Annotated in this window: 51 protein-coding genes and 1 tRNA gene (1 of these 52 only partly in view); 26 read left to right on the forward strand and 26 right to left on the reverse strand. The window is 59.7% G+C overall.

The window, feature by feature from the left end; translation table 11 throughout:
* Positions 1 to 1,136, forward strand: the 3' portion of a protein-coding gene (locus B9Z39_RS04865; RefSeq protein WP_108300888.1) for a patatin-like phospholipase family protein. It extends 607 nt beyond the left edge of the window; 1,136 of the gene's 1,743 nt are visible here — the last part of the coding sequence; the start codon falls outside the window, past its left edge; the stop codon is at positions 1,134 to 1,136.
* An 18-nt stretch (positions 1,137 to 1,154) separates the two neighbouring features.
* Here B9Z39_RS04865 and B9Z39_RS04870 read toward each other — a convergent pair whose 3' ends face one another.
* Entirely contained in the window at positions 1,155 to 2,318 is a 1,164-nt protein-coding gene (locus B9Z39_RS04870; protein ID WP_108300889.1) for an ion transporter, read from the reverse strand.
* A 137-nt stretch (positions 2,319 to 2,455) separates the two neighbouring features.
* On the opposite strand from B9Z39_RS04870, the gene B9Z39_RS04875 reads away from it, so the two are divergent.
* From B9Z39_RS04875 to B9Z39_RS04940, 14 genes are read left to right on the forward strand one after another with little or no spacing between them, the layout of a single operon-like run.
* The gene (locus B9Z39_RS04875; protein WP_199221165.1) at positions 2,456 to 3,253 is read left to right on the forward strand and encodes a GntR family transcriptional regulator; all 798 of its coding nucleotides are present in this window, start codon (positions 2,456 to 2,458) and stop codon (positions 3,251 to 3,253) included.
* Positions 3,254 to 3,272: 19 nt separating this feature from the next.
* Positions 3,273 to 4,475 carry an ABC transporter substrate-binding protein gene (locus B9Z39_RS04880; protein WP_100145533.1) on the forward strand — a complete coding sequence of 401 codons (1,203 nt, stop codon included), beginning with the start codon at positions 3,273 to 3,275 and terminating at the stop codon, positions 4,473 to 4,475.
* Positions 4,476 to 4,499: 24 nt separating this feature from the next.
* Positions 4,500 to 5,372: a branched-chain amino acid ABC transporter permease gene (locus B9Z39_RS04885; protein ID WP_100145535.1), complete on the forward strand. Its 873-nt coding sequence runs from the start codon at positions 4,500 to 4,502 to the stop codon at positions 5,370 to 5,372.
* On the forward strand, positions 5,369 to 6,343 hold the full coding sequence (locus B9Z39_RS04890; RefSeq protein WP_108300890.1) for a branched-chain amino acid ABC transporter permease: 975 nt from the start codon (positions 5,369 to 5,371) through the stop codon (positions 6,341 to 6,343). The genes B9Z39_RS04885 and B9Z39_RS04890 overlap by 4 nt, the downstream gene beginning before the upstream one ends.
* Positions 6,340 to 7,092, forward strand: coding sequence for an ABC transporter ATP-binding protein (locus tag B9Z39_RS04895; RefSeq protein WP_108300891.1), 753 nt, complete (start codon positions 6,340 to 6,342; stop codon positions 7,090 to 7,092). The genes B9Z39_RS04890 and B9Z39_RS04895 overlap by 4 nt, the downstream gene beginning before the upstream one ends.
* Positions 7,089 to 7,799: an ABC transporter ATP-binding protein gene (locus B9Z39_RS04900; RefSeq protein ID WP_108300892.1), complete on the forward strand. Its 711-nt coding sequence runs from the start codon at positions 7,089 to 7,091 to the stop codon at positions 7,797 to 7,799. The genes B9Z39_RS04895 and B9Z39_RS04900 overlap by 4 nt, the downstream gene beginning before the upstream one ends.
* A gap of 8 nt (positions 7,800 to 7,807) precedes the next feature.
* Entirely contained in the window at positions 7,808 to 8,776 is a 969-nt protein-coding gene (locus B9Z39_RS04905) for a tripartite tricarboxylate transporter substrate binding protein (protein WP_108300954.1), read from the forward strand.
* Entirely contained in the window at positions 8,773 to 10,065 is a 1,293-nt protein-coding gene (locus B9Z39_RS04910) for a 3-isopropylmalate dehydratase large subunit (RefSeq protein ID WP_108300893.1), read from the forward strand. The genes B9Z39_RS04905 and B9Z39_RS04910 overlap by 4 nt, the downstream gene beginning before the upstream one ends.
* Entirely contained in the window at positions 10,062 to 10,553 is a 492-nt protein-coding gene (locus B9Z39_RS04915; protein WP_108300894.1) for a 3-isopropylmalate dehydratase, read from the forward strand. Before B9Z39_RS04910 ends, B9Z39_RS04915 begins: the two co-directional genes overlap by 4 nt.
* The gene (locus B9Z39_RS04920; protein WP_108300895.1) at positions 10,546 to 12,249 is read left to right on the forward strand and encodes a hydantoinase B/oxoprolinase family protein; all 1,704 of its coding nucleotides are present in this window, start codon (positions 10,546 to 10,548) and stop codon (positions 12,247 to 12,249) included. The genes B9Z39_RS04915 and B9Z39_RS04920 overlap by 8 nt, the downstream gene beginning before the upstream one ends.
* Complete coding sequence (locus B9Z39_RS04925) at positions 12,246 to 14,348, forward strand: hydantoinase/oxoprolinase family protein (protein WP_108300896.1); 2,103 nt, start codon at positions 12,246 to 12,248, stop codon at positions 14,346 to 14,348. The genes B9Z39_RS04920 and B9Z39_RS04925 overlap by 4 nt, the downstream gene beginning before the upstream one ends.
* Entirely contained in the window at positions 14,345 to 14,959 is a 615-nt protein-coding gene (locus B9Z39_RS04930) for a cysteine hydrolase family protein (protein ID WP_108300897.1), read from the forward strand. The genes B9Z39_RS04925 and B9Z39_RS04930 overlap by 4 nt, the downstream gene beginning before the upstream one ends.
* Entirely contained in the window at positions 14,956 to 16,356 is a 1,401-nt protein-coding gene (locus tag B9Z39_RS04935; protein ID WP_108300898.1) for an FAD-dependent oxidoreductase, read from the forward strand. The genes B9Z39_RS04930 and B9Z39_RS04935 overlap by 4 nt, the downstream gene beginning before the upstream one ends.
* 12 nt (positions 16,357 to 16,368) lie before the next feature.
* Positions 16,369 to 17,223 carry an oxaloacetate decarboxylase gene (locus B9Z39_RS04940; RefSeq protein WP_108300899.1) on the forward strand — a complete coding sequence of 285 codons (855 nt, stop codon included), beginning with the start codon at positions 16,369 to 16,371 and terminating at the stop codon, positions 17,221 to 17,223.
* Positions 17,224 to 17,256: 33 nt separating this feature from the next.
* On the opposite strand, the gene B9Z39_RS04945 is transcribed toward B9Z39_RS04940, so the two are convergent.
* The 6 genes from B9Z39_RS04945 to B9Z39_RS04970 all read right to left on the reverse strand — a co-directional run bounded on the left by B9Z39_RS04945 (position 17,257) and on the right by B9Z39_RS04970 (position 19,903).
* The gene (locus tag B9Z39_RS04945; protein ID WP_199221166.1) at positions 17,257 to 17,562 is read right to left on the reverse strand and encodes an addiction module antidote protein; all 306 of its coding nucleotides are present in this window, start codon (positions 17,560 to 17,562) and stop codon (positions 17,257 to 17,259) included.
* 2 nt (positions 17,563 to 17,564) lie between these two features.
* Positions 17,565 to 17,864, reverse strand: coding sequence for a type II toxin-antitoxin system RelE/ParE family toxin (locus B9Z39_RS04950; RefSeq protein WP_108300901.1), 300 nt, complete (start codon positions 17,862 to 17,864; stop codon positions 17,565 to 17,567).
* 37 nt (positions 17,865 to 17,901) lie between these two features.
* Positions 17,902 to 18,363, reverse strand: coding sequence for a DNA-binding transcriptional regulator (locus B9Z39_RS04955; RefSeq protein ID WP_100145559.1), 462 nt, complete (start codon positions 18,361 to 18,363; stop codon positions 17,902 to 17,904).
* 1 nt (position 18,364) lies between these two features.
* Positions 18,365 to 18,673 carry a DUF4258 domain-containing protein gene (locus tag B9Z39_RS04960; RefSeq protein ID WP_146183279.1) on the reverse strand — a complete coding sequence of 103 codons (309 nt, stop codon included), beginning with the start codon at positions 18,671 to 18,673 and terminating at the stop codon, positions 18,365 to 18,367.
* Between the two features lie 62 nt (positions 18,674 to 18,735).
* A complete protein-coding gene (locus B9Z39_RS04965; RefSeq protein ID WP_108300903.1) occupies positions 18,736 to 19,053 on the reverse strand; it encodes a hypothetical protein in 318 nt (105 codons plus the stop codon).
* Positions 19,054 to 19,111: 58 nt separating this feature from the next.
* The gene (locus B9Z39_RS04970) at positions 19,112 to 19,903 is read right to left on the reverse strand and encodes a 2-keto-4-pentenoate hydratase (RefSeq protein WP_108300904.1); all 792 of its coding nucleotides are present in this window, start codon (positions 19,901 to 19,903) and stop codon (positions 19,112 to 19,114) included.
* An 820-nt stretch (positions 19,904 to 20,723) separates the two neighbouring features.
* Here B9Z39_RS04970 and B9Z39_RS16965 point away from each other — a divergent pair.
* From B9Z39_RS16965 to B9Z39_RS04995, 5 genes are all read left to right on the forward strand, one after another.
* The gene (locus tag B9Z39_RS16965; protein WP_158269456.1) at positions 20,724 to 21,053 is read left to right on the forward strand and encodes a hypothetical protein; all 330 of its coding nucleotides are present in this window, start codon (positions 20,724 to 20,726) and stop codon (positions 21,051 to 21,053) included.
* A gap of 11 nt (positions 21,054 to 21,064) precedes the next feature.
* Positions 21,065 to 22,531 carry a Wadjet anti-phage system protein JetA family protein gene (locus tag B9Z39_RS04980; protein WP_146183280.1) on the forward strand — a complete coding sequence of 489 codons (1,467 nt, stop codon included), beginning with the start codon at positions 21,065 to 21,067 and terminating at the stop codon, positions 22,529 to 22,531.
* Positions 22,528 to 23,220: a DUF4194 domain-containing protein gene (locus tag B9Z39_RS04985; RefSeq protein WP_108300907.1), complete on the forward strand. Its 693-nt coding sequence runs from the start codon at positions 22,528 to 22,530 to the stop codon at positions 23,218 to 23,220. The genes B9Z39_RS04980 and B9Z39_RS04985 overlap by 4 nt, the downstream gene beginning before the upstream one ends.
* The gene (locus B9Z39_RS04990) at positions 23,207 to 26,656 is read left to right on the forward strand and encodes an SbcC/MukB-like Walker B domain-containing protein (protein WP_108300908.1); all 3,450 of its coding nucleotides are present in this window, start codon (positions 23,207 to 23,209) and stop codon (positions 26,654 to 26,656) included. Before B9Z39_RS04985 ends, B9Z39_RS04990 begins: the two co-directional genes overlap by 14 nt.
* A 98-nt stretch (positions 26,657 to 26,754) precedes the next feature.
* Complete coding sequence (locus B9Z39_RS04995; RefSeq protein ID WP_199221167.1) at positions 26,755 to 27,834, forward strand: Wadjet anti-phage system protein JetD domain-containing protein; 1,080 nt, start codon at positions 26,755 to 26,757, stop codon at positions 27,832 to 27,834.
* Between the two features lie 181 nt (positions 27,835 to 28,015).
* On the opposite strand, the gene B9Z39_RS05000 is transcribed toward B9Z39_RS04995, so the two are convergent.
* The 9 genes from B9Z39_RS05000 to B9Z39_RS05040 all read right to left on the reverse strand — a co-directional run bounded on the left by B9Z39_RS05000 (position 28,016) and on the right by B9Z39_RS05040 (position 35,834).
* A complete protein-coding gene (locus tag B9Z39_RS05000) occupies positions 28,016 to 29,632 on the reverse strand; it encodes a cryptochrome/photolyase family protein (protein WP_108300910.1) in 1,617 nt (538 codons plus the stop codon).
* Complete coding sequence (locus tag B9Z39_RS05005; protein WP_100145577.1) at positions 29,629 to 29,793, reverse strand: DUF2256 domain-containing protein; 165 nt, start codon at positions 29,791 to 29,793, stop codon at positions 29,629 to 29,631. Before B9Z39_RS05005 ends, B9Z39_RS05000 begins: the two co-directional genes overlap by 4 nt.
* Positions 29,794 to 30,540 carry a TerC family protein gene (locus tag B9Z39_RS05010; protein WP_108300911.1) on the reverse strand — a complete coding sequence of 249 codons (747 nt, stop codon included), beginning with the start codon at positions 30,538 to 30,540 and terminating at the stop codon, positions 29,794 to 29,796. It lies immediately after the preceding gene.
* 125 nt (positions 30,541 to 30,665) lie between these two features.
* On the reverse strand, positions 30,666 to 32,966 hold the full coding sequence (locus B9Z39_RS05015) for an NADP-dependent malic enzyme (protein ID WP_108300912.1): 2,301 nt from the start codon (positions 32,964 to 32,966) through the stop codon (positions 30,666 to 30,668).
* A 95-nt stretch (positions 32,967 to 33,061) separates the two neighbouring features.
* Positions 33,062 to 33,138 (reverse strand) — tRNA-Met (locus B9Z39_RS05020).
* A gap of 64 nt (positions 33,139 to 33,202) precedes the next feature.
* A complete protein-coding gene (locus B9Z39_RS05025) occupies positions 33,203 to 33,439 on the reverse strand; it encodes a hypothetical protein (protein WP_158269457.1) in 237 nt (78 codons plus the stop codon).
* Positions 33,440 to 33,608: 169 nt separating this feature from the next.
* Complete coding sequence (locus B9Z39_RS05030; protein ID WP_146183282.1) at positions 33,609 to 34,007, reverse strand: hypothetical protein; 399 nt, start codon at positions 34,005 to 34,007, stop codon at positions 33,609 to 33,611.
* A gap of 63 nt (positions 34,008 to 34,070) precedes the next feature.
* Entirely contained in the window at positions 34,071 to 35,036 is a 966-nt protein-coding gene (locus tag B9Z39_RS05035) for a tripartite tricarboxylate transporter substrate binding protein (RefSeq protein ID WP_108300915.1), read from the reverse strand.
* 18 nt (positions 35,037 to 35,054) lie between these two features.
* Positions 35,055 to 35,834, reverse strand: coding sequence for an enoyl-CoA hydratase (locus B9Z39_RS05040; protein ID WP_108300916.1), 780 nt, complete (start codon positions 35,832 to 35,834; stop codon positions 35,055 to 35,057).
* Positions 35,835 to 35,959: 125 nt separating this feature from the next.
* On the opposite strand from B9Z39_RS05040, the gene B9Z39_RS05045 reads away from it, so the two are divergent.
* From B9Z39_RS05045 to paaK, 3 genes are read left to right on the forward strand one after another with little or no spacing between them, the layout of a single operon-like run.
* On the forward strand, positions 35,960 to 36,766 hold the full coding sequence (locus tag B9Z39_RS05045) for an enoyl-CoA hydratase-related protein (RefSeq protein WP_108300917.1): 807 nt from the start codon (positions 35,960 to 35,962) through the stop codon (positions 36,764 to 36,766).
* Entirely contained in the window at positions 36,766 to 37,200 is a 435-nt protein-coding gene (gene paaI, locus B9Z39_RS05050) for a hydroxyphenylacetyl-CoA thioesterase PaaI (RefSeq protein ID WP_108300955.1), read from the forward strand. Before B9Z39_RS05045 ends, paaI begins: the two co-directional genes overlap by 1 nt.
* Entirely contained in the window at positions 37,197 to 38,516 is a 1,320-nt protein-coding gene (gene paaK, locus B9Z39_RS05055; protein ID WP_108300918.1) for a phenylacetate--CoA ligase PaaK, read from the forward strand. The genes paaI and paaK overlap by 4 nt, the downstream gene beginning before the upstream one ends.
* A gap of 18 nt (positions 38,517 to 38,534) precedes the next feature.
* Here paaK and B9Z39_RS05060 read toward each other — a convergent pair whose 3' ends face one another.
* From B9Z39_RS05060 to B9Z39_RS05075, 4 genes are read right to left on the reverse strand one after another with little or no spacing between them, the layout of a single operon-like run.
* A complete protein-coding gene (locus B9Z39_RS05060) occupies positions 38,535 to 40,412 on the reverse strand; it encodes a M61 family metallopeptidase (RefSeq protein ID WP_108300919.1) in 1,878 nt (625 codons plus the stop codon).
* A gap of 16 nt (positions 40,413 to 40,428) precedes the next feature.
* Positions 40,429 to 40,881, reverse strand: a complete 453-nt coding sequence (locus B9Z39_RS05065; RefSeq protein ID WP_108300920.1) for a DUF3429 domain-containing protein — start codon at positions 40,879 to 40,881, stop codon at positions 40,429 to 40,431.
* Positions 40,882 to 40,891: 10 nt separating this feature from the next.
* A complete protein-coding gene (locus B9Z39_RS05070; protein ID WP_100145808.1) occupies positions 40,892 to 41,617 on the reverse strand; it encodes a DsbC family protein in 726 nt (241 codons plus the stop codon).
* Positions 41,618 to 41,637: 20 nt separating this feature from the next.
* Positions 41,638 to 42,759 (reverse strand): FAD-dependent monooxygenase, encoded by a 1,122-nt coding sequence (locus B9Z39_RS05075; protein ID WP_108300921.1) that lies wholly within the window; start codon positions 42,757 to 42,759, stop codon positions 41,638 to 41,640.
* Between the two features lie 32 nt (positions 42,760 to 42,791).
* Between B9Z39_RS05075 and B9Z39_RS05080 the strand changes: the two genes are divergently transcribed.
* Positions 42,792 to 43,685, forward strand: coding sequence for an MOSC domain-containing protein (locus tag B9Z39_RS05080; RefSeq protein ID WP_108300922.1), 894 nt, complete (start codon positions 42,792 to 42,794; stop codon positions 43,683 to 43,685).
* 19 nt (positions 43,686 to 43,704) lie between these two features.
* On the opposite strand, the gene B9Z39_RS05085 is transcribed toward B9Z39_RS05080, so the two are convergent.
* The 3 genes from B9Z39_RS05085 to B9Z39_RS05095 are packed head-to-tail and all read right to left on the reverse strand — an operon-like array spanning position 43,705 to position 46,327.
* Positions 43,705 to 44,238, reverse strand: coding sequence for a hypothetical protein (locus B9Z39_RS05085; protein ID WP_233248916.1), 534 nt, complete (start codon positions 44,236 to 44,238; stop codon positions 43,705 to 43,707).
* 26 nt (positions 44,239 to 44,264) lie between these two features.
* Positions 44,265 to 45,467 (reverse strand): DUF5666 domain-containing protein, encoded by a 1,203-nt coding sequence (locus tag B9Z39_RS05090; RefSeq protein WP_108300923.1) that lies wholly within the window; start codon positions 45,465 to 45,467, stop codon positions 44,265 to 44,267.
* A 14-nt stretch (positions 45,468 to 45,481) separates the two neighbouring features.
* Positions 45,482 to 46,327: a DUF6502 family protein gene (locus B9Z39_RS05095; RefSeq protein ID WP_108300924.1), complete on the reverse strand. Its 846-nt coding sequence runs from the start codon at positions 46,325 to 46,327 to the stop codon at positions 45,482 to 45,484.
* Between the two features lie 335 nt (positions 46,328 to 46,662).
* Between B9Z39_RS05095 and ychF the strand changes: the two genes are divergently transcribed.
* Positions 46,663 to 47,754 carry a redox-regulated ATPase YchF gene (ychF, locus tag B9Z39_RS05100; RefSeq protein ID WP_108300925.1) on the forward strand — a complete coding sequence of 364 codons (1,092 nt, stop codon included), beginning with the start codon at positions 46,663 to 46,665 and terminating at the stop codon, positions 47,752 to 47,754.
* 51 nt (positions 47,755 to 47,805) lie between these two features.
* On the opposite strand, the gene B9Z39_RS17240 is transcribed toward ychF, so the two are convergent.
* Positions 47,806 to 48,153, reverse strand: a complete 348-nt coding sequence (locus B9Z39_RS17240; RefSeq protein ID WP_100145608.1) for a DUF3024 domain-containing protein — start codon at positions 48,151 to 48,153, stop codon at positions 47,806 to 47,808.
* Positions 48,154 to 48,243: 90 nt separating this feature from the next.
* On the opposite strand from B9Z39_RS17240, the gene B9Z39_RS05110 reads away from it, so the two are divergent.
* Positions 48,244 to 48,495 (forward strand): DNA-binding transcriptional regulator, encoded by a 252-nt coding sequence (locus B9Z39_RS05110; RefSeq protein ID WP_100145610.1) that lies wholly within the window; start codon positions 48,244 to 48,246, stop codon positions 48,493 to 48,495.
* Between the two features lie 21 nt (positions 48,496 to 48,516).
* Here B9Z39_RS05110 and B9Z39_RS05115 read toward each other — a convergent pair whose 3' ends face one another.
* Both B9Z39_RS05115 and B9Z39_RS17245 read right to left on the reverse strand, forming a co-directional pair.
* Positions 48,517 to 48,756, reverse strand: coding sequence for a DNA/RNA helicase domain-containing protein (locus B9Z39_RS05115; RefSeq protein ID WP_233248917.1), 240 nt, complete (start codon positions 48,754 to 48,756; stop codon positions 48,517 to 48,519).
* A gap of 42 nt (positions 48,757 to 48,798) precedes the next feature.
* A partial coding sequence (locus B9Z39_RS17245; RefSeq protein WP_143474155.1) for an integrase core domain-containing protein occupies positions 48,799 to 48,889 on the reverse strand: 91 nt, incomplete at its 5' end.

A 48,889-nucleotide genomic window follows, 5' to 3' on the forward strand; every position in this document is an offset into this window, starting at 1 on the left:
GCGCAGCCAGCGCACCTGCGATTCGCCTGACGCCCGATGCGCGCTACGAGTACCCGCTCCAGCCCACAGCCGCCTCTAAGTGGAGCGATGCCGCCTGGCAGCGCTTTGCCATGACCTCGTTGGCCTCTGGGGCCTTTCCCGTGGGCCTGCGTCCACGCCCCGTGGAGCGCAATGCCTCTGACTACACCGACATGCGCCTGCCTGTTCAAGACACACACGGCGCACCGCTGGCCATTCGCCCGTCTTGGTCGCTACAACCGAATGACAAATACCAGTTTCTCAGTGCGGATGGTGGCGGGGTTGACAACGAGCCTTTGCAACTGGCGCGTGTTGAGCTGTCGGGCAGTCCGTTGGTCAACAACGTGCGTGATGGTTTGACCGCTTCGAAGGCCTTGATCATGGTGGACCCCTTTGTGGGGCCTAACCCTGCGGGGCCGGTCAGCGTGGTGCAGAACCCTTTGCATCTGGCCTTGTTCAAGTTGTTGAATGCGTCCATTGAACAGTCGCGTTTCTCTGCCGAGGACATTGAACTTGCTTGCCGCGAAGATGTGTACAGCCGCTACATGGTGGCCCCCAAGCGCCCCACACCTGCGCTCTTGCAAACGCAGTACCCCCAGCCCGATGGCAAGTGGATTGCCAGCGGCGCACTCGGTGGCTTCAGCGGTTTTTTGCATCGCGAGTTTCGCAAACACGATTTCTTGCTCGGGCGTCGCAATTGCCAATTGTTTTTGGCGGAGCACTTCACGTTGCCTGTCGACAATCCGCTTTTTTCTGCGTGGCGAAACAATGCTGCGCTGCGCGCTTGCTACAGCGTGGCGGGCAAAGACGGCGAACCCGAGCAGTTACCCATCATTCCCTTGCTGGGCCGGTTGCATCCACGCCATGGCCAAGCAGAGCCTGTGCCCACGTGGCCTCAAGATCTGTGCGATGTCGATGCACTCAAAGCCCCGCTGGGCGCACGTGCCGATGCCTTGTTCAAAAAGTACACCCAGGACACGGGCATCGCTGGCGTGGCGCTGGGGCTGCTGTGGCGCTTTTGGGGACGCGGCAAAATTTTGGACAAAGCCAACCAGGTGCTGGTTCAGGCCTTGGTGGCGCAGGGCTTGAGCAGCGGCAAACCTCAAGGCCAGGCCTGATCCAATCTGCGTTGCGTGTTACTTCTCGCGCAGGGTTTGCCAGATGGCCCGCTCCGCAGCGGTGGACTTGGCCTCATTGCGCAACAGCGCGTCAATTTGGTCGGCACTCTTGCCATGCGCCATGCCGCGCAAGGCACTGATTTGTTGCCGGTAGCGCTCCATCATCACCTCGGGGTCTAGGCCCTCGGTCACGTCGTGGCCCACGCTGCGCATTTCTTGGTGCACGCGTTCGATGATGCGGTTCACGTCTTGTGGCGTCAGGTGCAGGCGCTCGGCTTCGGCGTCCATCACATGGCGCTCTGCGCTGGAGTAGCGGCCATCGGCAATGGCTTTGCGAAATTCGTTCTCAAAGGTTTCGCGGTCAATGCGCAATTGGTCGGTGAAAGCCGAAGCCATCAAACCCGCAGGAATGGCAAAGATGCCAATGCCAATCAGGCTGATCACCACCGTCATGGCGCGCCCGAGCGGCGTGATGGGCGAGATGTCGCCATAGCCCACGCTGGCCAGCGTGATCACCGCCCAGTACATCGAGGCGGGGATGCTTTCAAACTTGTCGGGTTGCGCGTCGTGTTCCAGCTCGAAGCCCAAGCTCGCGGTCAAGATCACCAGCAGCAACATCATGAAGGCCGAGGCCAGCAACACCCGGTGCTCGCGTTGCACCGCTTTGAACAAGGTGTTGAGGGTGCCGGTGTAGCGCGTGAGTTTGAGCAATCGCGACAAGCGAAACACACGCAAAAAGCGCAGGTCAAAGTTTTTGTCCAGCACCATGTCCAGAAAGAAGGGCGAGATGGCCAACAAGTCGATCATGGCGCTGATGGTCATCATGTAGCGCAAGCGCCCTTTGATGGGGTGTGCGAATTGTGGCAACTCGCAGCAGCTGTAAACCCTTGCCACGTACTCCACGGTGAAGATCGTCACCGTCACCACTTCGAGCAGCTTGAATTCGGTACTGAATACCGCACGCACTTCGGTGATGGTCTCGAAAATGATGCTCAGCACCGACACCAGCACCGACAAAATGATCAGGTGGTCGATGTAGCGGTGCAGTGGCCCCGAGGTGGGTGTGGGGTGCAACAGCGAGAAAACTTTTTGCCGGAAACTACGCCCCCGGTTCTTGGTGACAAAGAAGTGAAGCGCTTTGTAGAGCGCGCCGATCACGTTGAATTTTTGTAGCAACTGCATGCAGAAATCTTGCCATAGCCACACCGCATTTCCCTGACATACAAACTGAATGCTTTCGCATGCACGGTCACCTGGGTGATTGTCCTCAGCAAATGTCCTATTGACAGGTCAATAGAACTGATACACCATCGCCAGCCATGAGTTCTGTCATGCCCTTGCCCAAGTACCACCAGGTGTATCTGGTGCTGCGTGAGCAATTGCACGAAGGCAAGTTCGCCCAGGGCTTGCCCGGTGAGCTGGCGCTGATGCAGCAGTTCTCGGTGGCCCGCGTCACGGTGCGGCGCGCTTTGGCGCAGCTGGCCCAAGAGGGCTTGATCAGCCGCGAGCCCGGGCGTGGCACCCGTTCCCTGGTGCAGCGCAGTGGCCCGCAAGTGGATGCTGCCACCCACAAAACACAACAAGCACGCCTGACGGGTTTGCTGGAAAACCTGGTCAGCATGGGCTTGCGCACCACCGTCAAGGTGTTGTCGGTACAACGCTTGCCCGCACCCCATGAGGTGGCCATGGCCTTGCAACTGCCCGATGGCGAGCTGGTGCAAAAAGCCCAGCGTGTGCGCTACACCAAAGAAGGCCCGCTGTCGTACATCACCACCTGGGTACCAGAGCGCATTGCCAGTGGCTTTGGCCGCAAAGAGCTGGCGCAAAAACCCATCCTCATGCTGCTCGAAGAGTCGGGCGTCAAGGTGGGCCGTGCGCAACAAAGCATTTCTGCCAAGTTGGCCGACGCCAGCATGGCGCAACATTTGGACATCGCCGTAGGTTCGGCGCTGCTGGCGGTCAACCGCCTGATTTATGACACCGACGACAAGCCCATCCAGTGGTTGCACGGGCTGTATCGACCGGACCGTTACGAATACCAAATGCAGTTGTCTCGGGTGGGCAGCATCGATGCCAAGGTCTGGGTCAGCAAAGAGTTATCGGCCAACTTTCATTGATTTTTCAAAGGAGCACAGCATGACTTCACGTCGTCAGTTTATGGGTCAGTCGGCAGCCGCAGCTTCGGCTTTGGCATTTCCATTGGTGGGCGGCGCGCAGCCCAAGACCGTGAAAGTGGGTGTGTTGCACCCCGTCACCGGCGCGCTGGCGTACTCGGGTCAGCAATGCCGCGAAGGCGTGATGATGGCCATTGAAGACATCAACAAAGCCGGTGGCATCAAGTCGCTCGGTGGCGCCAAGATCGAAGCCCTGCTGGGCGACGCACAGTCCACCCCACAAGCGGGTGCGGCGGAAGTTGAAAAAATGAACGAAGCCGGCGTGAGCGCCATCGTCGGTGCGTTTGCCTCGGCCATTTGCTTGGCCACCACCCAAGCCGCCGCCAAGTACAACCTGCCCCACGTGGTGGACGTCGGTGTGGCCGATCAAATTGTTGAGCGTGGTTTGAAAAACACCTTCCGTTTTGGCCCTGGCTACAAAAAGTGCGCTGAAGTGGCCGTGGCCAACTTGCATGTGCTCAACACCGCTGCGGGCAAGCCTGCACGCACCGTGATGATCATCCACGAAGAGTCTTTGTTTGGCACCGGCACCGCCAACTTGTTGGCACGCGAGCTGCCCGGCTATGGCTACGAGGTCAAAGAAATCGTCAAGCACGCCAACCCCACGCGCGACTTCAACAACATTGTGTTGCGCATGAAGCAGGTCAACCCCGACATCGTGATCCCGGCCAACTACTACAACGAGTACGCCTTGTTGGTGCGCACCATGCAGCAGCAAAAAGTCACGCCCAAAGCGATTTACTCGGTCTTGGGTGGCGCGGCATCGAGCTACAAATTCGTCAAAGAATTCCCCGATGCGGCCAACGGCATCATCGACTGCAACCATTGGTTCAACCCACGCGACAAGCGTTCGTTGGAACTCAAAAAACGCGTCGAAGCCAAGGGTCTGTTCTTCAGCTACGAAGTGTTCATGGCCTACACGGCGATGCGCTTGTTGGCCGATGCGATTGAGCACGCCAAGTCCACCGACCGCGCCGCCATCATCGATGCCTTGAACAAGAGCACCTTCTCTGACCACATCATGCCCTACGGCACCACCCAGTTTGTCAACGGACAAAACATGGGTGCTCAGCCTTTGATGACCCAAGTGGTCAAGGGCGACATCAAGGTGATCATTCCTCGCGAGTACCGCGAAGTTGAACCCATCTTCCCCTTGAAAGCCTAAAACGCACTGCCAGAGCCACACGCCATGTTTGATCTGTCCATTTTGTTTGCCTCGGTGCTCAACGGCATCACCACAGGTGCTGTCTACGCGTTGATCGCGCTGGGGCTGACCCTGATCTATGGCGTGCTGCACATCATCAACTTCGCCCATGGGGCGTCGTTGATGGTGGCTTTGTACGGTGTGTATTTTTTAAAAGAACAACTCGGCATTGACCCTTACCTGGCTTTGCCCATCATGGTGCCCGCCATGTTTGCCTTGGGCTATGTGTTGCAGCGGGGTGTCATCAACCGCGCCAGCCATGGCAAAGACGAAAACATCTTGCTGGTCACCCTGGGCCTGTCCATCATTTTGGAAAACCTGGCTCTGTTGTTTTTCAAGTCCGACACCCGCAACATTGAAACCGCGTACACCCTGACCACGGTCACCATTGGCCCGGCCATGATTGCCTTGCCGAAGTTGGTGTCGTTTGTCGGTGCCTTGGTGGTGTCGGCGGTGTTGCTGGCGGTGATGCGCTACACCGACTTGGGTCGCGCCATCCGCGCCGTGGCCAAAGAAAAACACGGCGCCCGTTTGATGGGCATCGATGTGGACCATGTGTACGCCATGTGCTTTGGCATTGGCTTGGCCTGCTTGGGGGCGGCAGCTTGTTTCTTGTTGCCCGCCTATTACGTCAACCCCTTGGTGGGCAGCGGCTTTGTGCTGGTGGCGTTCACCATCGTGGTGTTGGGCGGCATGGGCAGTTTTGTCGGTGCCTTGGTGGGTGGCTTGCTGATTGGTGTGGTGGAGTCCATCGGTGGCTTGTACCTGGGCGAGTCGCTCGGGCAGGTCGGCATTTTTGCCATCTTCATTGCGGTGCTGTTGTTCCGTCCGCAAGGTTTGTTTGGAGCGCGCGCATGAAAGATGTCCGTGCCATTGCGGTGTTTGTGTTGCTGGTGGGCAGCATTCCTTTTTTCACCGATTCAGGGGTGGTGCTCAACTTTGTGATGATGGCCTTGTACGCCTGCTTGCTCGCGCAAGCCTGGAATGTGCTGGGTGGTTTTGGTGGCCAGTTCTCGTTTGGCCATGCGCTGTTTTTTGGCACCGGGGCGTATGTGCAAGTCATGGCCCAGGTGCATGCAGGCTGGAACCCTTGGCTCAGCTTGGTGCTGGCCATGGGCACCAGCGCTGCGGTGGGCTTGTTTGTGGGCGCTTTGTCGTTTCGCTATGGCCTCAAGGGCTCGTACTTTGCGCTGGTCACACTGGCCTTTGCCGAGGTGTTTCGCATCGTCGCGCTGTCGGTGCCCTTCACCGGCGCAGGCGTGGGCTTGATGTTGCCCCTGCGTGAGTCGGTGGGCAATATGCAGTTTGCCTCGCGCGCGGGCTATGTGTGGCTGATTCTGGGCTTGGTGACGGTGGCCTTGTGCGTGACGGCGTGGTTGCGGCACTCACGCTTTGGCGCTTACCTGCAAGCCGTGCGCGACAACGAAGACGCGGCACGTGCCATTGGCGTCAACCCCTTCTTGGTCAAGCTCTGGGCCACCGTGTTGTCGGGGGCGTTGATGGGCGCAGGCGGCGCGTTTTATGTGCAGGTGTTTCAGTACATCGACCCCGGCTTGGCCTTTGGCCCGCACACCTCGGTGGAGGCCCTGGTGGGTGCCATCGTGGGCGGCATGGGCACGCTGTGGGGCCCGGTGGTGGGCGCCTTGGCCTTGCATGTGTTGGCCGATGTGACGCGCAATTTGTTTGGTCAGTTGCCCGGCATCAACATGGTGGTCTACGGCTGTGTGTTGGTGTTGATCGTCATGTTCTTGCCACGCGGTGTGGGCGGCATTGGCCAGCGTTGGTTCAAGCGCCAAGACAGCGCGTCACAGACGAAGGAGGGCGCATGAGCTTGTTGGAAGTCAGCCACGTGTCGCGCGCCTTTGGTGGCTTGCGCGCTGTGCAAGATGTGAGTTTGCAAGTGCCTGCGGGCAGTTTGACCGCCTTGATTGGTCCCAACGGCGCGGGCAAGACCACGCTGTTCGCGTTGATGTCTGGCTTTTTGGTGCCCGACACGGGCCGCGTCACCTTTGACGGTGTGGACATCACCGGCCGTGCGCCGCACCTCAACGCGGCCTTGGGCTTGACGCGCACGTTTCAAATCGTGCAGCCCTTTGCCTCGCAAACCGTGCGTGAAAACATCGCCGTGGGCGCCCACCTGCAACACGCCAAGCGCAGCGATGCCTTGCATGCCGCCGAAGCCGTGGCCGAACGCGTGGGGCTATACGCCCAACTCGACAAACCTGCCGGTGACCTGACTGTGGCGGGGCGCAAACGCCTGGAGCTGGCCCGTGCCTTGGCCACGCAACCCAAGCTGCTGCTGCTCGACGAGGTGTTGGCCGGTTTGAACCCGCAAGAAATTCAAGACATGTTGCCCGTGGTGCGCGGCCTGGTGGCCGGTGGTGTGACGGTGCTCATGATTGAGCACGTCATGCAAGCCGTGATGAACCTCGCCGAGCATGTGTGGGTGTTGGCCCAGGGCCAACTCATTGCCCAAGGCGCACCCACCGAGGTGACGCAAAACCCGCAGGTGATCGAGGCCTATCTGGGCCACGGCACGGCGGCGCGTTTGCGCAAAACACAGCAGGAGGCCGTATGAGCGATTTGCTCACCATTGAAGGCCTGCGCGCAGGCTATGGCGCGGTGGAGGTGTTGCGTGGGGTGGACCTGCACATGGCCCCGGGCGAACTGGTGGCTTTGCTCGGCAGCAATGGCGCAGGCAAAACCACCCTCAACTCGGTGGTCTCGGGCCTGGTGCCCACCTGGGCCGGTCGGGTGGTGTTTGACGGCCAAGACCTCACCGGTGCGCATTACCGCCGTGTGGTGCAAGCCGGCTTGATTCAAGTGCCCGAAGGCCGCAAGGTGTTCCCCAACCTCAGCGTGTTGGAGAACCTGGAGCTGGGGGCCTTCACCCGCGCCCGTGCGCGGCGTGCCGAAAACTTGCTGCGTGTGTTTGACACCTTCCCACGCCTGCGCGAACGCCAGTCGCAACTCGCGGGCACCATGAGCGGTGGCGAGCAACAAATGCTGGCCATTGGGCGCGGTCTGATGGCCGAGCCCAAGCTGTTGATCTTGGACGAGCCGTCGCTCGGCCTGTCGCCGCTGTTGGTGGAAGAAATGTTCGCCCTCATCGCGCAGCTGCGCGCCAGCGGTTTGGCCGTGCTGTTGGTGGAACAAAACGTGGGCCAGTCGCTGGAGATCGCCGACCGCGCCTATGTGATGGAAAACGGCAGCATCCGTTTCTCCGGCACCTCGGCTGAGCTGTTGGCCAGCGACACCCTGCGTCAAGCCTATTTGGGCGTGTGAGTTTGCCCATGTCTTGCCTTCGTTATTTACGTGTGGGGTGTCTGCTGGCTGGCTTGGCCGCCACTGGCGCGTGGGCCCAAAGTGTCAGCCCCACGGCGCCTGTGCGCATCTTGGTGGGTGCGCCTGCCGGTGGCAGCACCGACACCATGGCCCGCGCGGTGGCGCAGGCCATGGGCCAGCAACTGGGCCGCACCGTGGTGGTAGAAAACCGTCCCGGTGCTGGTGGCAACTTGGCTGCTGAAGCCGTGGCCCGTGCCGCGCCCGATGGTCAAACCTTGCTGATGAGTTTCACCAGCCATGCCATCAACGCCTCGCTGTACCCGCGCTTGCCGTTCGACCCGGTGAAAGACTTCACACCGCTCACCATGGTGTCCACCTCGCCGTCGGTGTTGGTGGCGCACCCGTCTTTGCCTGCCAACAACGTGGCCGAGTTGGTGGCCTTGGCCAAAGCCAAGCCGGGCCAACTCAACTTCGCCATTGGTGCCTTGGGCTCGTCGCTGCATTTGGCGGGCGAGGCCTTCAAGCTCAAAGCCGGTGTCTACATCGTCAACATCCCTTACCGTGGCACCGCACCTGCGGTGCAAGACGTGTTGGCCGGTCAGGTGGAGTTGATGTTTGCCGCGGTGGGCAATGTGCAACAACACATCCGCGCCGGCAAGCTCAAAGCCTTGGGCGTGACCAGCCCGCATCGCTTGGCTGTGCTGCCCGATGTGCCCGCCATTGCCGACACCTTGCCGGGCTTTGAGTCCAGCGCCTGGTTTGGTTTGTTCGGGCCTGCCAAGTTACCCCCTGATGTGTTGCGCACCTGGAGCGACACCGCCCGTGCGGCGGTGCAAAGCCCGGACGTGCGCCGTCGCATCGAAGCCGAAGGTGCCACCGCCGTGGGCAACAGCCCGCAAGACTTTGCCCGCTTTGTGGTGGCCGACATCGCGCGCTGGCGCGAGGTGGTGAAGTTTTCTGGAGCCAAACCCGAATGACGCGCATTTCTTCTTCTGCCCAGGCGCCACAAACCTTGGCGCAAAAGCTCATCGCCCGTGCGGCGGGCCAAGCGCAGGTGGCCGTGGGCGAGGTGGTGACCTGCCAGGTCGACCTGGCCATGTTCCACGACTCCTCGGGCCCCCGTCGCTTGAAGCCCATGCTCGACGACTTGGGCGCCAAGATTTGGGACCCTGCCAAAGTGGTGCTGGTGATGGACCACTACGTGCCTGCGCAAGACGCCGATGCCCAACGCATTGTGCAAATCGCGCGCGACACCGCCCGCGAGTGGCGCTTGCCGAACGTGATTGACTCGGAGGGCATTTGCCACGTGGTGTTGCCCGAGCGCGGCCACTTGCGCCCCGGCATGTTGTGCGTGGGCGGCGACTCGCATTCGCCCACCGGCGGCGCCTTTGGCACCTACATGTTTGGCATTGGCGCGACCGAAATGCTGGGCGTGGTGGTGACGGGTGAAATTTGGGTGCAAGTGCCCCGCACCTTGCGCATGCTGTGGCGCGGCCAACTGGCGGCGGGCGTGTGCGCCAAAGACATGATGCTGCACATGATTGCCCGCTTTGGCATGAACGGCGGCCAATACCAAGCGGTGGAATTTGCTGGCGAAGCCGTGATGGCCTTGGGCATGCAAGAGCGCATGACCCTCTCCAACATGAGCGCCGAGATGGGCGCGCAAGCCGGCCTGATTGCAGCCGACGACACCACTTGCGATTACCTGCGCAGCGTGGGTGTGCCTGAAGACGCGTTGCAACACGCGCACCAGTGGCACACCGATGCCGGTGCCGACTGCGAAGACTTTGCCTTTGACGCCAACAGCTTGAGCCCCCAAGTAGCGGCCCCCCACAGCCCGGCCAACACGCGCGCCGTGCGCGACTACGCCGACGTGGCGCTGGACGTGGCCTACATCGGGGCTTGCACCGGGGCCAAGCTGGAAGACTTGCGTGCCGCCGCCCAGGTGCTGCGCGGCCACCACGTGGCGCAAGGCGTGCGGTTGCTGGTGGCGCCTGCCAGCGCCCGCGACCAAGCCCAAGCCGAGCGCGAAGGCGTGATGCAGGTGCTGCGCGATGCGGGCGCTCAGGTGCTGCCCAACAGCTGTGGTGCGTGTGCGGGCTATGGCGCGACCTTTGAAGAAGGCGCCACCGTCATCTCGAGCACGGCGCGCAATTTCAAAGGACGCATGGGCCCGGCCAGCGTGCAGGTGTACCTGGCGTCACCCTGGACGGTGGCCGCATCGGCCCTGCGTGGACGCATCAGCGATGTGCGGGAGCTGCTATGACGACAACATCACGGGTGTGGAAGCTCGGTGCCGATGTGGACACCGATGTGCTGGCCCCTGGCATCTACATGAAAAACGGCATCGACGTCATTGCCCAACACTGCCTGGAAGCCCTGCGTCCCGACTTTGCCGCGGGCGTGCGCCCTGGCGACGTGCTGGTGGCCGGCCCCAACTTTGGCATTGGCTCTTCGCGCGAGCAAGCCGCAGGTGCCCTGGTGCATCTGGGTGTGCGCGCGGTGGTGGCCCCATCGTTCAGTGGTTTGTTTTTTCGCAACGCGTTCAACCTCGGGCTGCTCTTGCTGACCTGTGCCGAGGCCGAGCAGTTGCAAGAGGGCGATGCGGTCACGCTGGTGAGCGCAGGCGTGCAACGTGCCGATGGCAGCGTGTTGCCCTGCCAGCCGATTCCTGATTTTTTAATGGACATGGTCCATGCCGGAGGTTTGATGAATGTCTTGAAACAACGCAGCCAAGGAACACACCATGCGTGAACACACCGCTGCAACCACCCTCGATCCCGTCACGCTCGCCGTGCTCAAGGGACGTTTGGAACAAATCGCCGATGAGATGGACGCCACGCTGTACCGCAGCGCGTTCAACCCCATCATTGCCGAGGCGCACGACGCCTGCCACGGCCTGTACGACGCCCACAGTGGTGACACCCTGGTGCAAGGCAAATCGGGCTTGCCCGTGTTTGTGGGCGCCATGGCGTTTGCTGTGCGTGCTGCGGCGCGTGTGGCGCAAGAGCGCGGCGGCATGGTCGACGGTGACACCTGGTTGTTCAACGACCCCTACGAAGGCGGCACCCATGCCAACGACTTCAAGCTGGTGCGCCCCTTCTTTCGCAACGGCCAGTTGTTTTGCTACCTGGCGTCTGCCGCGCACTGGCATGACGTGGGCGGTGCCGTGCCCGGCAACTACAACCCGGCGGCCACCGAGTGCTGGCAAGAGGCGGTGCAAATTCCGCCCGTGCGCATCGTGCGCCAAGGCCAGCTCGACGGCGATGTGCTGGCCATCTTGCGCGCCAACACGCGCTTGCCCGACAGCTTGTGGGGCGACTTGAACGGCCAACTCTCGGCGCTGGAGCTGGGTGTCAAACGCCTGGACGGACTGCTCGACGAATACGGCGACGCCGTGGTGCTGCAAGCCATGGGCGAGTTGCGCAAACGTGCCCTGGTGCTGATGCGCGCGCACATTCAAAACCTGCCCGATGGGCGCTACAGCTTTGAAGACGTGCTCGACAACGACGGCGTGAAAGACGAATTACTCACCATCGCCTTGGACATGACGGTCCAGGGCGACCGCATGACGCTGGATTTTTCGCGCACCTCGCCCCAGTGCGCAGGCCCGGTGAACATCTCGCGCGCTACTGCGGTGGCGGCTTGCTATGTGGCGCTCAAGCATGTGTTCCCCGACGTGCCGGCCAACGCCGGTGTGCTGGATGCGGTGGATTTTGTGTTGCCCGACGGCTTGGTGATCACCGCCGAGCGCCCACGTCCGGTGGGGGGCTACACCGAAACCATTTTGCGCATGATCGATGTGATCTTCAGCGCCACCGCCTTGGCCGACCCCAACCGCGCCGTGGCCCACGCCTACGGCACCATCAACGCCTTGTCCATCGCCGGGCACCGCACCGACGCCGCACGCAAAGGCCAGCGTTGGGTGATGTTCAGCTTCTTTGGCGGTGGCCATGGTGGCCACAGCACGGGCGACGGCTTGAGCCACAGCAACGCGCCCATCTCGACCGCTACGATTCCGCCGCTGGAAATTTTGGAGGCTGCGTATCCGGTGCGTTTCACCGAGTGGTCGTTGCGCGCCAACTCCGGCGGCGACGGCACACACCGCGGTGGCCTGGGCGCGGTGTACGAAATTGAATTGCTGGAAGAAAGCGCCGAGGCCTTCATCTTCGGTGAGCGTGGCAAAGCGCCACCCAAGGGCATAGCAGGCGGCGGCAACGCCTTGCCCAACGTGTTCTCGTACCAGCACAACGGCCAGTGGTGCCAACCCCCCATGGTCTCCAAGATGCTCGGCATCCAACTCAAAAAAGGCGAGCGCGTGCGTCTGGAAACCCCTGGCGGCGGCGGCTGGGGCCCGGCCGCAGGCCGCGACGCTGCGGCGCGTGCGCACGACGTGACCTTGGGTTACGTCAGCGATTCGAACACCACTTCTTCAAAGGTCAAACCATGAGTACGCAACAGTCTGTCACCCCACACCTGGTGGTGGGTGTCGATGTGGGCGGTACGTTCACCGACTTGTTTGTGCTCGACGAGCGCGATGGCTCGGCCCGCATTGTCAAAGTGCCCTCCACCCGTGGCGAGGAAGCCCGTGGCTTCATGAACGGCGTGGTGCGCGTGAGCGAGGGCAACGCGCCCACGGGCAGCGCCAGTGGTTCAGCAGCCGGTGTGGCCTCGACCTTGGCCACCATCGTGCACGGCACCACCGTGGGCACCAACGCCTTGTTGGAGCGCAAGGTGGCCCGCACCGGCATCATCACCACGCGTGGCTTTCGCGATGTGTTGGAGATGCGCCGCCGCGACCGGCCCCAAACCTGGGGCCTGCGCGGCAGCTTCACCCCCGTGGTGCCGCGTGACCTGCGTCTGGAAGTGGACGAACGCGTGTTGGCCGACGGCAGTTTGCACACGGCGGTGGACTTGGCCCAAGTGCGCGCCCAAACCCAGGCGCTGTTGGATGCGGGCTGCGAAGCGGTGTGCGTGTTTTTCATCAACGCCTATGCCAACCCCGTCAACGAACAACAGGCCGTGGCTGCTGTGCGCGCCATGTGGCCCAACCCCTATGTGACCTCGGCCAGCGAAGTGCTGCCCGAGATTCGCGAGTTCGAGCGCTGCTCCACCGCCACCTTGAACGCAGCCTTGCAGCCCGTGGTGGGCAGCTACCTGGCCAAGCTCGAAGACGACTTGCGCACCCAGGGCTTCAGCGGCGAGCTGTTGATTGTGCAAAGCAACGGCGGCGTGATGTCACGCGAGACTGCCTGCGATGTGCCGGTGCGCACGGCCCTCTCGGGCCCTGCCGCTGGCGTGATTGCCTGTGCGGCGGTGGCGCGTGCCTCGGGCTTTCCCAACGTGATCACGGGCGACATGGGCGGCACCTCGTTTGACGTGTCGCTGGTGGCCGAGGGCGAGGCGTCGCTGGCGGCGCAAACCTCCATCGAGTTTGGGCTGGTGGTGCGCTCGCCCATGATTCAAATTGAAACTATTGGCGCCGGTGGCGGCTCGATTGCGTCGGTTGACGCCAGTGGCATGTTGCAAGTCGGCCCCGAGTCGGCAGGCAGCATTCCGGGCCCGGTGTGCTACGGACGCGGCAACACCCGTCCCACCGTGACCGACGCCAATGTGGTGTTGGGGCGCATTGCTGCCGACCGTCCCTTGGGCGGTGGCTTGTTGCAAGAGCTGGACGCCAAAGCCGCCGAGCTGGCCATTCAAACCCATGTGGCCACGCCCTTGGGGCTGGATGTGCTGGCCGCTGCCGAAGCCATGCTGACGGTGGCCAACGCCAAGATGGCGGGTGCCATTCGCGTGGTGTCGATCGAGCGCGGTCACGACCCACGCCAGTTTGCCTACATGCCGTTTGGTGGCGGCGGTGCCTTGCATGTGTGCGCCATGATGCGTGAGGTGGGCGTGACCACCGGCATCGTGCCGCGCTACCCCGGCGTCACCTCGGCCTTGGGCTGCGTGATGGCCGACATGCGCCACGACGCGGTGCAGACCCTCAACAAATCGCTGCTCGACTTGGACTTGGCGCAACTGAAATCGCGCTTGGCTGACTTGGCCCAGGCCTGCCAAAAACGCCTGGACTCCGCGGGCGTGCGCTTTGAGCGCGTGCAAGAAGTGGTGGCCTTGGACATGCTCTACATGGGCCAGACCCACACCTTGCAAGTGCCCTTGAACGCGGATGACATCAGCCGCGAGAGCATTCAAGCTGCGTTTGAAAAAGCCTATGCGGCGTCGTTTGGCCGTGTGCTCACCGGCATGGCCATTCGTGTGATGAACCTGCGCTACGCCCGCATTGGCGTGCGTCCCAAGTTCGACCTGGCCGTGCTGGCCCCCAAGGGCGCGGGCAGCACCGCGTCGCTGGGCGTGCAGCGCGTGTACCACGCCGGCCAATGGTGGGACGCCCAGCGCTACGCGCGCCTGGACTTGCCCGTGGGCGCCCAAGTGGCCGGCCCGGCCATTCTGGAACAGGCCGACACCACGGTGTGGCTGGAGCCCGGCTTCAGCGCCCGTGTGGACACGCTGGGCAACTTGTTGGTGGAAAGGAACGCCGCATGAGCCTGAGCCACAGCCCCGCCACACCACGCCGCATCGCGTTGGTGGTGGTGGATTTGCAAAACGACTTTCTGGCACCCGAGGGCGCCTACGCACGCGGCAACACCGTGAGCCCCGAGGCCTTGCTGCTGCCCCAGCGTTTGGCGCCCGTGGCCGAGGCGGTCAAGCACCACCACGGCATGGTGGCTGCCAGCTTGTTCACCTTGTGGCCCGATGCCGAGGGGCAGCCCATGATCTCGCCACACCTGCTGGAGCGCCGCCCGTTTTTGCGTGCGGGTGACTTTGCGCCCGGCAGCTGGGGCCAAGCCAATGTGGCGGCCATTGCACCGTGGGTGGATGTGTCGGTGTGCAAGGTGGCGTATTCGGCTTTCTTCAACACCCAGCTCGACTGGGTGCTGCGCCGCGCAGGTGTGGACACGGTGGTGGTGTGCGGCATTGTCACCAACGGCGGCGTGGCCAGCACGGTGCGCGATGCCCATATGCGTGACTACCGCACCGTGGTGCTGAGCGACGGCTGCGCCACTTTTTCTGACACGGCCCACCAAGCCGCGCTGACCGACATGGCGTCGGTGGCCGAGGTGATGACCTGCGCCCAATTCTTGGCCACGCTATGAGCCCCACGGTTGAGCGTGTTGCCAGTTTCTCTGCGCCAGTGCACACCGCGGTGGCCATTGTGGGTGGCGGGGCCTGTGGCCTCACCGCTGCGCTGACCCTGAGCCAACTGGGCGTGGACTGCGTGGTGCTGGAGCGCGATGCTTTGCCCACCGGGTCGACCGCGCTGTCGTCGGGCTTTGTGCCCGCAGCCGCCACCCAAGCGCAGCAGGCGCAAGGCATCAGCGATTCGCCGGCGCTGTTTGCGCAAGACATTCAAGCCAAGGCCCATGGCCGTGCGTCGCCGGTGCTGGTGGACGCCTACAGCCGCGCCATTGGCCCCGCCATGGACGCGCTGGCACACCACCACGGTGTGCCGTGGCAGGTGCTCGACACGTTTTTGTACCCCGGCCACAGCGTGCACCGCATGCATGCCGTGCCCGAAAAAACCGGCGCCGGTTTGATGATGCGTTTGCACAATGCCGCCGAAGCAGCGGGCGTGGTGGTGCTGACCGAAGCACAGGTGAGCACGCTGTATGTGAACCACGCCGACCACCTGCTGGGCCTGGGCTTTGTGCGCCCTGACGGGCAACTGGAGCAACTCAGCTGCGACAGCGTGCTGCTGGCCTGCAACGGCTTTGGTGGCAACGCCGAGCTGGTGAGTACCTTGCTGCCCGAGATGCGCGATGCGCTGTATGCCGGCCACACGGGCAACGATGGCAGCGCCATCGCCTGGGGCCAACAAATGGGCGCGCAACTGGCCGACCTGGGTGGCTACCAAGGCCACGGCTCGTGGGCCGTGCCGCAAGGCGCTTTGATTTCGTGGGCGTTGATGATGGAAGGTGGGGTGCAAATCAACGCCTTGGGCGCGCGCTTTCATGACGAAACCCAGGGCTACTCTGAAGCGGCGGTGCATGTGCTGGCGCAACCGGGTGGCACCGCGTGGAATGTGTTCGACGACCGCTTGCTCGCTTTTGCCCAAGACTTCCCTGATTTTCGTGACGCACAAGCGGCGGGTGCGGTGCACACCTTGGCCGACGTGGCGGCGTTGGCGCAACACATTGGTTGCCCAGTAGAGACCTTGCGTCACACCTTGGACGCTGTGCACGAGGGCCAAGACCCCAGCACAGGCCGCCACTTCAAACGCAGCTTAGAAGCGCCGTTTCATGCCATTCGCGTGACCGGGGCTTTGTTCCATACGCAAGGTGGGCTCGACATCAATGCCCAATGCCAAGTGCTGCGCCCCGACGGCAGCGCCTTGCCCAATCTGTTGGCCGCAGGGGGCGCGGCGCGCGGTGTGTCGGGCGATGCGGTGTGGGGCTATTTGTCGGGCAACGGGCTGCTCAGCGCCATTGCCGGGGGCTTTATTGCGGCACAGACCGCTGCACATCAGGTGGCGCAGGCCACCGCACAAGATTGAGGGAGACACGCCGTGAATTTGAAACAACGTTTGAACCAGCCCGAGGTGTTGCTGGCCCCCGGTGTGTACGACGCCTTCAGCGCCTTGATCGCTGAGCAAGCAGGCTTTGAGGCGCTGTATTTGTCGGGTGCTTCGGTGGCCTACACCTTGCTCGGTCGCTCTGACATTGGCTTGACCACCGCCAGTGAGGTGGCGCACACCTTGGCGCACATCACCGACCGCGTGCGCGTGCCCGTGATCGTGGATGCCGACACCGGCTTTGGCAACGCCTTGAACACGCAGCGCACCGTGCGCGAGTTTGAGCGTGCAGGCGCGGCCATGATTCAACTGGAAGACCAAACCTTCCCCAAGCGCTGCGGCCATTTGGATGGCAAAGGCGTGGTGCCTGTGGCCGAGATGGAAGGCAAGCTGCGCGCGGCGCTGGATGCGCGGCATTCGTCAGACACCTTGATCTTGGCGCGCACCGATGCGGTGGCCGTGGAAGGCTTTGACGCCGCGCTGGAACGCGCCGAGCGCTACTTGGCGTGCGGCGTGGATGCCTTGTTCATCGAAGCCGTGCGCAGCCCGGAGCAAATGAACGCTGCCTGCCAGCAGTTTGCACAGCGCGTGCCCATGCTGGCCAACATGGTGGAGGGTGGCAAAACCCCGGTGCAAAGCGCCGACGTGTTGGGACAACGCGGCTACAAGATTGTGATTTTTCCGGGTGGCACCGCCCGCGCGGTGGCGCACACCCTGCAAGGCTATTACGCCAGCTTGCACCAACACCAAACCACCTTGCCGTGGCAACACCAGATGCTCGACTTTGATGGCTTGAATGCGGTGATTGGCACGCCTGAGTTGCTGGCGCAGGGCAAGCGTTTCGAGTGAGTGGGGCTGCTTATAGGGCCGGTAGAAAACCAACTAAGCAGTGGCTGCCTGCGCGACCAACTTGACACCTAGTGCCGTGCAGACACGGGCAATGGTGTCGAAGCGGGGTTGCGAGTTAGGGCGTAGGGCTTTGTAGAGTGCCTCGCGCGTCAGGCCCGCTGCACGCGCTACCTCAGACATGCCGCGCGCACGAGCGATCACACCCAGCGCATGCGTCAACTCGCTGGGGTCGTTTTCTTCCATCACGATGGTCAGGTATTCGGCAATGGCTTGGTCACTGTCTAGGTGTTCAGCCATGTCAAATTCGGGCAAGTCGGCTGCATTTATTTTCTTCACCATGGTCAAACTCCTTGAAGGGTTTTGGAAAGAGCGATGGCCGTTGCGATATCGGCTTGCTGGGTGGATTTGTCGCCGCCCCCAAGCATCACGATCAACACATCGCCTTGCTGGACGTAGTACATGCGCCACCCAGGACCGAAAAATTCGCGCATCTCAAACACGCCTTCACCGACTGGGGCAACGTCACCAAGCAGACCACGCTGAGCTTTTTCGAGCCTGCGCGCAAGGCGTCGGTGGGTTAAACCATCTTTCAGTCCGAAAAGCCAGTGTTCGAATTGCGGAAGCTGCTTAACGATGAACATAGATACATTGTAATCACTCGTTAACAGGCGGTCAAAGTTAGTGGGTCAACAGGTCATCGTCTTGCAGGCTGGGTCGCCATTGTCCGCGCGACTCTCGCACCACAATTTTCTGTTTCACCAGACGCTCGACGGTCTTGATGCGTTCAACAGCTTTGGCGATGGGCTCATGGCCTTGAGCTTGCGCGGTGTACAGAAGCCGAACCAGCTTGTCTGCCCACAGCGGCACTTTGCTGGTTTTCTCCCAACGCGCCACGGATTGCCCGTCAATGCCCATTAACTTGCCCAAGGCAGGTTGCGATAGCAACATACCAGCGCTTCGGATGTAGCGAAACTCCGCGCCAGTGACGGGTGACGCTTTGCGGGTCAAGGCCATGCAGATGGAACGGGTCAGGCCATCCAAGTTGTGAAAAGACACGCCTTCACCGTAAGCGGTCTTCTTGATTTCATAGCCGTTGGCCAGCCACACGTTGCGCAGCCCGCCGTCTGTGTAGTGGTACATATCAGTCCTTTTTGACGTCCATCACGGTCACGATGACCAAATCTGTTGCTGGGTACTCCACGTACACAACAACTGCTACTTGCATACCTGCAACAAACCGTTGCATTCGGCACAGCAGCCCCGGATGCTTTATGTTTAGCTCAGGTGGTAGCGCAAAGCTACCCATTCGCAGCACTTCAAGAACCATCGGATCATTGATATACCGCTCACGCATGCGTTTACGCGCATGCGTGGTGAAGATTACATGGGTTGAGTCTTTGGCAGACTGCCGAATGTGGCGTTCAAGTTGACGATCAGAGGGAGTTCCCAAGATTTCGACCTATCATTTTGATAGGTCATATTTTGCCACATGAGGCAAGTGTTGCCAGTAAGTCAGTTGGTTAGTTCACGAACAAAAGAACTAGCGCCTACCTTGCGACAGGCAAATGGAGAGGTGGTCAAAAATGCGATGCCGTCTTTGATGGCTTGCACCGCTTTGTCCGCAATGTTGAGGTCGCCCGTTGCACTGTTCAATTCACGTTGCAGCGCGAAGTCAAACAGTTGCTCCAAATCTTCTGCTACCGCTTTGCTGAACAAAACTCGGTAAGTTATCCGCCGCGCCTTGATTTTTTTGGCATTTACCAGCTTGGCTTCGAGTTCGAGCCGAAAGTCAGGGGCAACACGGATGGGGGGAAGTGTGGCTGTTTTCATGCATTGATTGTGTTGCAAATGCTATGCAAGTTCAGCCATTCAAAACACGCTGTGGGCGTCACGCTGCGCTGAAGCTGCAACTCACCTGACCCAACACACCAAAATCCACCGACACCGTGTCTTGCGGTTCGAACTCAAGCGGAACCAGGCATGTGCCGGTGGTCACGGTTTGGCCTGCTGCCAAGGTGATGCCCAGTGTGGACAGTTCATTGGCGAGCCAGGTAAGGGCGATGCGCGGGTCGCCCAGCACGTTGGCACCGATGCCGTCGCGCTCAAGCCGTTGCCCCACCTTGCCGACGACGCGGTGTGACGCCAAGTCGAGTTGTCGCCACAGGTCTGGCGCTTGAGGGCCGAGCACAAATTGGTGGCCGCAGGCGTTGTCGGCAATCAGCTGCGCAGCGCCCACCGTGGCGAAGTCGGTATAGCGGGAGTCGGGCACCTCGATGGCCAGGTACAGCGCTGACACCGCATCGAGCACTTCGCCAAGTGCATAGGGCGTTGCACGCGGCGGCAGATCGTGCCCCATGCGAAAAGCAAACTCGGCCTCTGCCACGCGCATGCGGTTGGCGCCGAAGGGCAGTGTGTCGCCATTTGCGTAAACCATCTCGGCCAGCAGGCGGCCTGCAATGGGCCCGTCGATGCCAATGTGTTGTTGACCGGCTGTGCTGGTGGCGGCGATCTTCCAGCCAAACAAGGGTTGTGGGCTGAGGGCTTCGAGATGGGCTTGTATGGCATAGCCTTGCGCGCGTTCGGTGGGGCGCAGGGCAGGTGGCAACGCTGCCAATGTGGTGCCTGCTTGCCAATGCTGCACGAGCAGTTCGTTGGCCGCTTGGGTTGAGGTGGTGTTCACGGGGGTGATCCTGTTTTGTTGGCGGGGAGTTTATGTGTGGTTGTTTTGTGGTGGGGTTGCGGTCGACCAGGGCGTGAATTTGATATTTTCAAGTAAGTGACGGGTTAAGGTCTTTTCTTTGCAGTAGTTATCCGCGTTTCCCCGCTCCAGTCCGATCTGACGGCTAGTTCCGTAGGGACAGCTGAAATTGGCTACGCACAGCATCGAACTGACATCTTGAAGAGTTCTGCAACTGTTTTACGGGAACTTGACTAGCTACGTGTCTCAAAATGAGATATATAAATGTATTATTTGGTTTTCTATCCCATCAAGGCAGAAGGCGATGAGTTTGACCAATCTGCTCGAAAAAAACGGCAACAAAGTCATGCGCCGAATGTCTTTGTTGGAGGGTCGCTTGATCTGTGATTGTCTTACGGGCTTGTCTGGACTGAGTGGCATACGAGTGGGCCAGCTACTCCTAGTGATCTGCGAAGGACCCCATGACTGCTTTGAATGTGACAGCAAGGCCAAGTCGTACTTTGCCACCCCCGTTGCCTACAAAAAGACGCAATCTGGCCTCAAGGCTAGTACCTCTAATTTGACGTTCGCCGCTTACATAGCAGATGCCGACATTTATGCTGATCGCACACCCGGTGCCGCGTCGGTCACTGTTACCACCTGGGGCTTTTCTCAGGTCAACCCGAGCACCTTCTCCTGTGTGTGTTTGTCCATGGGGCAAGGCACGCGACTGAAGTTGGAATATCGCTCCATGTGTACACCCAAGCTACACCCATCCACCTTGGTGCCGCACAGCCTATGCCAAGTAACTCGAAGCTTGCACATGTACGGCTACAAACTAGAGATCGGCGATTTCCGTGACTTCGTTCTGGGGCGCATTGCGAAGCTCCCCATACTGGATCAGAAGGTCGAATCCACGATTGCACAGGACATCAAGTCGAACGCTGTGGTGAAGATGCCCATCCAGGCGCATCCAAAGATGACGCCTGGTCAGCAGGGACTGCTTCGCAGCGAGTATTTCGAGGGGACTGTTGCGCGAATGCACAGCTGCCGCGGCACCATGTTGCTCTACTTAGTGCAGGAGCTGCGGCTGGCACTAGACACAACCAAGGATGTGTCGCCTAAATACCATTTGGCGGTGGAGAACGTTTAGGAGCTGCGCAAATGGCTTTTCCCAGAGTAAACCCAGCTTCCATGGCGCTCTTCCAGCGCATCCCAGAACGACTGTTCGGTCCGCTTGCTTCGCAAAACCGCCACGGCTATTGGGCGCTGCTGTGCCACCTGCACCGGCGGCGCTTCGGTCCCGACGCTCCTCTACCGCCCAGCTATGGATTCCTGCAACGCGAGATCACCCAAGATATTGAGGACCACCTCAAATACGCAGACGAATGGCAGCCTGAGTCCGGCGATCAGCCCGACACGCCTCTGAACATCCGGACCATCGGCATCTTCAATCGCTTGGTCGAGGCGGGCTGGTTCCGCCTGGAGAAGTACGGCATCGAAAAAACCGTCAACATGGCGCCGGCCGTGGGCCAGTTGCTGACCCAACTGATCAACTTCGCCGAGACGGGCCCGGTGTTCGTTTCGGGCAAGATCCGCGCGATCGACGCTGCAGTGACCCAGGTGTACAAGGGCGACGCCAGCGGCGACCTGCTGCGCGAGGCGGCGGAACAGTGCCGCAACCTGTTGGTCTACATCCGCAACACGGGCACCAATGTGCGCGACCTAATGGTGGCCATAGCCGCGCAACACACCACAGCCCAGTACGTTCGATCCTTTTTTACTTCATACATCCAAGAGGTCTTTATTGGGGACTACCAGGAACTGCGCACGAGGGAGCACCCCTTGTCCAAGCGCCAACAGATCCTGGATGCTGTCACAGACATCGACACTCAGCCAGAGCAACGTAGCCGCCTGTTGGACTGGTATGTGAACCGCTTCTCCGGCGGGGACGACAGAAAAGGCCAAGCCGCATTCCAGCGCGACCTGCAGCGCCTCTACGAGCTCGACCGGATCGAAGAATACCTGGAGCGCTTGGACGAAGAGATCCGCGTTGCCAATCGGCGTGCGCTGGCCTTCCTGGAATACAAGCTGCGCGCTATCCGCCCCATCGACAACCTGCTCCGGCAGACCATGGACCGCTTGATTGCCAACCCCGACATTGATGTCGCCCCTGTGTTCCCGCCGGATGCTCTGATGGGAGGGGCCCGCCTGGCCCAGCCACGCAAGGAGGTGCCACGGCTGCCACCGACACCTTTACGCCAAGTGATCATCTCCGACCGCGCGCGCGCGATCAGCAACCTGGTACGCCGCGCCCAAGAGCGCCGCTCCATCACCCCAATGAAGCTGCGCGCCTATACCGAGAAAGTGCTGCAGGACATGGCCACCGCTGACAGCGACGCCCTGCCTTGCGGATCCATTGAGGACTTGCGCGCCTTCCAGGTCCTGACCAGCGTGGCCATGGCCACCAACTCCCGGATTCCCAGGCTAGAGATGGAAGGCCGGGCGTCCGCCCCAGGCATGGAACTGCGCTACACCAGCGACGAAGCCGCCGAGCACCCGTATTTGAGCGGCAAGCCATTCACACTAAGCTGGCGCAAACGCCAGACCAAAAGCAGGGAGTCCAAATGAGTAACCCACGAGATTGGGAGGATCTGGCCAGCAGGCTGGATGGTGTCTATACCGTCGAAGACTTTGAAACCGCGGCCTATCGGCTGGTGGCCGAGCAGGTGATTTACCACTCCGACCGCAGTAGCAGGGTGACCTATGCCATCCTGGATCTCTATGAACGCGAGTTCGCCAAGGTGCTGGCACCACTGGGGGTATCACTGTCGATTAACCGGCAGCTGCGCTATGTCACCGCCCTCCCGCGGCACGCCAAGGCCGGTACCGCAACCGTGGCCCAGACATTGTTTGCTCTTGTGCTGCGTGGCTTGTACGACGAAGGCGTGCGCGCCGGTGGACTCACGGAAGACGGCGAGGTTCTGTGCGACTACATTGAATTGCAGGAAAAGTTTCACCTCATGACCGGGCGCGATTTGCCCACCCGTGGAGAGCTCGACACACTGCTGCGCTCAGCCAAGCGCTGGGGCATCGCACGGCGCCTGGAAGACGATGACAGTGGGTACCTGACACCCCTGCAAGAGCAGTCTGCTGGTGGCGTGGCTATCCGTCCGGCCATCGTCGACGTGTTAGGCGAGACGGCCTTGCTACGGCTAGCGCAGTGGGGTACGGCCCGCGATGAAGCGAAAGGGCACGGAGCCGCCGGCGAGCCCGTGGCGATCGAAGACAACCAGGGGATGAGCGATGAAACGGCTTGAGAGTGTCAAACTGGTGCAGTTTCTACTGTACGAGCAACAGGAATTCCGACTAGAAGAAATCACCGGCCTGTTCGGTCGCAACGGCAGCGGCAAGAGCTCAGCCCTCGATGCCGTGCAGATCGCCATGATGGGCGCTAACAAGAACCTGATGCACTTCAACGCACAGGCCGACAACAAATCCCATCAGCAAAGTCGCACCCTGCGCTCCTACTGCCTAGGTCAGTATGGCGACACTATTGAACAGTGCGCACGGCCGCAGGCCACCACTTACATCACGCTGGTCTGGCGAGATACCGAGACCAATGAGCCGGTTTCCATGGGCGTGTGCATCGAAGCCTCGCTGGGCAACGAATCGGAAAAAGTGCTGGGGCGCTACGTCATCCGCGGTGTGGAACTGAGCATGTCTGAGCACCTGCAGACAGCGGATGGCGCCATCATGCCGCTGCCCTGGAGCAGTTTCCGCCACCGATTGCTGGAACAATCCAAGGTCAGCGGTGAGGAACCGCTGTTCGACGATGGCGCTAGCTATGTCAAGCAAGTGCTGTTCATGCTACGTGGCAAGGCGGGCCCAGCGTCCTACGACGCGTTCGCGCGAGCCTTCCGCTTCGCGCTGCGCATGAGCTTTTCCAAGTCGGTGGACCAGATCGTGCGCAATGACGTGCTGGAAGACCGCCCCACCAACATCGCCCGATTCAAGCAGCTGGTGGAGACCTTCAAACGGATCAACATCTTGGTTGAAGGGGTCGAACTCAAAATCAAGCAGGGCCAGGAGGTCAGCAAGAACTTTGATGCGGCACTGGCCGAAGCGCGCAAATCCGCCACGTTGACCGGCTTGCAGGCATCCGCAGCGTACGAATTGTGCAATGCGGCGCACGATAAGCTGATGGGCGAGAAGTTGGATCAGGAGGGGGTTGTCGATGAATGTACCCAAGCCAGCACAAAAGCCAATGAAGCGCTAGCAGCCTGGACCCTCGAAGAAGGTCAACTGACTGGCCTGCAGCGCGCTCATGCGGACCACGCCGAAAATGCTGGTGCCCAGCTGGCCTTGGAGCAAGCGCAAGCAAAAACCTCCCGACAGGAAGAAGTGTTGAAGGCGGAGCTGCGCAACTTCTGGCAGCTGCTCCAAAACGCCAGCTTCAACGATTTGTTGGCCCAGTGGCAGCCCGCGCTTGCGCAGGCCACTCAGCAGCTTAGTGCGTTCTCCTGGGAAAAGAACCGGATCGACCAGGATGCACTGGGGCAAATCATCCAGGACCTTGGTAAGACGTTGAAGATCGCTGGTGCGCACCTAGATGAGGAGCATGACGTCGTCAAGGAAAAGATTCGTCTCGCCAAAGAGCGTCTCAATACCATCGGCCTGGGCATGGAGCGCGCCAATACCAACCGTGCGCAGGTCAGCACCCCTACGGCTCTACTGATGCATGAGTTTGCGGACCACGGATTGCACCCCACCCCGGTCTGTGACCTGGTGAAGGTGACCGATCCCAAATGGCAGCCAGCGATCGAAGCCTACTTGGCCAAGAATGTGGAAGCTATTCTGCTGCGGGACTCGGAGGAGGAGGAAAAGGCTTTTGGCATCTACCAGGCTTTGCAGGGGAAACGCAGTATCTACGGTGTCAAGATCGTGCGCTCCGACCGAGCCCGGCCAGTGCATACCCAACCGGCGACCGACACGGTGGCCAGCCTGATACAGGGCAGCAACCAGGTGGCCGTGGCCTACCTGCGTGGCAAGCTGGGCAACCTCAAGCGCGCGAATTCCGCTCAAGAGGCGCTGCGGGGCGAGCGCACCCTCACCCTTGACGGCATGCTGGTGGGGCCCGGCGACTTTGAGCGACTGCGCCTTGTGCCTGAGGCGGACCTTCAGATTGGCGCCGGCGCCAAGGGCCAGGTCGACGGACTCAGGGCCGAATCCCGTGAGTTGAACCGAAAAGTAGCCGACCTTAATGAGCGCCAGGGCGACATTGATCGGATCCGCCAAGCGGTACAGAGCTTGGCGTCCCCAGAGACCTTGCGCCTTCTGCTTGGCTTCGCGGCCCAGCTGAGCGAGGCACTCACCGAAAGAGAGCTCGCCCAACAACGTATTGCTGGCAGCACCAGTGCCGAGTACCAAGCTCTGTGCGCCAAGCTACAGGCACTGCGAGAACGCAAGCAGCAGTTGGAGAAAGATGCCCGCGATGCCCGAGACGCCTTTGTGCGGGCCAAGATGGAACTGGATAGATTGATCAAGGAATGCTCGGCCAAGTTGCTAGAACTCCAAGGCAAGCGGACGGTTCACGAAACCTGCCGTGGACATGCCGACTATGATCCGGAATACGCTTCGGATCGCTGGGACGCGCTGTTGGAGCTGCACGGCGACAACTACCAGGCCATGGCCGACCAGTGCGAATCGCAGGCCAAGCGCTGCAACGCCTCCATGACGCGTCACCTGGGCCCGGCCCAGACGCTGCTAGGAACATTCCTGACTGAGCACCGCGAAGCTGTCAGCGATGAGGTGATGTCCGACTGGCGTAAAGCCAAGACCTGGATGGAGCAGCAAGTCACCAGGCTGCAAAACACGGAGTTGCCCCAGTACAAGGCCCAGGCGCAGGAGGCCTACCTCGCGTCGCAGAACACCTTCCGCCAGGACGTGGCACTGGCACTGCACGCAAACCTCAAATACCAGACCACCACCTTCAAGCGCTTGAACGATGCGCTGAAGGCCTCCCCCGCCTTCACCAACGGGGAACGGTACCAGTTCCAGGCCAAGGTCCGTCCTGACCTGCTGCCACTGAAGAAGTTCATCGAGAACATCGCCGACTTCGGAACCGAGGGCGGTCTGTTTGGCGAGCCCGGGGAAATCCCTACACAATTCGCGGAGCTCCTGCGCGAGAAAACCGCCTCGGGCAATGCCGCGGTCAAGAGTCCACTGGATGACTACCGGGAGTTTTTTGAGTTCGACATCGAGATTGAGACTGACGACCCGGTCACCGGCGTCACCAAGACCATTGGGCACCTGAGCAAACGCATTGGCCCAGGCTCCGGTGGTGAGCACCGCGCGCCGCTGTACGTGATCGCCGGGGCGGCGCTGTCCTCGGCGTACCGCATGGATGAAAACAACCAAGACGGGCTACGGCTCATCCTGCTAGACGAGGCCTTTGACAAGATGGACACGCCCAACATCGTGGCAACCATGCGCTACCTCGAAGAACTCGGTCTGCAAGTGTTGCTGGCCAGCCCAGGCGAGAACCTACCCACGCTGACCGCTTTCCTGCATCGCTATTTCGAGATCATGAAAGACGAAACTCGCCACGTGATCCATGTGGAAGAGCGCCGGGTCAGCGAAGCCATGCGCGAGCAGTTCCGAGAAGACATGTGGGAGTACCACCCCGAGTTGCTGGAGGCGGAACTGTTGGCCGTGCGCCAGGAGCCCATCTCCCGATCTGCTGCTACACCATGAGCGCGGGCACCATCGCCAGGGACTTGCTGGCCAAGCTGCTGGATTCTGGCAACAGGCACGCTGCCGGCGTACGTGCGCGCCCCCCAGCACTGACAGCCATGAACTTGAAACCCTACAGCGATCTCAGGAGCTGGCAGCAAAAACAAGAATGCGACGAGATGTTCCAGGCCGCGCGCGATGCTGGGGCCGTCACTTTGCAGCGTGACAAGCTGAATCCAAAAGATGGACTCATTGAGCGTATTGATCTGATGGACGTGCAGGCGTTGGCCAGATTTTTGGGGCGCAGTACTTATGTCGACCAGCTGGCGCAGACCATTGGGCAGCTTGAGCCACTGAAAGCGGAGTTCCCAGTGATCCTGGAACTGATTGGACGCTGGACTGGCATGGCCAAGGTGCGCGGGTTGGGCCCGCAGGACTCGGGGGCCTGGATCGATGCAGCCAAGACCATCCGGGCCTGCGCTGCGCGCAGCCAGGACGCGATTGCCGCTCCGGTGCGTGAATTCAGCGCGCGACTGTTTCGGGATAGCAAGCGGATTGAGGCGCTCACACCCCAGCTCGATATCCTGCTGAGTGGCAGTGTTGAGGAAAGCCCAAGGGCCGCGGCCCAGGTTTGGCAGGAGTTGGGCTTGTTCCGGGAAGAGCATCCAGTGCTGTTGGCCGGTCACGTGCACATCGCGCGGGATCGCTCCACCGGTTTGATTGACATGCCCTACATGGGCTTACCAGCGGCAACCATTCAGGGGGTAGCCAGCACGGTCATTGAAGTCATCACCATCGAAAACAAGACCACGTTTCATAGCGAGGCTAAACGCCGGCAAGACGACAAGGTGCTTCTGATCTACACAGCGGGTATGCCTTCACCAGCTTGGCGAGCAATGTACGGGCGTTTACTGGGGCGCCTGCCGCCGACCACGCCGATCAATCACTGGGGTGACGTTGATGAGGGGGGATTTCGGATTGCTTCCACAATCGCGGCCGTAGCTAGGGCGGCGGGTTTTTCCCTACAGCCCTACCGTATGTCGCCAGATGACGTGCCTTTGGAAATGCGGGTTAGGGCCTCAGCACGGACCTTGGAACGTATTCACCACTTCGCTTGTGCTGCTGGATGGCCAGAATTGGGGCAGGCGATGCGTGAAGCCGAGTTTGTTGCCGAGCAGGAGTCCCTGGAGCCTCTATGAGCGAAATGTATCGGTAGTATCTATTTATCCTTGGCATCAACGGTTGTTCCAGTGAGCCTTATCCTGCTAGTCTTAGTTGAGCAACGCCTGGGTGGTCTAGCGGTCATTTAAGCCTATGCGCCGAGAGTGACCGTTTGAGAAACTCACGATGATTTTTTACGCACTGACATGGAAATCAAACCTACAAGTCTTCAGGCTTCACCTTGACGGTTTCACCGCCAGAGCGTGCTTTCACAATTTCGGCCAACTCAGCGTCTTCGTGTTGCTCTCTGTGCACCAACGCCTGCGCCGCAATCGCCTCGCGCTGCTCGGGAGAGAGGCGCTTGAGGTTGTTGACTTGCATCACCATGCGCGGGTTTTGGGCCAAGGTGTCGGCGTGGCGCATCAAGAAGTCCCAGTACAAGGTGGTGATGGGGCAGGCACGTTCGCTGGTGGACTGTGCGGGGTCGTAGCGGCAACCTTGGCAGTGGTTGCTCATGCGTTGAATGTATTTGCCGCTGGCGGCGTAGGGTTTGCTGGCCATGAGGCCATCGTCGGCAAACTGGCTCATGCCTAAGGTGTTGGGCAGCTCCACCCATTCCACAGCGTCGACATACACACCCAAATACCAGGCATGCACGGCTTGCGGTTTCACGCCCAGCAGCAAGGCGTACAAGCCGGTCACCATGAGGCGTTGGATGTGGTGGGCGTAGCCATGCTGCAAGGTCTGGCCAATGGCGTCACGCAGGCACGCCATGTCGGTGTCGCCCGTCCAGTAAAACGCGGGCAACTCGGCTTGTGCGTTGAGCGTGTTGCGCTCTAAGTACTCGGGCATGTGCGTCCAGTAAATGCCGCGCACGTATTCACGCCACCCCAAGATTTGCCGAACAAAACCTTCCACCGCAGGCAGGGGTGCCAGGCCTTGTGTGTAGGCGTCAACGGCTGTTTGCACCACTTCGCGCGGATTGAGCAGTTTGAGGTTGAGTGCGCACGACAGATGCGAGTGGTAGAGCCACACCTCGCCCTCCCACATGGCGTCTTGGTATTGCCCAAACAGAGGCAGTCGTTGCGTGATGAAGCCTTGCAGGGCCAGTAGCGCATCGTCGCGGGTGACGGGCCAGCCAAAGCTGCTCAGGTGGCCGGGGTGGTGTGCGAGTTGGGTGTTGACCAAAGTCATCACCTCTTGGGTGATGGCATCTGGTGCAAAGCGCTTGGGGGCGGGGATGGGCGGTGGGCCTTGTTTGCCAAAGGAGGCGCGGTTGTCGGCATCGAAGTTCCATTGCCCGCCCACGGGTTTGCCGTCGGCCATCAAGATGCCGGTTTTTTGGCGCAGGGCGCGGTACCAATATTCAAGCCGCAGTTGTTTGCGACCTTTGGCGTGTTCGGCAAATTCACGCACGGTGCTGAAGAAGTGCAGGTCGTCACGCAGTTGCAGGGGCAATTCATGTTCGCGTGCCACGCCGCGCAGGGCTTGCAGCACACGCCAGTCGCCTGGGGCGGTGAGCACCAGGGCTTGGGGCCGCAGTTGTTCAATGGCGCGGCTCAAGCCTTCAGCCAAGGTGCTGGGTGCGTCAGGCGTATCGAGCGCGGTGTAGTGCAGTGGCCAGCCTTGCGCACGCAGGGTCTGCGCGAAGTGGCGCATGGCGCTCAAGAAGACGGTGGTGCGTTGTTTGGACGAGGGGATGTGGGTGGACTCTTGAATGACCTCGGCCATCCACACTGCGTCGCAGCTCGGGTCGAAGTCGTGCAGGGCGGTGGCGTCGAGGTTGAGCTGGTCGCCCAGCACGATCACCAAATGGCGCAGCGCAGTGTGGCTCATGGGGCGGTCTTCTTTTGGGCGCGACAGGCGTCAGAGCAGTACAGCACGTGTTCCCAGTTTTTGGCCCAGGCCTTGCGCCAGGTCATGGGCCGTTGACACACCGCGCACAGCTTGCTGGGCAGGGATTGTTTGTTGCCTTTGAAGCTGTGCGGCGCAGACATTCACTCGCCCGGGATGTGGTTTTGATGCAGGCGCACCACGCTGGAGGCGCGTTTGCGAAAGCGGATGTTGAGCATCTCAACCATCAGCGAGAACGCCATGGCGAAGTAGATGTAGCCCTTGGGCACGTGGTGACCAAAGCCTTCGGCCACCAGCACCACACCGACGACGACCAAGAAGGTGAGGGCGAGCATTTTGATGGAAGGGTGGCGCGACACAAACTGGCCGATGGCGCTGGCGAACAGCATCATCAAACCGACCGATGCCACGACGGCGGCAATCATGATGGCCACTTCATCGACCATGCCCACGGCGGTGATGATGGAGTCGAGCGAGAACACCAAGTCGATCACCATGATTTGCAGCACCACGCTGGTCAGGGTGGCTTTGACGTTGCTGTTCATGTGGTCTTCTTCGCCCTCTAAGGACTGATGAATTTCGCCGGTGCTTTTCCAGATCAGGAACAAGCCGCCGAGGATCAAGATGATGTCGCGCCCGGAGATGGGGTGACCGACGATGTTGAACAGGGGTTCGACCAAGCCGACGATCCAAGCCAGCACCAGCAGCAAACCAATGCGCATGAACATGGCCATGAACAGGCCAATGCGTCGCGCCACTTCTTGTTTGGCGCGTGGCAGTTTGTCGACCAGGATGGAAATGAAGATGATGTTGTCGATGCCCAGCACCAGCTCTAACAGGGTGAGGGTGGCGAATGCGATCCACGCTTGTGGGTCGGTTAAAAGTTCCATGTGTGTCTCCTTTGCGTCAGGATAACCAAGGCGGAAAGAACTTGAACACTGTGCGGGAAACACCATGCAAACAGCCCCTGACCTTGCGGTGCAGGGGCTGATTTGTCGCGGGGTTGCGCAGGCGCTCAAGCGCGTGGCGTGCCCGCTGATGCGGCGGCCAGCGCCGTCATGTTGACAATGCGCCGCACGGTGGACGACGGGGTGAGGATGTGGGCCGATTTGGCTGCCCCCAGCAAAATAGGCCCGACGGTAACGCCTTGTCCGCCTGTGATTTTGAGCACGTTGAACAAGATGTTGGCCGCGTCGAGGTTGGGGCAAATCAGCAGGTTGGCTTCGCCTTGCAGCGAGGTTTCAATCAGGCTGCTGCGTCGCACGCTGTCAGACAACGCGGCATCGCCTTGCAGTTCGCCATCGCACTCCACATCAGGGGCCATGCGTGCAAACAGGTCGCGGGCCACGCGCATTTTGTGCGCTGAGGCTTTGGCCGATGAGCCGTAGTTGCTGTGCGACAAGAAGGCCACTTTGGGTGGCAGGCCAAAGCGGCGTACTTCTTCGGCGGCCATGACGGCGATGTTGGCCAGGAGCTCGGCATCGGGGTCTTCGTTGACGTAGGTATCGGCAATGAACAGGGTGCGATCCGCCAGCATCAAGGCGTTCAAGGTGGCAAAGCCGGGTGCGCCACGTTGGGTGCCAATGATGTCATTCACATGCTTGAGGTGTGCGTCGAATTGCCCCACCAAGCCGCACAGCATGGCATCGGCGTCGCCCAAGTGCATGGCCAAGGCACCAATCAAGGTGTTGGAGCGGCGCACCGCTGCTTTGGCAGTGTCGGGGGTGATGCCTCGGCGGCCCATTAGGCGGTGGTAGGTCTCCCAGTACTGACGGAAGCGGGCGTCGCTCTCGGGGTTGATGACTTCCACGTCGTGTCCCACTTTGAGGCGCAAGCCTGCTTTGGCAATGCGTGCCTCAATCACGGCGGGGCGACCAATCAGAATGGGGTGGGCCAACTTGTCTTCGATGGCCAACTGGGCGGCGCGCAGCACGCGCTCGTCTTCACCTTCGGCATAGATGACGCGCTTGGCGCTGGAGGCCTGGGCCGCGTTGAAGACGGGGCGCATGATCATGCCGGTTTGGTAAACAAAGCGTGACAGGCTTTGTTTGTAGGCTTCGTAGTCGGCGATGGGGCGCGCTGCCACGCCCGACGCCTCTGCGGCTTTGGCCACGGCGGGTGCAATGCGCAGGATCAGGCGTGAGTCGAACGGGGTGGGGATCAAATAGTCGGGGCCAAACACAAGCTCTTTGCCTGCATAGGCGCTGGCCACTTCTTCGCTGATGTCGGCCTTGGCCAAGTCGGCGATTTCGCGCACGCAGGCCAGCTTCATGGCTTCGGTGATCTTGGTCGCGCCGCAGTCGAGCGCACCCCGAAAGATGTAGGGGAAGCACAAGACGTTGTTGACCTGGTTGGGGTAGTCGGAGCGCCCGGTGGCGATGATGCAATCAGGCCGCACAGCCTTGGCCAGCTCGGGGCGAATTTCAGGCTCGGGGTTAGCCAGCGCCAAGATGATGGGTTGGCTGCCCATGGTTTTGACCATGTCTTGCGTCAACACCCCCGCCGCCGAGCAGCCCAAGAACACGTCGGCACCGTTGACCACGTCGGCCAGAGTGCGCAATGGGGAGGTTTGGGCAAAGCGGGCTTTGCTGTCGTCGTAACCACCGGGGCGTCCTTGGTAAATCAGCCCCTTGGAGTCGCACACAAAGATGTTGTGGCGCTGCACGCCCAAGCCCACCATCACGTCCAAACAGGCCAGTGCCGCGGCACCGGCACCCGAGACCGCAATGCGCACGTCTTCAATTTTTTTGTTGACCAATTCCAAGCCGTTGAGCAGGGCCGCTGCCGAGATGATGGCGGTGCCGTGCTGGTCGTCGTGAAAGACGGGAATGCTCATGCGTTCGCGCAGTTTTTGCTCGATGTAGAAGCACTCGGGGGCTTTGATGTCTTCGAGGTTGATGCCGCCTAGCGTGGGTTCGAGCGCGGCAATGATGTCGACCAATTTGTCGGGGTCGCGTTCGGCCAGTTCAATGTCGAACACGTCAATGCCGGCGAATTTTTTGAAGAGGCAGCCTTTGCCTTCCATCACGGGTTTGCTGGCCAGGGGGCCAATGTCGCCCAGACCCAGCACAGCGGTGCCGTTGGTGATGACGCCCACCAAGTTGCCACGGGCGGTGAACTCAGAGGCCAGCGAAGGGTCGGCTTCAATGTCCAAACACGGGTAAGCCACACCGGGCGAATAGGCCAGTGACAGATCGCGCTGGTTGGACAGCGGCTTGGTGGGGGTGACGGAGATTTTTCCGCGAGTGGGGAGGCGGTGGTATTCGCGTGCGGCGTCGCGCAGGGCCAGTTCAGCGGGAGAGATGGATTTGGACAAGTGTGTCTCCTTGGATGTTGTGCATCAGAGATTACCTTCTTTCTCAAGCTGAAAACAAAAACGGCCCCCATTTCTGGGAGCCGTTTTGTGTTTTTTGGTGGCGCTTCACGGATTCGAACCGCGGACCTGTGGATTATGATTCCATCGCTCTAACCGACTGAGCTAAAGCGCCGAAGCCCGAAATTATAACGTGTTTTATTGGACACCTGTGGCCGTTAGTCACGCGACGCAGTGACTCAGCTCAACAAGACATAGCCTTTTTTAATCAGGCAGTGGCGCATATCGATGATGGCGTTGTTGGCGACGTAGTTGTTGCCGTAAATGCGCAAGATCTCTTTTTGGCACGTCACCACATCTTCTTCGTACTTGCGCCAGTCTTGCCCTTTGAGGCTGACCTGCGGTGCAAAGTCTCCGTGAGATAGAGGGGCATTGGCCAACCCATTTGAGGAACAAGCACTCAGTGAAATGAGCACACTGAGGCAGAGAGCGATGTAATGAGAAAGTAACATGTTTAATTTTTCTGTACATGAAAAATATATCAGAAATGACATGTTTCTTATCGGGAAAAATCATCTCAATGTCGTACAGGCGACCTGTAATTTGAACGAGATAGACGTCTTGAGGCTGATGAACAGCGCCCAGTCAGGATTCTTTCAGCGCTTGGTGAATTAAGAGGCCAAGTTTATGAAAGTAAGTATCTGCTTCCTGGGTTGGCACCAGGTATTTGGTGCGCCGATTAGTGCCTTCAAACATGGGAGCGATCAAGCCAGACTCACGCAAGGCATCGAGTTTGCGGTGAATCGTGGCAGGGCTGGCAATAAATGCTGCCCCCATGGCTTCACTCACAGTGATGGCGTTGCCGTCAGCGTGGCGGATGGCGATCAGCTCTAGCAAGCGTTTTTGGGTTTCATCCATGGCACCTGGTGCCGCTGAACTGTCTAAAGCTTGAGTCAGGGCCAGGTACCGAAGGTAGACTTTTTTCACGCCAGTTTCATTCTTCAAAAGTTTAACTTCCAAAGTTAACAGCTTTTGATAAGACATGACAAGAGACAGCGTGACAAAAAGTCACAAATTCAGGCCCCTAGGTGACTTTTGTGCCTAGCCTTAATCCACCTTGGCTCCCGAGGTGCGAACCATATGGGCCCACTGAGCCACTTCATTGCGCATGAAGAGACCAAATTCTTCAGGGGTGTCACCCACGGCTTCAGCCCCTTGGCCGGCCAACTGCTCGCGGATGGCGGGCAGTTTCAAGAGCTTCACCACTTCGTTGTTCAAGCGCGTCACCACCTCGCGTGGCGTGCCTGCGGGCGCAAATAAGCCAGACCAGGCATAGGTGACAAAGCCTTTCACACCTGCTTCTTCTACGGTGGGTACGTCGGGCAGTTGCGCCACACGTTTTTTGCTCGACACCGCCAAGATCTTCACCTTGCCTGAGCGCACATGCGCAATGCCTGTGGGCATGTTGATGAACATCATGTTGACCTGTCCACCCAGCAAGTCGGCAATGGCAGGTGGACCACCTTTGTAGGGTACATGCACGGCTTCCATGCCGGTCATGTTTTTAAACAGCTCGGTCGACAAGTGGGTAGATGTGCCTTGACCGGTAGATGCGTATGACAGGTTGGCCGATTTGTTTTTGCCCAATGCGATCAACTCTTTGACGTTGTTGGCGGGCACGGAGGGGTTGACGATCAAGATGTTGGGCACAGTGCCCACCAGCACGATGGGTGCGAGGTCTTTGAGCGGGTCGTAGTTGAGCTTGCTGTAGAGCGAGGTGTTGATGGCTACGATTTCAGAGCCCATCAACAAGGTGTAGCCATCGGGTGTGGCTTTAGCTACAGCCTCGGTGGCGATGTTGCCGCCAGCGCCGGGACGGTTTTCAACCAGCACGGCTTGGCCCAGGGCTTCGGACAGCTTGGGTGCCAAGGTGCGCGCAAAGAAGTCGACCGTGCCACCCGCAGGGAAGGGCACCAACACTTTGATGGGTTTGTTCGGAAAACTTTGCGCCATGACAAGGCATGGGCAACACAAAACCAACGCCGCGATGCGGCGTAACCAGAGAGAACGCATGGAATTTCCTTAAATGGGTCAGGTGTTGGTGAAGTTGGCTTTGCGTTTGTTGACAAACGCATCCATGCCTTCTTTTTGGTCTTGGGTGGCAAACAGGGCGTGGAACAAGCGACGCTCGAACATCACACCATCAGCCAAGCCACTCTCAAACGCACGGTTGACCGACTCTTTGGCGGCCATGACGGCGAGTTGTGAGTAGTCGCAAATCATCAAGGCTGCGCCCAAGGTTTCTTCCATCAATTTTTCCAACGGCACGATGCGGCTGATCAAGCCCGCTTTTTCGGCTTCGTGCACGTCCATCATGCGGCCGGTCAACGCCAAGTCCATGGCCTTGGCTTTGCCAATGGCGCGTGGCAAGCGCTGTGTGCCGCCTGCACCGGGGATGATGCCCAGTTTGATTTCGGGCTGGCCAAACTTGGCGTTGTCGGCGGCGATGATGAAGTCGCACATCATGGCCAGCTCGCAACCGCCACCCAGAGCAAAACCACTGACCGCAGCGATGACGGGTTTGCGGATGCTGCGGATGGTCTCCCAGTCGCGGGTGATGTAGTCGTCTTTGTACACATCGGCAAAGGTGTAGGTGGCCATGGCACCAATGTCTGCCCCTGCGGCAAACGCTTTTTCGCTGCCGGTGATGACCATGCAGCCAATGGCGGGGTCGGCATCAAAGGCTTTGAGGGCTTGGCCCAACTCCACCATCAACCCAGCGTTCAAGGCGTTGAGTTGTTTGGGACGGTTGAGGGTGATGACGCCCACTTTCTCGGCCTCTGTGTGGACGTTGATGAATTCGTAAGCCATGTGGGCGCTCCAAAAAAACAAAGAAGAAGAAAACCTGCTGTCCTAACTATAGCCAAGCCCACCAAGGGTAAACATTAACCAACCGATCGGTCGGTGAATGCTAAATTTCTTGCAGGAGACAACGCATGACAGCATCCACAGAGACATCGACCGTCTTGTATGAAGAACGCGGGCCAGTGGCCTTGGTCACACTCAACCGTCCGCAAGCCCTCAACAGTTTCACCCGCCAAATGCACCATGACTTGTGGGCTGCGTGTGACCGTGCCGAAGCCAACCCAACCATGCGTGCCATGGTGATCACAGGCGCTGGCAGGGGCTTTTGTGCAGGGGCTGATTTGTCGGAGTTTGACTTTGCGCCCGGGCCTGACCTGATGGCACGCGCCAACCCCGGCCCGGTGATTGAGCAAGCCTTCAACCCCACCGCACGCAAGTTGCAAAACTTGCGCATGCCCACGGTAGCCGCCATCAACGGTGTGGCCGCAGGTGCTGGCGCATCGCTGGCGCTGTGTTGCGACATCGTGATTGCTGCACCCAATGCCAACTTCATCCAGGCCTTCAGCAAGATTGGTTTGATTCCCGATGCGGGTGGCAGCTGGTGGTTGGTGGAGCGACTGGGCATGGCCCGCGCCATGGCCTTGGCCATGACAGGCGACAAACTCAGTGCCGAGCAAGCCAAGGCCTGGGGCTTGATTTGGGACGTGGCTGAAGACAGCGTGGCCGCTGCCTGCGCCATGGCCGATAAGCTGGCTGTCATGCCGACCAAAGCCTTGGTGGCGACACGCCATTTGTTGCGTGATGCGGGCACGCGCACTTTCAGCGAACACCTGGATGCTGAGCGCGACGCACAAGCTGCGCTGGGCTGCACACACGACTACATCGAAGGCGTGAGTGCCTTCTTAGAAAAACGCCCTGCGGTGTTCAAAGGCGAATGATGAGCACCGACGCACACACCCTGGCCCAGCAAGTGGCCATCGCCATGTTTGCCGTGGACACCGCCACCAAAGACACCATGGGCATGGAAATTTTGACCTGTGAACCAGGCCGCGCCGTGTTGCGCATGCCGGTGCGCGAACTGCATTTGAACGGCCACCAAATTTGTCATGGTGGCTTCATCTTCACCCTGGCCGACTCCACCTTTGCGTTTGCCTGCAACAGCTACAACAAAGTGGCAGTGGCCGCAGGCTGCAGCATTGAATTTTTAAAACCTGCCAAGTTGGGCGATGTGTTGACCTGCGAAGGCGTGGAGCAAACGCTGTCGGGTCGCCATGGCATTTACGACATGCGCGTGACCAACCAGCACGGCGAGACCATTGCCATGTTCCGTGGCAAAAGTGCCCAAATTCAAGGAACGGTGATCCCGCAATGAAATCTTCTGCATCTCTTGCCAAGCAGTTTCCGCTCGAGCCCATTGAAAAGGCCAGCACCGACGAACTGCGTGCTTTACAGCTCAAGCGTTTGCAAGCCACGTTGCATCAGGCGTATGCCAACTCCCCTGCCTACCGGGCCAAGTTTGACGCGGCGGGCGTGCACCCGAGCGACTGCAAAAGCTTGGCCGACTTGGCCAAGTTTCCGTTCACCACCAAAGCAGACCTGCGCGACAACTACCCCTTTGGCATGCTGGCCGTGCCACGCGAGCAGTGTGTGCGCATTCATGCATCGAGCGGCACCACGGGCAAGCCCACAGTGGTGGCCTACACGCACAACGACATCGATGTGTGGTCCAACGTGGTGGCGCGCAGCATCCGTGCGGCGGGGGCGCGACCCGGTGACATGGTGCATGTGAGCTATGGCTACGGCTTGTTCACGGGGGGGCTCGGGGCGCACTATGGTGCCGAGCGTTTGGGGCTGACCGTGGTGCCGTTTGGTGGCGGTCAAACCGAGCGACAAGTGCAATTGATTCGCGACTTCAAGCCCGACCTGATCATGGTGACACCGAGCTACATGCTGGCGATTGCCGATGAGTTTGAACGGCAGGGCTTGTCGGCTGTCGAGTCGAGTTTGCGCTTGGGTATTTTTGGTGCCGAACCGTGGACCAACGACATGCGTCGCGCCATTGAGCAACGCATGGGCATTGACGCGGTGGACATTTATGGACTCTCCGAAGTGATGGGCCCCGGCGTGGCCAGTGAGTGTGTGGAAACCAAAGACGGCCCCACCATTTGGGAAGACCATTTCTACCCCGAGATCATCCACCCTGAAACCGGTGAGCCTGTGGCCGATGGTGAGATGGGCGAGTTGGTGTTCACCAGCCTTACCAAAGAGGCGCTGCCCATCATCCGTTACCGCACGCGGGACCTGACGCGTTTGTTGCCTGGCACCGCGCGCAGCATGCGGCGCATGGAAAAAATCACAGGCCGCAGCGACGACATGATGATCGTGCGCGGTGTGAATGTGTTCCCCTCACAAATTGAAGAGTTCATTTTGAAGCGCACCGAGTTGGCCCCGCATTACCAGTGCGTGTTGACCCGCGAAGGCCCGATGGACAGCCTGAAAGTGGTGGTGGAAACACGCCCCGGCATAGACCCGCAAGGCCAGGCTGCACGCGCCGCGGCGCAGCAGTTGCAGCACGATGTGAAGACCTTTGTGGGCACCAGCATTGCGGTGGACCTCAAGCCCGAAGGCGGCGTGGAACGCAGCCAGGGCAAGGCCAAGCGGGTGGTGGATTTGCGTGTGGTGACCTGAGACTGAAGGCTGTGTACGTCAGTCCAGCCAGGCCTTGACCTTGGCTGCATCGAGCACGGCCAAGCGCCAACTGCGTTGTGCTTTGACGGGTGGCAGAGTCAATGACAAACGCAACAGCTGACGGTCACGGCTCACCAAGGCGGTGAGCTTTTTGGCACGGCCCGCATACAGCGGCAACTCGTCGAGCTTTTTCAAGCGCCAGGCGCTGGCGGTTTTGCCGCCGATTTCCAAGCCCAACCACTCATCGCCCGGCGCAAAGCCTGCGGCGTGTGCGGCGCTGCCGCTGAGCACTTGCTTGATCTGGATGCTGTGGTCTTCGCTCACGCGCAGGCCCAAGCGTTGCGCCAATTGCGCTGGGTCGTGGTGGACGGCCACACCGTGTGCGGTGAGCGCGTCTTCGAGCGGCAAGTCGCGTGTGCCATGCACCCAGGCTTTGATGTCACGGGCCCACGAACGGCCCGTGAGTTCATGCAGCACGGCCAACAGATCAGCCTCTTGCATGGGGCCACCTTGGCAACGCGCCCACAGGCCGCGCATCACATCGTCTAACGACACGCTGTGGTTTCTCACGCCGTGCTGGCGCAGGGCCAAGTCCAGGCACAGGGCAATCAACGCGCCCTTGGTGTAGTAGCTCACCGTCAGGTTGGGCGTGTTGGCGTCGGCGCGGTAGTACTTGGTCCAAGCTTCAAAGCTCGACTGCGCCACGCTGTGCACCATGCGTCCCGGTGTTTGCAGCACTTGGTTGATGGTTTTGTTGAGCAGGCGCAGGTAGTGCGCGTCGTCAATCAGGCCAGCACGGCGCAGCAGTTTGTCGTCGTAGTAGCTGGTGAAGCCTTCAAAAAACCACAGCAGCTCGGTGTAGTTTTCTTGGGTGTAGTCGTAGCGCGCAAACTCTGCCGGGCGCAAGCGCTTGACGTTCCAGGTGTGAAAGTACTCGTGGCTGATCAGCCCCAACAAAGTGGTGTAACCGTCATTGGGTTTGTCGACTTTGGCTTTGAGTGCTTCGGTGAGCACAGGGGTGTCGCTCAGGCGTGGCAGATCGGCGCGTTGGCAAATCAAGGCGGTGGAGTTGCGGTGCTCCAAGCCTCCGTAGCCTTCGCCCACTGCGTTGAGCATGAACACATAGTGCGTGTATGGAATGTTGGCGCGCTGGTTGCCGTGCCAAAAGCGAATCGCAGCTTCGCAAATTTTTTGCGCATCGCGCAGCAAATGCTCGCCATCGAACGCAGGGGTGGCACCCGCCACCACAAAGCGGTGCGGCACACCGCAGGCCGTGAACTGGCCAGACCAGAATGCGCCCATCTCCACGGGACAGTCGGCCAGTTCGTCGTAGTCGGCAGCCACATAGCTGCCAAAGCCGCGCGGATTGACTGTCAAGGGCGTGAGACCCGTGGCCACTGCCCATGTGGGCAAGTCGGTGTGTGGCACCAGGGCCAACACATGGGGCTGGTCTTCACAACCTGCCACGCGCAAGCACAGGCTGGTGGCGTTGAAGAAGCCGCGTTGTGTGTCCAGCCACGCGGTGCGCACCGAGTTGTCGTGCGCGTGAACTTGGTAGTGCAGGGTGAGAGGCGTGTCTGCTGCGCAGTCGATTTGCCAACTGCATTTGTCCAATTGCTGCACCGCCACCGAGCGGTTGCCTTGGCGTGCCGTCAACGAGATGAGTTGTTTGGAAAACTCGCGCACCATGTAGCTGCCTGCAATCCACACCGGTAAGGCCACGCGCTGGTCGGCTGTGGGTTGCTCGATGGTGAGGGTCACGCCATACAGATGGGCATGCAGATCGGCCAACTCAATGCGGTAATGCACTTGCGGTGTGGTGATAGGCGCGGTGGTGTGGGTCGCACGTGTGGTCGCAGTGGTGCGAAGCGCCTTGTGTGTGGTGGTGCGCGTCATAGCGGTAGCAGCGGGCTCAGGTGGCCGCAGCGCCCAGCAGGCAGGCCAGCGTAGACACCACGGTCAAACGAAAACGCAAGGTCATCCAGTCGCGCAGGCCGGCCTCGGCCCAGGTTTTGCGGTCGACCAAATAACAGGCGATCAGCAACACGGCCAGCAGTGGCAGCCCGGCGTAGGCGGGCATCATCACGCCGATCCAAGCCACCAGCGAAGGCACCACGCCCCACACCATGTGCAGCTTACGTGAGGGTGCGTTGTGTCGCAGACCAATGCCCCAGTGGATGCCACCCAAGAAGGCGCAGATGACGGCGGCATACGACGTCAAGGCCATCGCCACCAAGGGGTGTGCTTCGGGTGTGACGATCCACATCAGCAGGGCCAGCGTGGCAAACGGAATCAAACCCGCATAGCCCAAGCGTTGGATCAACACGCCAGCGGCGCTGTCAGGGGTGATGGGTGTGTGTGCCATGGGTGCTTAGTTACTTGCTGGCGTCGGCCAAGAGTTTTTCAATTTGTTGGGTGTTGATGGCACCAGGCACGCGTGCGCCGTCTTGCGCCACCAGCGTGGGTGTGCCGGTGATCTTGAACTTGCGGCCAAACTCGACGTTGCGTGCAATGGCCGAAGTGTCGCAAGCCGCCGCATTGGCGATGCGGCCTTCGCCCATGACTTGAGCCCAAGCAGCGGCGGGGTCTTTGGCACACCAGACGTTGCGTGACTTGTCAGACGAGTCCTGACCCAGGATGGGGTAGAGGAACAGGTAGATGGTGACGTTGTCTACCTTGGCCAGGTCACGCTCGAAGCGTTTGCAAAAGCCACAGTTCGGGTCTTCAAACACCGCCAGCTTGCGCTTGCCATTGCCGCGCACGATCTGGATCGCGTCTTTGACAGGCAAGCTGGCAAAGTCGATGGCACCCAATTTGGCCTCGCGCTCTTCGGTCAAGTTGCGCCGACTCTTGGTGTCGATCAGGTTGCCCTGGATGAGGAAGTTGCCGTCGGCGTCGCTGTAGTAAATCTCGTTGCCGTTCAAGCGCACCTCGTACAAACCGGTCATGGGGGTGCGGCTGATTTCTTCGATCTTGGGTAACTGCGGAATGCGCTCGCTCAGGTTTTTGCGGATGGTGGCTTCATGCCCTTGGGCCCAGGCGGAGCTCGCCAAGACCCACAGGGCAGCTGCGAGGGTAAGGAAAGAGCGTGTACGTGTCATGGGGTGTCCAAGGTGAGGTGTCATTGCATGGCTTGCTGCATGGCCCAGCGCTTCAAGGGTGCCAGGCTGTCAAAGCCAGACATGCCCCAATTGCGCAAAGCCTGCACGCTGGCGTGTGGGTGGGCGAACAAGCGTTGCAAGCTGTCGCAAGCCACCCAGGTGGGCAGCATGTCGGCTTTGCGGGCACGCTCGTAGCGACGCAGCAAGCGACGGTCGCCCACGCTGCGCCAGTAGTCGGCACTCTCGCGGCTTTTGAGCACGTGGGCCAACGCAGCGGCATCGGCCAGTCCCAGGTTGAGCCCAAGGCCAGCCAGCGGGTGGATGTTGTGTGCGGCGTCGCCCGCCAGCGCCCAGGCACTGCCATCGGCCAAGGTGCCAATCCAGTGTTCGGCGCGTGCCAGTTGCAAAGGCCACATGGCGCGTTCGCTGGTGAGTTCGAGTTGCCCCAGCACGCCGTGGCTGGCGTCTTGCAGCGCACTGGCAAAACCGGCGGCGTCCAACGCCAGCATGGCGCTGGCACGTTCAGGTGGGAGCGACCACACCAGCGCCGCGCTGTCGCCTTGCGCGCCGCCCAGTGGCAGCAGGGCCAGAATTTCCAAGCCCTGTGCACCTTGGTGAAACCACTGCAAGGCCTGTTGGCGGTGGGGCACGCTGCCACGCACGCGTGCGGCTACGGCGTGTTGCTGGTAGGGCAGGGTTTCAAAGCTCACGCCTAACTCGTCGCGGGTGATGCTGTGGCGGCCTTCGCACACCACGGTGAGTGCGGCAGGCGCAGGCGCCGTCAAACAGGCGATGTCGGATTGGTAGCGCACGGCTTGGGCCAGTTGCTCTTCGAGCACTGGCACGTCCACAATCCAGCTCAAGCCTTCGGGCGTGGGGCTGGCAAAGTGCACAAAGCCTCCGTTGTCACCCCACACGCGCATGTCTTGCACGGCGGTGGCGTGTTGGGCATCTGGCCAGCAGCGCAGTTCGGTGAGCAAGTCGCGTGAAGCCTTGTTGAGTGAGTAGGCCCTCACGTCATCATTCGTTTTGGGGGCCGAGGTGACCAGGCCAACACGCAAGCGTTGGCGTGCCAACAGCAGCGCCAGGGTGCGCCCGACCATGCCGTCGCCACGAATACACACATCCAATTTTTGAGCCATGGGCGAATTGTAGGAGGGCGGCACAATGACGCATGACCTTCACAGCAGCAACCCCACACAGCGACCAGCGCTGGGCTTTGATAGACCAACTCTGGGTCTTCCCTGTCAAATCGTGTGCCGGTATTTCGGTGCAGCAAGCCGTCCTGACCGATACCGGACTCGACCTTGACCGTGCCTGGATGGTGGTCGATGCCCAAGGCCAGATGCTGACCCAACGCAGTGTGCCTCGCATGGCCTTGATCCAGCCCGAGTTGCGCCACGCCGAGCTGGTGTTGCGCGCCCCGGGCATGCTGGCCTTGCACTTGTCCATTGAGCGGGCCGAAGCACCCACCCAAGTGCAGGTCTGGAAAGACACCGTGCCTGCGTTTGAAATGGGCGCGTTGGCGGCGCAGTGGTTCACCGACTTTTTGAACGTGGGGCCCTTGCGCTTGGTGCGCTTTGACCCAGAGCACTTTCGTCTCGCCAGCCGCGAATGGACCAAAGACGTCGACGCGTTCAACCAATTCAGCGATGGTTTTCCGGTGCTGGTCACAAGCACCGCGTCCTTGGACGAGCTCAACAACCGCTTGAGTCAACAAGCGCAGGCACCCGTGGACATGCGACGCTTTCGCGCCAACGTGGTGTTGCGGGGTGAGACCCCCGATGCCTGGCAAGCCCATGACGAAGACCGTGTGGGTGTGATGACCGTGACCACCGGCGGTGAAGCGGTACAACTCAAACCCGTCAAGCCCTGCCCGCGCTGCCCCATGCCCAATGTCAACCCTGACACGGCTGAGGTCAGCCCTGCTGTGAGCGACACCTTGCGGACTTACCGCCAAGACCCCCGTGTCAAGGGCGCGGTGACTTTTGGCATGAACGCCATTCCCCTGAGTGGTTTGGGCGAGGTGCTGCGTGTGGGGCAGCGGGTGTCAGCCGAATTTGCGTGACCTGTTGTTGAGGTCACGCTCAGCGCGCGCCCAAATCTTCAATCGCATCCATCACCATGCTGGTACCAACGGCAATCAACAAAATGTCACTGGCTGCACGCACGTATTTGTAGCCTGCTGGGGGTGTGCCCAAACGCACCTGCAATGCGGGGGGCACCGGATACAGCACCACGTCCGGGGGCAAAGACTGGCCAATCACCCAGCGTTTGGCTTGACCGGGCGGTAAACAGCCATTTCCTTTTTTGGCCAAACCGGGTGGGCATCGACCTTGGGTGATGGCGGGTCCGTACACGTCACGCACCGCTTGATGATGGCTGGGTTCGAAGTACGCGCCCAGCCGTGCTTGTCGAACCTCGCCTGCTTCGTCTGAGCCATGACCCTGCCTGGAGGTTTCTTGCTCGCGGCGATGTTTGCCTGGTCCTGCACCCTCCGGTCGATCGGCCCATGCGGTAGTGGCCAGCAGCGCGACACACAAGCCAGCAACAGCCCATGAGCGTTGCATGACGCCCATCGGGATGGCAAATAGGCGCGATGGGTGTGTTTGTTGCGTCATGGTGTGCTCTCGGTGGTAGAGGAAATTTAGGCGTCTGAACTGATTTCTGTCGCCACCCACGCACCTGATGAGCGGGTGGCTTTGACTTCAATGCTGACACCGTTGGCCAGTGTGATTCCTTGCATGCTGGTGCTGTTGTTGTACTGGAATGTGAGTCCATGCAAAACAAACGTCTGTGCGGTGGCGTCCAAAGCGCTGAGGGTTCCGTGAAACTCAAATGTGCGCGAAGCTTCCTCTGAGTTGCTTGGTGTTTCGACTTTGGTTGCGACCAAAATGCTGTTGTTGAGACTGCCTTTAATCTCAACCCTGACACCCAGCGCCAGACTACCACCTGCGATGCGAGCGTTGCTGGCATCGACCTGTATGCCATTGACGGTGAAGTTGGCATTGGATTGGTAAGCAGAAATGAACCCATGGATTTCAACGTCCTGTTCGTTGTCTGCATCCAGCAATGCCAGCGGCGATGTGAGCAAGCGAATGTGGGTGCCCAGCAGCCCTGGCGTCATCGTGACGCGCACAAACACGCCATCGGACCAACTGCTCGGAACCGATGTGTTGCTGTCCCAGCTGATTTGGCTTGATGGCTGTGCGGTGGTGCCGAGCTTGAAGGTTCGATTGACGGCACTGAAGTTGTTGACCACACCACTGAGTTTGTATTGCGTGGGCTGTGTGTTGGACACTTCCACATGCGTTGCTTGAAGGTGGCCCGTGGTTTGATCGACATAACCATGGACTTCCACAAAGTGCGAGGTGCTCAGTCCCGCCAGTTGTGTGGCGACGCCTTCAAATACCGTGCTGGTCAAGACATCGACTGTCAACCCAAGCATGTTGAAACTGCTGGCACTGACGCTGGAAACGGGACCTTGCCACTCACTGCCACAGCTGATTTTGGTGGCGGTGGCTGTTGCTGTGCCGTTGGTGGTCGTGGCCGCTGTGACGGCAGAGCCTTGAATCGAGACCACCATGCCTACTTTGAGTGGCTGGCCAAAGCTGGTGCCGTCGTCGCGTGAAATGACGGTGGCGTTGTCGTCGTTGTAGCGAATACCGTTGACGATGATGGAGCCAAGGCCCGAAATTGTGCCGCTGGTGAAGGAGCCGGTGCCACCGCTGGACAGTCCAGCCACATCGGATCCACCGCCGCCGCAGCCCGTCAGATGAGCGACCGATCCGATCATGCCCAAGAGCAGTGTTCGACGCGTGAATGTGGGGTTGGTTTGAATTGATGGCATTTGGAGCGCTCCGTTCACTTGGAGGAATCTTCAGTGGATGACATGGGTTTGGAGAGGGAATACAGACCAATCCGAATCGCTTGGTCTTGTGGACGTTGGGCTGCTTGGTCGGCATCCATCAAGGCTTGCAGTTGTGGACCCAGCGTGGTCATCAAGCTGCGCCACTGGGCACTGATCAGTGCCTTGGCTTCGTTCACTGACTCTGACGACAGTTCATCAGCCAACAGCGCTTGTTCAAAATGCTGATGACCATCGCCCAACACATTGGTCACGGCGGCCTCCAAGTGATCGCCCACATTGGTTCCCAGGAAACCAATCATTTGCGGCCAGTCGTCGTTGGGCACAAAAATATCTTCCAGCAACTCCACCGTGTCTGTGGCCTTGTGATGGATCACCAAATTGAGCCGCACCATCTCGGCCAGCAAGGAACGCGCGTGAACATCTTTGGTGACACTGGCGGCTAAGGCTTCAAAGCTTGGTGTGGGTCCTTGCCTAGGAATGGCGATTGGCTTTTTGGCCTTGTCCACATACGCGGCTTGTGATGTCCAGTGCGTCAGCAAGTCGGTGGCGACAGACCGCGTGGCAGGCAGTTGCGGTGTGGAGGTTTGCTGAATGCGCCCCACTTCGCGTCGCGTCAAACCAGTCATGGTGCTGATGCGGCTGGTCAAACGCTCTGGGTTGTCTCCTTCGCATGCTTGCTTGGCAGCTTCCACATAGGCGTGTCGTACCAGCTCTTCAATGGCTTGTATGGGCACACCTTTGGCTAAACACAGCGTTGCGAAGGGCTTCAACAAATGCCCTATCGCCGCAAGCAAGGCTTGTTGCTCTGTCTGTAAGGCGTCTGAGGTGGTCTTGTTCATGGCGTTGGTTCAGAAATTTACGCCAGTATAAATGTGTAAAACACACATTTAATAAAAGTTGACTAAAAAACAGGTGATTGTTTGCTGCCTGGGTCAGGGTGTCGAACTGCGACAGGCGCTGTTTGAGGTCTTCCACCGAGCTCGATTGGCTGATTAGTACAATTCGCAGCAGTTTCCCCAAGCCAACACAACACAAAACCCTGTCTCCAACGGGTTTTGTCGGCTCGATACCTACCTGACACTGTTCTCTGTTTCATCGCTGGGTCAGGCACTCACACCATGCCTCTATGGGGGCCGATGGTGCCACTGGGGTCTTGATTTCTAAGGATATTTTTATGAGTTTGAAATGCGGCATCGTGGGCTTGCCCAACGTTGGCAAATCCACCCTGTTCAACGCCCTGACCAAAGCGGGCATCGCGGCAGAGAACTATCCGTTTTGCACCATCGAGCCCAATGTCGGTGTGGTGGAAGTGCCCGATCCACGCTTGCAGCAGTTGGCCCACATCATCACGCCTGAGCGCATCGTGCCGGCCATCGTGGAGTTTGTGGACATTGCTGGCTTGGTGGCAGGTGCCAGCACGGGCGAAGGCCTGGGCAACAAGTTCTTGGCCCACATCCGCGAGACCGATGCCACCATCAATGTGGTGCGTTGCTTTGAAGACGACAACGTGATTCACGTGGCGGGCAAGGTGGACCCGATTTCAGACATCGAAGTCATTCAGACCGAATTGTGTTTGGCCGATTTGTCTGCGGTGGAAAAAGCCCTGCACCGCGTGACCAAAACCGCGCGCTCGGGCGACAAAGAGTCGATCAAGCTGGTGGCCATCTTGGAGAAGTGCCAAGCCGCACTCAACGAGACCAAGCCGGTGCGCACCATCGATTTCAGCAAAGAAGAACTGCCTTTGCTGAAGCAGTTTTTCTTGATCACCGCCAAGCCAGCCATGTTTGTGGCCAACGTGTCGGAAGACGGTTTCGAGAACAACCCTTTGCTCGACCGCTTGAAAGACTACGCGGCTGCGCAAAAGGCCCCGGTGGTGGCGATTTGCGCCAAGCTCGAAGCCGAGATGAGCGAGATGAGTGACGAAGACCGTCACATGTTTTTGGAAGAACTGGGCCAAGACGAGCCCGGCTTGAACCGCTTGATTCGATCGGCCTACACCTTGTTGGGCTTGCAAACCTACTTCACGGCGGGCGTCAAAGAAGTGCGCGCCTGGACCATCCATGTGGGCGACACCGGCCCGCAAGCGGCGGGCGTGATTCACACCGACTTTGAGAAGGGCTATATCCGTGCCCAAACCATCGCGTTTGACGACTTCATCGCCTTCAAAGGCGAGCAAGGCGCCAAAGACGCGGGCAAGATGCGCGCCGAAGGCAAGGAATACGTGGTCAAAGATGGCGACGTGATGAACTTCTTGTTCAGTTCTTAAGCCGTCGCTGGATGGTGGCCCGCTAATCTTGAAAGACTTGGCTGAAAAAAATCAACCAAAGAAGCAACCGTACTGATCCGCTTCAATGATGGCTAGACACTTTTCGAGGTTCGGTGCTGAAGGGGCTGGCTGGTATGACTCCCATTTACGAGTCTGTCTGAACCAAAAAATTTTCCAAGAGTTACTTGACTTAAAGAACCGGAACTTTGCCACATGCGAGCGGGTTTTTTCTCCAGGTTGTCCCCTCCAACTGGGTCGGACCTCATAGATTGATACAGCCTGTCCGTCGACTTCGTAGTCGTAGTCGATTTCTCTTTTGAGGTGCGGGGGAACTTTACTTAGGCACCATTGGCCTACGACAGCGTCAATCTGACCCAGAGCATTTATATCGAGTGCCATAGTTATCGTTGCTGAAAAAGCTAAATGAATCGAATCGCAAGTTTATGCCGTCAGCCTACTGGTCATCACCGTAGGCATCCAACTTTTGGAATGCAGTTCAAAACACTACGCACCCATGTGGTGGAAGACAAGCCAGCGCCTGAGGCAACAGAGGATGAGTTGCAGGTATTGCGCGAATGTCTACGTTTTTCACGCGCTGTGTTTGCACGTTACTTGCGCATCAAGCCGCGCATGCTGGAGAACTGGGAGCAGCGGCGGGTTAAACCTAATACGCATACGGCTTTGCTCATTCGGCATGTCGAGAAATATCCAGATACGGTTGAGCGCTTGGCGGCGGTTTAGCAACCTATTGAATGACAGGTATTAAATTTCTTTGATGCCAAGATCTGCCAGATACGAATAAATAGGATCGTAATAAGAAGGATTACGGGTTGAATCGTCTAGATCCCCATGAGGGACGACGATCACCATTCCCTGTCGTGCACGCGTAAGCAATACGCGGTAGGCATTCTTTAAATACATCTGTCTGTGTGCGAGGTGAATCTTTTGCCATTTGCTTCCGACGAATGAGCGGTACTCCCAGTCCTCTTCACCATAGCGCAAGTCAGCTGGTCTTGACCCTGTAATCCAGTACCGTCGGTATATTCAAGTTACCGATTGTTTTTCCCTGAACACGGTCGGTGGCAAATATCCCAACGCACTGTGCGGGTGATAAGAATTGTAGTCATCGAACCAA

The organism is Limnohabitans sp. JirII-29 (assembly GCF_003063395.1).
Classification (GTDB): domain Bacteria; phylum Pseudomonadota; class Gammaproteobacteria; order Burkholderiales; family Burkholderiaceae_C; genus Limnohabitans.

Coding starts and splice junctions, on each gene's coding strand:
- B9Z39_RS04870 (WP_108300889.1), bottom strand. CDS start 2,318: ATGCAGTTGCTACAAAAATTCAACGTGATCGGCGCGCTCTACAAAGCG.
- B9Z39_RS04875 (WP_199221165.1), top strand. CDS start 2,456: ATGAGTTCTGTCATGCCCTTGCCCAAGTACCACCAGGTGTATCTGGTG.
- B9Z39_RS04880 (WP_100145533.1), top strand. CDS start 3,273: ATGACTTCACGTCGTCAGTTTATGGGTCAGTCGGCAGCCGCAGCTTCG.
- B9Z39_RS04885 (WP_100145535.1), top strand. CDS start 4,500: ATGTTTGATCTGTCCATTTTGTTTGCCTCGGTGCTCAACGGCATCACC.
- B9Z39_RS04890 (WP_108300890.1), top strand. CDS start 5,369: ATGAAAGATGTCCGTGCCATTGCGGTGTTTGTGTTGCTGGTGGGCAGC.
- B9Z39_RS04895 (WP_108300891.1), top strand. CDS start 6,340: ATGAGCTTGTTGGAAGTCAGCCACGTGTCGCGCGCCTTTGGTGGCTTG.
- B9Z39_RS04900 (WP_108300892.1), top strand. CDS start 7,089: ATGAGCGATTTGCTCACCATTGAAGGCCTGCGCGCAGGCTATGGCGCG.
- B9Z39_RS04905 (WP_108300954.1), top strand. CDS start 7,808: ATGTCTTGCCTTCGTTATTTACGTGTGGGGTGTCTGCTGGCTGGCTTG.
- B9Z39_RS04910 (WP_108300893.1), top strand. CDS start 8,773: ATGACGCGCATTTCTTCTTCTGCCCAGGCGCCACAAACCTTGGCGCAA.
- B9Z39_RS04915 (WP_108300894.1), top strand. CDS start 10,062: ATGACGACAACATCACGGGTGTGGAAGCTCGGTGCCGATGTGGACACC.
- B9Z39_RS04920 (WP_108300895.1), top strand. CDS start 10,546: ATGCGTGAACACACCGCTGCAACCACCCTCGATCCCGTCACGCTCGCC.
- B9Z39_RS04925 (WP_108300896.1), top strand. CDS start 12,246: ATGAGTACGCAACAGTCTGTCACCCCACACCTGGTGGTGGGTGTCGAT.
- B9Z39_RS04930 (WP_108300897.1), top strand. CDS start 14,345: ATGAGCCTGAGCCACAGCCCCGCCACACCACGCCGCATCGCGTTGGTG.
- B9Z39_RS04935 (WP_108300898.1), top strand. CDS start 14,956: ATGAGCCCCACGGTTGAGCGTGTTGCCAGTTTCTCTGCGCCAGTGCAC.
- B9Z39_RS04945 (WP_199221166.1), bottom strand. CDS start 17,562: ATGGTGAAGAAAATAAATGCAGCCGACTTGCCCGAATTTGACATGGCT.
- B9Z39_RS04950 (WP_108300901.1), bottom strand. CDS start 17,864: ATGTTCATCGTTAAGCAGCTTCCGCAATTCGAACACTGGCTTTTCGGA.
- B9Z39_RS04955 (WP_100145559.1), bottom strand. CDS start 18,363: ATGTACCACTACACAGACGGCGGGCTGCGCAACGTGTGGCTGGCCAAC.
- B9Z39_RS04965 (WP_108300903.1), bottom strand. CDS start 19,053: ATGAAAACAGCCACACTTCCCCCCATCCGTGTTGCCCCTGACTTTCGG.
- B9Z39_RS16965 (WP_158269456.1), top strand. CDS start 20,724: ATGTACGGCTACAAACTAGAGATCGGCGATTTCCGTGACTTCGTTCTG.
- B9Z39_RS04980 (WP_146183280.1), top strand. CDS start 21,065: ATGGCTTTTCCCAGAGTAAACCCAGCTTCCATGGCGCTCTTCCAGCGC.
- B9Z39_RS04985 (WP_108300907.1), top strand. CDS start 22,528: ATGAGTAACCCACGAGATTGGGAGGATCTGGCCAGCAGGCTGGATGGT.
- B9Z39_RS04990 (WP_108300908.1), top strand. CDS start 23,207: ATGAAACGGCTTGAGAGTGTCAAACTGGTGCAGTTTCTACTGTACGAG.
- B9Z39_RS04995 (WP_199221167.1), top strand. CDS start 26,755: ATGAACTTGAAACCCTACAGCGATCTCAGGAGCTGGCAGCAAAAACAA.
- B9Z39_RS05000 (WP_108300910.1), bottom strand. CDS start 29,632: ATGAGCCACACTGCGCTGCGCCATTTGGTGATCGTGCTGGGCGACCAG.
- B9Z39_RS05005 (WP_100145577.1), bottom strand. CDS start 29,793: ATGTCTGCGCCGCACAGCTTCAAAGGCAACAAACAATCCCTGCCCAGC.
- B9Z39_RS05010 (WP_108300911.1), bottom strand. CDS start 30,540: ATGGAACTTTTAACCGACCCACAAGCGTGGATCGCATTCGCCACCCTC.
- B9Z39_RS05030 (WP_146183282.1), bottom strand. CDS start 34,007: ATGTCTTATCAAAAGCTGTTAACTTTGGAAGTTAAACTTTTGAAGAAT.
- B9Z39_RS05035 (WP_108300915.1), bottom strand. CDS start 35,036: ATGCGTTCTCTCTGGTTACGCCGCATCGCGGCGTTGGTTTTGTGTTGC.
- B9Z39_RS05040 (WP_108300916.1), bottom strand. CDS start 35,834: ATGGCTTACGAATTCATCAACGTCCACACAGAGGCCGAGAAAGTGGGC.
- B9Z39_RS05045 (WP_108300917.1), top strand. CDS start 35,960: ATGACAGCATCCACAGAGACATCGACCGTCTTGTATGAAGAACGCGGG.
- paaI (WP_108300955.1), top strand. CDS start 36,766: ATGAGCACCGACGCACACACCCTGGCCCAGCAAGTGGCCATCGCCATG.
- paaK (WP_108300918.1), top strand. CDS start 37,197: ATGAAATCTTCTGCATCTCTTGCCAAGCAGTTTCCGCTCGAGCCCATT.
- B9Z39_RS05060 (WP_108300919.1), bottom strand. CDS start 40,412: ATGACGCGCACCACCACACACAAGGCGCTTCGCACCACTGCGACCACA.
- B9Z39_RS05065 (WP_108300920.1), bottom strand. CDS start 40,881: ATGGCACACACACCCATCACCCCTGACAGCGCCGCTGGCGTGTTGATC.
- B9Z39_RS05070 (WP_100145808.1), bottom strand. CDS start 41,617: ATGACACGTACACGCTCTTTCCTTACCCTCGCAGCTGCCCTGTGGGTC.
- B9Z39_RS05075 (WP_108300921.1), bottom strand. CDS start 42,759: ATGGCTCAAAAATTGGATGTGTGTATTCGTGGCGACGGCATGGTCGGG.
- B9Z39_RS05080 (WP_108300922.1), top strand. CDS start 42,792: ATGACCTTCACAGCAGCAACCCCACACAGCGACCAGCGCTGGGCTTTG.
- B9Z39_RS05085 (WP_233248916.1), bottom strand. CDS start 44,238: ATGACGCAACAAACACACCCATCGCGCCTATTTGCCATCCCGATGGGC.
- B9Z39_RS05090 (WP_108300923.1), bottom strand. CDS start 45,467: ATGCCATCAATTCAAACCAACCCCACATTCACGCGTCGAACACTGCTC.
- B9Z39_RS05095 (WP_108300924.1), bottom strand. CDS start 46,327: ATGAACAAGACCACCTCAGACGCCTTACAGACAGAGCAACAAGCCTTG.
- ychF (WP_108300925.1), top strand. CDS start 46,663: ATGAGTTTGAAATGCGGCATCGTGGGCTTGCCCAACGTTGGCAAATCC.
- B9Z39_RS17240 (WP_100145608.1), bottom strand. CDS start 48,153: ATGGCACTCGATATAAATGCTCTGGGTCAGATTGACGCTGTCGTAGGC.
- B9Z39_RS05110 (WP_100145610.1), top strand. CDS start 48,244: ATGCAGTTCAAAACACTACGCACCCATGTGGTGGAAGACAAGCCAGCG.